The sequence below is a fragment of the bacterium genome (genome assembly GCA_023150945.1).
Classification (GTDB): domain Bacteria; phylum Zhuqueibacterota; class Zhuqueibacteria; order Zhuqueibacterales; family Zhuqueibacteraceae; genus Coneutiohabitans.
The window spans coordinates 252,539-310,209 of record JAKLJX010000004.1 but is presented as its reverse complement, the minus strand read 5'-3'; the positions used below and the strand labels follow the sequence as shown (position 1 = coordinate 310,209).

The 57,671-nt window shown below is 58.3% G+C and carries 43 protein-coding genes and 1 tRNA gene (1 of these 44 cut by a window edge); 15 read left to right on the top strand and 29 right to left on the bottom strand.

Features of this window, described 5'->3' with window-relative positions; genetic code table 11:
* Nucleotides 1-1,606, top strand: partial view of an ABC transporter permease gene (locus tag L6R21_07985; protein MCK6559126.1) — the 3' portion only. The gene continues 902 nt to the left of window position 1, outside the view; only the last 1,606 of its 2,508 coding nucleotides appear in the window; its start codon lies beyond the left edge, outside the window; the stop codon is at nt 1,604-1,606.
* Nucleotides 1,607-1,613: 7 nt separating this feature from the next.
* On the opposite strand, the gene L6R21_07980 is transcribed toward L6R21_07985, so the two are convergent.
* From L6R21_07980 to L6R21_07955, 6 genes are all read right to left on the bottom strand, one after another.
* Nucleotides 1,614-2,009 carry a cytochrome c gene (locus L6R21_07980; protein ID MCK6559125.1) on the bottom strand — a complete coding sequence of 132 codons (396 nt, stop codon included), beginning with the start codon at nt 2,007-2,009 and terminating at the stop codon, nt 1,614-1,616.
* A 447-nt stretch (nt 2,010-2,456) separates the two neighbouring features.
* Complete coding sequence (locus L6R21_07975; protein ID MCK6559124.1) at nt 2,457-4,385, bottom strand: hypothetical protein; 1,929 nt, start codon at nt 4,383-4,385, stop codon at nt 2,457-2,459.
* A complete protein-coding gene (locus tag L6R21_07970) occupies nt 4,382-5,005 on the bottom strand; it encodes a hypothetical protein (protein MCK6559123.1) in 624 nt (207 codons plus the stop codon). The genes L6R21_07975 and L6R21_07970 overlap by 4 nt, the downstream gene beginning before the upstream one ends.
* Before the next feature lie 66 nt (nt 5,006-5,071).
* The gene (locus tag L6R21_07965) at nt 5,072-6,715 is read right to left on the bottom strand and encodes a M28 family peptidase (protein MCK6559122.1); all 1,644 of its coding nucleotides are present in this window, start codon (nt 6,713-6,715) and stop codon (nt 5,072-5,074) included.
* 214 nt (nt 6,716-6,929) lie between these two features.
* Nucleotides 6,930-7,745: a ribosome small subunit-dependent GTPase A gene (gene rsgA, locus L6R21_07960; protein MCK6559121.1), complete on the bottom strand. Its 816-nt coding sequence runs from the start codon at nt 7,743-7,745 to the stop codon at nt 6,930-6,932.
* A 29-nt stretch (nt 7,746-7,774) separates the two neighbouring features.
* The gene (locus L6R21_07955) at nt 7,775-7,966 is read right to left on the bottom strand and encodes a hypothetical protein (protein MCK6559120.1); all 192 of its coding nucleotides are present in this window, start codon (nt 7,964-7,966) and stop codon (nt 7,775-7,777) included.
* 446 nt (nt 7,967-8,412) lie between these two features.
* On the opposite strand from L6R21_07955, the gene L6R21_07950 reads away from it, so the two are divergent.
* Complete coding sequence (locus tag L6R21_07950) at nt 8,413-8,802, top strand: nucleotidyltransferase domain-containing protein (protein MCK6559119.1); 390 nt, start codon at nt 8,413-8,415, stop codon at nt 8,800-8,802.
* A 51-nt stretch (nt 8,803-8,853) separates the two neighbouring features.
* Here L6R21_07950 and L6R21_07945 read toward each other — a convergent pair whose 3' ends face one another.
* Nucleotides 8,854-10,467, bottom strand: coding sequence for a hypothetical protein (locus L6R21_07945; protein MCK6559118.1), 1,614 nt, complete (start codon nt 10,465-10,467; stop codon nt 8,854-8,856).
* Nucleotides 10,468-10,565: 98 nt separating this feature from the next.
* Nucleotides 10,566-11,948 carry a DEAD/DEAH box helicase family protein gene (locus L6R21_07940; GenBank protein MCK6559117.1) on the bottom strand — a complete coding sequence of 461 codons (1,383 nt, stop codon included), beginning with the start codon at nt 11,946-11,948 and terminating at the stop codon, nt 10,566-10,568.
* A 122-nt stretch (nt 11,949-12,070) separates the two neighbouring features.
* Here L6R21_07940 and L6R21_07935 point away from each other — a divergent pair, with 122 nt between their 5' ends.
* Entirely contained in the window at nt 12,071-12,337 is a 267-nt protein-coding gene (locus L6R21_07935; protein ID MCK6559116.1) for a hypothetical protein, read from the top strand.
* A complete protein-coding gene (locus L6R21_07930) occupies nt 12,334-12,750 on the top strand; it encodes a putative toxin-antitoxin system toxin component, PIN family (GenBank protein ID MCK6559115.1) in 417 nt (138 codons plus the stop codon). The genes L6R21_07935 and L6R21_07930 overlap by 4 nt, the downstream gene beginning before the upstream one ends.
* A 41-nt stretch (nt 12,751-12,791) precedes the next feature.
* Here the strand turns inward: L6R21_07930 and L6R21_07925 are convergent, their stop codons facing one another.
* The 6 genes from L6R21_07925 to L6R21_07900 all read right to left on the bottom strand — a co-directional run bounded on the left by L6R21_07925 (nt 12,792) and on the right by L6R21_07900 (nt 21,473).
* Nucleotides 12,792-14,624: a site-specific DNA-methyltransferase gene (locus tag L6R21_07925; protein ID MCK6559114.1), complete on the bottom strand. Its 1,833-nt coding sequence runs from the start codon at nt 14,622-14,624 to the stop codon at nt 12,792-12,794.
* A gap of 123 nt (nt 14,625-14,747) precedes the next feature.
* Nucleotides 14,748-15,518 (bottom strand): PD-(D/E)XK nuclease family protein, encoded by a 771-nt coding sequence (locus tag L6R21_07920; GenBank protein MCK6559113.1) that lies wholly within the window; start codon nt 15,516-15,518, stop codon nt 14,748-14,750.
* A 46-nt stretch (nt 15,519-15,564) separates the two neighbouring features.
* A complete protein-coding gene (locus tag L6R21_07915) occupies nt 15,565-18,201 on the bottom strand; it encodes an ATP-dependent helicase (protein MCK6559112.1) in 2,637 nt (878 codons plus the stop codon).
* Between the two features lie 357 nt (nt 18,202-18,558).
* Nucleotides 18,559-18,633, bottom strand: a tRNA-Pro gene (locus L6R21_07910).
* A 241-nt stretch (nt 18,634-18,874) separates the two neighbouring features.
* On the bottom strand, nt 18,875-19,696 hold the full coding sequence (locus L6R21_07905) for a hypothetical protein (protein ID MCK6559111.1): 822 nt from the start codon (nt 19,694-19,696) through the stop codon (nt 18,875-18,877).
* A gap of 823 nt (nt 19,697-20,519) precedes the next feature.
* Complete coding sequence (locus tag L6R21_07900) at nt 20,520-21,473, bottom strand: hypothetical protein (GenBank protein MCK6559110.1); 954 nt, start codon at nt 21,471-21,473, stop codon at nt 20,520-20,522.
* Nucleotides 21,474-21,792: 319 nt separating this feature from the next.
* Here L6R21_07900 and L6R21_07895 point away from each other — a divergent pair, with 319 nt between their 5' ends.
* Entirely contained in the window at nt 21,793-24,849 is a 3,057-nt protein-coding gene (locus L6R21_07895) for an amidohydrolase family protein (GenBank protein MCK6559109.1), read from the top strand.
* Between the two features lie 34 nt (nt 24,850-24,883).
* Nucleotides 24,884-26,230, top strand: coding sequence for an amidohydrolase family protein (locus tag L6R21_07890; protein ID MCK6559108.1), 1,347 nt, complete (start codon nt 24,884-24,886; stop codon nt 26,228-26,230).
* Nucleotides 26,231-26,615: 385 nt separating this feature from the next.
* Here the strand turns inward: L6R21_07890 and L6R21_07885 are convergent, their stop codons facing one another.
* From L6R21_07885 to L6R21_07825, 13 genes are all read right to left on the bottom strand, one after another.
* Nucleotides 26,616-27,305: a TIGR04282 family arsenosugar biosynthesis glycosyltransferase gene (locus tag L6R21_07885; GenBank protein MCK6559107.1), complete on the bottom strand. Its 690-nt coding sequence runs from the start codon at nt 27,303-27,305 to the stop codon at nt 26,616-26,618.
* Nucleotides 27,295-28,200: a diacylglycerol kinase family lipid kinase gene (locus L6R21_07880; GenBank protein MCK6559106.1), complete on the bottom strand. Its 906-nt coding sequence runs from the start codon at nt 28,198-28,200 to the stop codon at nt 27,295-27,297. Before L6R21_07880 ends, L6R21_07885 begins: the two co-directional genes overlap by 11 nt.
* Nucleotides 28,201-28,362: 162 nt before the next feature.
* Nucleotides 28,363-30,186 carry a thioredoxin family protein gene (locus L6R21_07875; protein ID MCK6559105.1) on the bottom strand — a complete coding sequence of 608 codons (1,824 nt, stop codon included), beginning with the start codon at nt 30,184-30,186 and terminating at the stop codon, nt 28,363-28,365.
* Between the two features lie 348 nt (nt 30,187-30,534).
* A complete protein-coding gene (locus tag L6R21_07870) occupies nt 30,535-31,098 on the bottom strand; it encodes a hypothetical protein (GenBank protein MCK6559104.1) in 564 nt (187 codons plus the stop codon).
* Nucleotides 31,099-31,191: 93 nt separating this feature from the next.
* Nucleotides 31,192-32,043 carry a D-amino acid aminotransferase gene (locus L6R21_07865; protein ID MCK6559103.1) on the bottom strand — a complete coding sequence of 284 codons (852 nt, stop codon included), beginning with the start codon at nt 32,041-32,043 and terminating at the stop codon, nt 31,192-31,194.
* A gap of 9 nt (nt 32,044-32,052) precedes the next feature.
* Nucleotides 32,053-32,496: an acyl-CoA thioesterase gene (locus L6R21_07860; GenBank protein MCK6559102.1), complete on the bottom strand. Its 444-nt coding sequence runs from the start codon at nt 32,494-32,496 to the stop codon at nt 32,053-32,055.
* Nucleotides 32,497-33,354: 858 nt separating this feature from the next.
* Nucleotides 33,355-35,418 (bottom strand): S9 family peptidase, encoded by a 2,064-nt coding sequence (locus L6R21_07855; protein ID MCK6559101.1) that lies wholly within the window; start codon nt 35,416-35,418, stop codon nt 33,355-33,357.
* 84 nt (nt 35,419-35,502) lie between these two features.
* Nucleotides 35,503-36,450, bottom strand: a complete 948-nt coding sequence (locus L6R21_07850; GenBank protein MCK6559100.1) for a TIR domain-containing protein — start codon at nt 36,448-36,450, stop codon at nt 35,503-35,505.
* A gap of 13 nt (nt 36,451-36,463) precedes the next feature.
* Nucleotides 36,464-36,859: a hypothetical protein gene (locus L6R21_07845; GenBank protein ID MCK6559099.1), complete on the bottom strand. Its 396-nt coding sequence runs from the start codon at nt 36,857-36,859 to the stop codon at nt 36,464-36,466.
* Nucleotides 36,859-41,178, bottom strand: a complete 4,320-nt coding sequence (locus L6R21_07840) for a GAF domain-containing protein (GenBank protein MCK6559098.1) — start codon at nt 41,176-41,178, stop codon at nt 36,859-36,861. The genes L6R21_07845 and L6R21_07840 overlap by 1 nt, the downstream gene beginning before the upstream one ends.
* 327 nt (nt 41,179-41,505) lie before the next feature.
* Nucleotides 41,506-42,969: an NUDIX hydrolase gene (locus tag L6R21_07835; GenBank protein ID MCK6559097.1), complete on the bottom strand. Its 1,464-nt coding sequence runs from the start codon at nt 42,967-42,969 to the stop codon at nt 41,506-41,508.
* Between the two features lie 79 nt (nt 42,970-43,048).
* A complete protein-coding gene (locus L6R21_07830; GenBank protein ID MCK6559096.1) occupies nt 43,049-44,191 on the bottom strand; it encodes an alanine racemase in 1,143 nt (380 codons plus the stop codon).
* Between the two features lie 197 nt (nt 44,192-44,388).
* Nucleotides 44,389-44,700 (bottom strand): hypothetical protein, encoded by a 312-nt coding sequence (locus L6R21_07825; GenBank protein MCK6559095.1) that lies wholly within the window; start codon nt 44,698-44,700, stop codon nt 44,389-44,391.
* Between the two features lie 316 nt (nt 44,701-45,016).
* Between L6R21_07825 and L6R21_07820 the strand changes: the two genes are divergently transcribed.
* The 9 genes from L6R21_07820 to L6R21_07780 all read left to right on the top strand — a co-directional run bounded on the left by L6R21_07820 (nt 45,017) and on the right by L6R21_07780 (nt 55,200).
* Nucleotides 45,017-46,711, top strand: a complete 1,695-nt coding sequence (locus L6R21_07820) for a type IX secretion system membrane protein PorP/SprF (GenBank protein ID MCK6559094.1) — start codon at nt 45,017-45,019, stop codon at nt 46,709-46,711.
* 66 nt (nt 46,712-46,777) lie between these two features.
* Nucleotides 46,778-47,665: a MotA/TolQ/ExbB proton channel family protein gene (locus L6R21_07815; protein ID MCK6559093.1), complete on the top strand. Its 888-nt coding sequence runs from the start codon at nt 46,778-46,780 to the stop codon at nt 47,663-47,665.
* Nucleotides 47,649-48,476, top strand: a complete 828-nt coding sequence (locus tag L6R21_07810; protein ID MCK6559092.1) for a T9SS type B sorting domain-containing protein — start codon at nt 47,649-47,651, stop codon at nt 48,474-48,476. Before L6R21_07815 ends, L6R21_07810 begins: the two co-directional genes overlap by 17 nt.
* A gap of 58 nt (nt 48,477-48,534) precedes the next feature.
* Nucleotides 48,535-50,976 (top strand): VWA domain-containing protein, encoded by a 2,442-nt coding sequence (locus L6R21_07805; GenBank protein MCK6559091.1) that lies wholly within the window; start codon nt 48,535-48,537, stop codon nt 50,974-50,976.
* Between the two features lie 49 nt (nt 50,977-51,025).
* Nucleotides 51,026-51,427, top strand: a complete 402-nt coding sequence (locus L6R21_07800; GenBank protein MCK6559090.1) for a biopolymer transporter ExbD — start codon at nt 51,026-51,028, stop codon at nt 51,425-51,427.
* Nucleotides 51,428-51,485: 58 nt separating this feature from the next.
* Complete coding sequence (locus L6R21_07795; GenBank protein ID MCK6559089.1) at nt 51,486-51,881, top strand: biopolymer transporter ExbD; 396 nt, start codon at nt 51,486-51,488, stop codon at nt 51,879-51,881.
* Nucleotides 51,865-52,983 (top strand): hypothetical protein, encoded by a 1,119-nt coding sequence (locus L6R21_07790; protein MCK6559088.1) that lies wholly within the window; start codon nt 51,865-51,867, stop codon nt 52,981-52,983. Before L6R21_07795 ends, L6R21_07790 begins: the two co-directional genes overlap by 17 nt.
* 55 nt (nt 52,984-53,038) lie before the next feature.
* Nucleotides 53,039-54,490, top strand: a complete 1,452-nt coding sequence (locus L6R21_07785; protein MCK6559087.1) for a tetratricopeptide repeat protein — start codon at nt 53,039-53,041, stop codon at nt 54,488-54,490.
* Nucleotides 54,491-54,546: 56 nt separating this feature from the next.
* Complete coding sequence (locus L6R21_07780) at nt 54,547-55,200, top strand: hypothetical protein (GenBank protein ID MCK6559086.1); 654 nt, start codon at nt 54,547-54,549, stop codon at nt 55,198-55,200.
* 367 nt (nt 55,201-55,567) lie between these two features.
* Here L6R21_07780 and L6R21_07775 read toward each other — a convergent pair whose 3' ends face one another.
* Nucleotides 55,568-56,014, bottom strand: a complete 447-nt coding sequence (locus L6R21_07775; protein MCK6559085.1) for a hypothetical protein — start codon at nt 56,012-56,014, stop codon at nt 55,568-55,570.
* A gap of 41 nt (nt 56,015-56,055) precedes the next feature.
* A complete protein-coding gene (locus L6R21_07770) occupies nt 56,056-57,477 on the bottom strand; it encodes an alkaline phosphatase family protein (GenBank protein MCK6559084.1) in 1,422 nt (473 codons plus the stop codon).
* Nucleotides 57,478-57,671 lie beyond the last annotated feature (194 nt).

The following is a 57,671-nucleotide window of genomic DNA, read 5'->3' as shown; positions in this document are numbered from 1 at the left end:
GATGATTGCACTGCTGGGTGCGGCGCTCGGCGCGGCGCTCGGCGTTTATTTGCAAACTCTGCTGCCGCGTGTGCTGGGCGATTTCCTGCCGGTGCAACTCGAGATGAAGGTCTCGTGGAGCGCTCTCGCGGACGGCATGATTACCGGCTTGGGCTTGTCCTCGCTGTTCGCGCTGCTGCCGCTGCTGTCCATCCGCAACATCTCCCCCCTACTGAGCCTGCGCTCCGCTTTTGAGGCGCAACCCCATCCCGGCCGCGACAAGCTGCGCTGGCTGCTCTATGTCGCCATCGTGCTCGCCATCACCGCCTTTGCCATGCGGCAAATGGAAAATGCCGTGCAGGGATTGCTCTTCACCGCGGCTGTGGGCGTTGCCTTCGGCCTGCTCGCGGGCGTGGCGAGATTGCTGACCCGCGCCGTGCGCAAATACTTTCCGAGCCACTGGAGTTTCGTGTGGCGGCAGGGACTGGCCAACCTCTACCGCCCCAACAACCAAACTCTGATGATGTTGCTCGCGCTCGGCTTCGGCACGTTTCTCATCACGACGCTGTACTTGACGCGTGAAACGCTGCTCCGTCAGGTCGAGCTGACCGGCGCCGATCAACAACCCGATCTGGTGCTGTTCGACGTGCAGCCGGATCAAGCCGCAGAGGTGGCGGACTTGGTTCGCTCTTTCAATCTGCCGGTCATGCAGCAGGTGCCGATCGTGACGATGCGTTTGGAAAGCATCAACGGCACGACCACGCGCGTGCTGCAGCGTGATTCCACTGCCGGCATTCCCGAATGGGTTTTGCGCCGGGAATACCGTTCCTCCTATCGCGACAGCCTCAACGATAACGAGACCCTGCTGGCCGGCGAAATGCAGCGCCGCCGCACGCAGCCGGAGGAAACCATCCTGGTTTCGCTCGAAGAAGACATCGCGAAAGATTTGAAAGTGAAACTCGGGGATGAGCTGGTGTTCGACGTGCAGGGTGTGCTGTTGCCGACGCGAGTGGGCAGTCTGCGCCGGGTGAATTGGCAGCGCATGATGCCGAGCTTTTTCGTGCTCTTTCCCGGCGGCGTGCTGGAGGGCGCGCCGCAGTTTCAAGTGCTGGTGACGCGCGCGGGCAATGCCGAACTTTCCGCGCAGGTGCAACGCGCCGTGGTGCAGAAATTCCCCAATGTTTCCGCCATCGACCTGGCTTTGATTCTGACCACCGCGGAAACGATTTTGAGCAAGGTCGCGTTCGTCATTCGATTCATGGCATTCTTCAGCGTGTTCACCGGCCTGGTGGTGCTGGCAGGCGCGGTGATCACCAGCCGCTATCAACGCATTCAGGAAAGCGTGCTGTTGCGCACGCTCGGCGCGCAGCGCCGCCAGGTGATCAAAATCATGACCATCGAGTATTTTTTCCTCGGCGGACTCGCCGCGCTCACCGGTATGCTGCTGGCATTTGCCGGCACGTGGGCGCTGGCGCGCTTTGTTTTTGAGACCGCCTTTTCGCCGGCGGTGCTGCCCAGCACCATGATCGCGCTGGGAGTCATCGGCTTGACGATTTTGTTGGGAATGTTGAACAGCCGCGGGATTGTGGATCGTCCCCCGCTCGAGGTGTTGCGGGCCGAGGCCTGAGGCGCATTCAATGCGCAGATGGCGCGGCGTTTCCGGAATCCGCGCCCGCCGGCCGCGGCAGGCTGTCCACCCACGTCGCGAGGAAATCGATTACCTGTTCGACCTGCTCCGGCGTCAACTGCTCCGCAAAGCCGGGCATGGCGTCATCCTCCTCCCCTTTGCCGTGCAGAATAACGTCGCGCACGTAAGCGCGGCTCTTGCGGCGCATGACTTCATGGATCTTCGGGCCGAACATGCCACCGGTTCCCTCTGGGCCGTGACAGCGGCTGCAATTGACTTCGCGATGCACGAATCCCAAATAGGTGAGCTGGCCGGGATCAGTGATATCCTTGGGCGGCTCGGCCGCGCAGCCCAGCAATGTGACAACCGGCAGAAGAAGTGTGACAAGAAGGAATGATCGCATTATCGTTCTGAGGGCAGATGACTTTGGGAAAATTTGGCGGCACCGCGCCCATGTTTCACAAACGCCAAAGTTCTATCCACAACCATTGTCATCTTGCAAGGACCTTGTGAAGATTTGAGCCCAGTGCCAGGTTCTACAACGTCAAGCATACCCTCTCATCGCTTAGAAGGCCAGCTGGACCCCGACGGGGTCGCATGGAATAGCCCACGGGCAGCGCCCTGGGAAGCGATAGATTCTATCGCTCATAGCCCTGCAGGGGCGGCATTCCTGACCTGGTGCTGTGGCACCGCCCTGGGGCTTGGTGATATCTCATGATTATTCATTTTCCAAGGCGTTGCCCTTCGCTTCTACATTTTGTCCCCTGGGGCTATTTGTCTGTGCAATAGAATTCGACTTAATATTGTCGTACAGGTATCTCGCCGGAAAAATGCTGTACCAGAACCGGCCTCAATTCAAGAACCTCCACCAAAATCCCCAACGAAAAGCCCGACCGGGATCTTGCACTCCCGCCCGCCATTGCCAGCGCCGATCTAACAGATTTTCCCATGACAAAAACACCGCGCCGGCGCCATGGCGCAACTGCAATTGAAAATCGATCACTCGCGCCGTGGCCAGGTGTGCGAAACTCACGCTGCCCAAGGCCTCGGAGAAATCCGGCGAGAAGCGCGCGCCGATCACTCGCGCGGCAAAGCGCGGCGTCAATTCGAGATCGTGATCGAACAGGATCCAGGGCGAAGCCACGTAGGCATGCACGTAGGTGCGCGGTTGATGCCAGAACCAAAATTGCTGCGGCACTTCTTGCGGCGCATGCGCCGCATGGAGACCCACCGCGAGGTGAGCCAAAGGCCGCCAGCGCAGTTGCGCTTGCAGCGCCGGCGTTTCGGCGACGGCGGTATCGTTGCGCAGCGCAGCCGTGGTGTCCGCGCACTGCAAGCTCCATACAAAACCCTCATGCCACCAGCCGCTGCCGAAGACCAGCCGCGCGGCGAACGAGCGCCTTTCAAAGGCAATGCCGGCCAGCGCCTGTTGCAGAGTGACCGCCTCGAGCTTTGCCGGCCGCGCCAGCAGACGCAGACTGTTGCTGCGCTCCCCCGGCGCCGGTGGAATGCGGCGTTGCTCCACGCCCAGCCACGCAAACCATGAAGACGTCAGACGATAGATTCCCGCAGCCGCCAGCGTGTAGCCCGTGGGCCAATCCGGCTTGTAGCCGGCGTGCGCCACCGTTTGCAGCGCGAGCCTCCCGTGGAGTTGCGCCACCAGCTTCAAACCGGCGGCGGCATTGAGGCGACCGCGATAGTCAATCGTCGGACTTTCCAGTTTCTCATGACTCAGGCGCCCGGTGAAAATCGCGGCAAGGGATTCTCCCTGCCGTTGCCAGCTCGTTTCGAGGCCGGCTTCGCGCAGACGGTGGCGAATCTTGACGGCAGTCGCATTCAACTCTTCATGAATGTCCCACAGAAAAGCGCGCAGCGCGAGCTGATCGCGGCGATTCAACTCGAGAGCATGATAGAGCCGCGTCTCTTTGTGCCGGTTGTTGCCGCTGCGCTGCCATTCCTCGGGAAAGAAGGGCGCTTCCACTCCGGCCTCGGCGCGGACGAGCCAGTAGCGACAGCGCGCCTGCCAATTCTGGCTGACGCGATAATCGAGGCGGGCACCGGCCTTGAACACCTCAGCAGGCAAGCGCACCAAACTGCCGCTGCGGTTCACAAAACCGTCGGCATTGTTGATGGTGAGATGGAGCAAACCATTCAGGCGGCGGCTGAAAGCGCGGCCAAAACGCACGCGCGTCGCATCTCCACCCAGCGGCCCTTTGACGTACTCCGCGCGGGAAAAAGGAATTTCATAGCGCAAGCTGTCCGTGGTGAAATGGAGGAATGCAGCGGACTGTGCCTGACGCCCCGTTTCGGGCACGAGTTGATTTAACGTGATGCCATCCACCGCGGCCTCGGGCAAACCGGCGAGATCGGCAGTGCCGTACACGCCCGGCCGCCACCACACCTCATCGACAAAATGATCCAACGCCGCCGGCGGCAACATGCCCGTGGCAAAATAGCGCGGTTGACCGATGCCGCCCGTGCGCAACGGCAACAGCGGCAGGCTGCGAGCGCCGAACTGCCACACATCCTCGAACAAATTTTCGGCACGCGCTTGGGAGTCTGCCCGCGCAACCGCGGCCCGATTCAAATGGTGGAAAGCTCGCCAGTGGGCCGTGCGGCCGGAAGAGGAAATCGCCTCCGCCGGCGCGGTTGCCGCCACGGCCGCGCTATCCGCGCCGGGTTTCGGCAACGTGTCAGGGAGAGCAGGCTCGTTCGAAATTTGGGCGAACAACACGCGGGCACCGAGGAATAACACCACCAGCAGGCGAGCAGGATTCACAGTTGGACTTGGGAGTTGGTGAAGTTTGCCGGCTTTGACTTGCGCGCAGCAAGCGAAGCCGGCGGCCTGGCAAACGATTGAAACACTGCCAGTGTGAGCAGATGTCGTGCGAGTATAGGCACGAGCAGGCTAAAAATCAATCCGTTTGTCGCCAGATGGGTCAAATAAACCGGCGCGCCAAAAGTGACCGCTGCGAAGAATCCCTCCCAGGTTTGATTGATGCTCAAGCCAAACGCCAGCGTGGTGGCGAAATCAAACAGCAGGGTCAACAGAATTCCGAGAACCGCAAAGGCAGGCAACGGCGGCAGCCGATCAGGGAAAAGCCGGGCCAGGCACCCGCCGGCAAAGCCACTCACGGCCATGCCGGCGATTTGCGCCAGCATGAGCGGCGGAATGGCGGGACCCAGCGGGTTGAAAAACGTGTAGAGAAATTCAGCGATGCCGCCGACGATAAAACCGCGGGCTGCGCCCAACATGAAACCCGCCAGAAAGACCGTGGCCGTCATCAATTCCAGGCCGGGCACTGCAAAGAACGCCAAACCGCCGGCCAGGCCCAGCGCCATGAAAATCGCGGCCAGGATGAGCCGGCGAATACGCAATGTACGTTCATGCTTTTGCATTGTGGGAGATCACTCATGCCGGCACCAACGTGCACCGGCCGGGCATGCGGGCAGGACGGCGCCAGGTCACGGGCTTGCCGGCACTTGATTCGGCTTCAGGCGTTGCGCTTGATTGGCCACCTGCCAGCCGGTGAGAAATGCCATCTGCGCCACGCGCTGCAGTTTCGGGAAATTGATTTTGTCGACGTCGTCGGTCGGTTTGTGGTAGTCTTCATGCTCGCCGGTGGTGAAGAACAACACCGGCACGTCGTGGCGCGCGAAATTGTAGTGATCGCTGCGATAATAGAGCTTCTTGGGATGGCTGGGATCGCCATAGCGATAATCGCACACCAAACCCACCTGCCGCGCCGAAGCCTCATTCAACTCCCGCAGGGCACTGTTTTGATGCCCACCCACGACGTAGATCGTATTCTCCTCCGCCAGCCCGGCGTTCTTGGGATTGGTGTCGCCCGGCGGCCGCACGCGGCCCACCATGTCCATGTTGAGGTTGGCCGCCGTTTGCGCGAGCGGAATGGCGGGATGATCGGCATAATACTCCGAACCGAGCAGGCCCTTCTCCTCGCCGGCAAACCAGAGGAACAGCACGCTGCGCCGCGGCGGCCGGCCGTTTTGCGCAAAGGCCTCGGCGATTTCCAACAGCGCCGAACTGCCGGAAGCATCATCATCCGCGCCGTTGAAAATTTCACCGTTGGCATTGCGGCCCACATGATCGAGATGCGCGCTGTACGCCACGGCTTCGTGTTTCAAATGAGGATCGCTGCCCTCCAGCCAGCCGATGACATTGGGCGCGTGCAGGCTGCGCTGCACCACGGAAATCGTCAGCGTGGCTTCATTCTCGCACAAGAATGATTGTGGCCGGTAGGTGCGGTCGATCTCTGCCTGTAACTGCGCCAGGGTCTTGCCGCTGCCGCGCAGCAGTGCCGTGGCCAGGCTGGTGTCGGCGACAATGATCTTGAAGCCACCGCCCTCTTCCTCTTCCGGCTTATCGGCCAGACGCATCTTGGGCTCGGCAAGGTATTCGAGGTACGCTTGAAACTCGGCGCGAAATGCCGGTCCGCTGTCATTGGGTGCATTGACGAGAATAAGCGCGGCCGCGCCTGCAGCCTCGGCGGCGGCCGCCTTGGCATTCACGTACGTGTAGCGCGTCGTCTCTTTGCCCTCGAACCGCACGCTGGTGTCAGGGGTTTGCGGCTCGTGGCGCATTGCCAGCACGATTTTGCCCTTCACGTCAATGCCGGCAAAGTCGTTGTAGCTGTATTCCGGTGCCTCGATGCCGTAGCCGACAAAAGCTACTTTGCCGGTAATGGTTTCCGAAGTTTCCGGCAACTCCTTCTGGTAAGGAAAGAAATCATCGAGAAAATCGAACTGCGCGGATTCGCCCGCCGGGGAGGTGACGGTCAGTTTCGTCTCCGGCGTGAGCTGCCGGCTGATGAGGGCGAAGGGCTGCAAAAAAGATCCGCTGGCGGTCGGCGGTTTCAGCCGCAGCCGCTGCAATTCCGCAGCGATGTAGGCTGCGGCGCGCTCGAGACCCGGCGAGCCGGTGTCGCGTCCCGCGAGCGAATCCGAGGCCAGGAAACTCAGGTGGGTGTGCAACTCCTCTGCGGTTATCGAGGGTACGCCGCCCGGCACGGTGGTGGCTTTGGGCGGCGGCGAGCATGCTGCCAGCCCGAGCACCAGCCCGGCAAAAGCCTTGATCATTGTCCTGCGCATGTGTATTCCTTTGCTGCAAGAATGAATCGGCACGATTTTCCTCCACCCTGCCGATCTGCCGGAGTTGGACCGGCTTCCCTGTTCGCGACGCGAAAATAAAAATGCCGCTAGACCGGTGAGGTTCTAGCGGCAAACACCAGGAGGTATCACCATGAAACGCGGCGCAAGATAGCGAAATGGCGCCACTCCCGCAAGGGAATTCTTCCCGGGGAAATCACGGTGCCAAGGACTGCAGGATTTCAACATAAGCTTGATAACGCGACTTGGTGACTTCGCCGTTCGCCACGGCCTGCTTGACGGCGCAACCGGATTCGCGCCAGTGCAGACACTCTCCGTTCGCGCAATCGCCGCTGAACTCGCGAAACTCGTTGTAGTAATAGCGCAGCTCATCGGGCTGCAATCCCAACAAGCAGGCCATCTCGATTTCCTCCAGCGTGGTGATCTCCAGTCCGCGCGCCAGCTCAAAGCTGCTGAGGCGGCATCGCACCGAAGCGCCATTGCTCGCCTCCAAAACCCTGTCCTCCGTCTTGCCTCGCTTGCCGTACCCAGGATCGAGCTGCGCCAGCAGGGATTTCCGGCCCACACCGGCCTCGCCGATCATGATCGAATGCCTGTTTTCCAACCGCTCCCGCAAATTGGCGATGCCCTCGCCGGTTTTGGCGGAGGTGAGCACGATCGCGTAGCCCAGCTCACGGTAGAGACGCGCGACTTTGTCGATCGTGCTTCGCTTTTCTGCGAGATCGAGTTTGGTGAGGCAAATCAGCGGCTCCACCACTTCGATCTGCGCGAGAATCAGTCCGCGGTCGATCAGGCTGTGGGACAGCGCCGGCGCCTGCACCGACTGCACCAGCACCAATTGATCGGCCTGCGGCGCGGCTTGGTGAATCAAGGTTTCGCGCAGCGACTCGCTGGGGCCGTTGTCGTTCAGCTCGGGCGCTTCCTGCTGCTCACCCGCAGCCTGCAAACGCTCGCGCCGCTCCTGCCAAAGATGGCGCATTTGCTTTTGTTCGATTCTGGTCAGGTCTTTCATGATTCTTCTGTCTGAAGCAACGATGAGGGTTACGATCCGGCGGTCAGCGCCTGTGCGCCCACCTGCCACTGCGGGTTCATGAAGAATTCCGGCAGCAGCGCAAACCGGCCGCTACCGGAAATATTGGCGAGTAACTGCAGGGGTAAGCGAGATTGAGGCGAGGGGAAAATCATATCCACATGCAACGCTGAGCAATCGGTCAATGGCGGGAAATGAGACAAGCTTGCTTCATGATACTTTTTTCAACTCCACCGGCGCCCGGGGCGCGAATCGTAATCCGAGGTAGGTCAGCAAAACTGGGCGGAAAATAGCAAAGATAAGCATTTCTGTCAAGCGGGCTTTTGCAGGATATTGCAAAATATTACAGCGGTGTGACAGGCGATTTGACCACGGATTCCGCCGGCAGCACCGCGCGGGCAAGCATGGCAATTGGTCCGGCAGCCTGTTTTCCATGCGGACAGCGCCCCCGGCCGCAGTGCGTCGCTGATCTGGAGGCGTGGCAAATCAGGCGTGGGGAGTTTGGGACATGGCGTTCACAAAATTCGATTGATGATTGAAAAGGTATTGTCTATATTCTGCCGTCCATTCAATGCTGTTACGGTGTTCCGGTTCGCGCTCGCCGCCCAAACGGGAGCGATTCATGAGACAATGAGAACCTGGCAAGTCATTGACCGTTCCCGTGCGCCGTTCGCATCGCTTGTGTCCTGGGGCGGGACTCCAAAACCTCGAGCTGACCATGATCACGCCAGAACAAATTCATTCCGTTGCCCAGCAGATTGCGCAAAAGTTTGACCCGCTCAAAATTGTCCTGTTCGGTTCGTATGCGCGTGGCGAATCACATCGCCATAGCGACGTCGATTTGCTCGTCATTCTTGAAGATGGCCATCATGGCGGTGATCCTGAAGTTGAAGTCGCCTTGAGTATATCACACCAATTTCCGATGGATATTCTCGTGCGCTCGCCGCAACAGGTGGCTGAGCGCTTGTGCCTGGGCGACACTTTCTATCGGGACATTGTCGAGAAAGGCGTGGTACTTTATGAACGCCCTGGCGGCTGAATGGCTTGCCAAAGCCGTTTAATACAAACAATTTTCCGAACAGGGCAGTTCTCATGCTGCGCCTTTCGATACCTTGCCCAGCGCCTCGGCTTTAGTTTGTGGTTGACGTTGATCCTTTTCAACCTTATCAATATCAAACAATCCCTGTGTCGCGATCTCATTCTCAGAACGCCACCATTCGGCAAATTCCCGAAAGATGGGACGATAGTCGATGCCCATGGATTTGAAGTGTCTGCGTGCGCACTTGATTTTGCGCTGCTCGTGCGGGAAGCGCAGCTCATCTTCGTGCTTGTATTTGGTCTCGCGGATGAGTTGGAGAATGCAGCGCCGGTCGCCATCGAAACGAACGATGCCCCAGTCCGGATTGTAGTTGCCGACCACTTTGGGCATTTTGATTTCAAAGGCAGCCGGAAATTTAAAATAGAATACAACCTTGTCATCCGGCCTGACAATCCGCTTTACAAACACGCGTTCCACCTCAGAATCGGCTTGCACCACGAACTTTCGCCCCGCCTCCGAGTCGGCTTGCAGCAAATAATACAGCGTGCGCTCGTCGGCTTCCTCCAGTTCTCTCTGCGCAAAAGCCTTTTTGAGCGGAAAGAGCTTCTCCAAATTGCGCTCAATTCTCCCGTCTTCCACGATGAACTCAATGCGTTCCACAATGTGATCCGCCAACGCCTCCCTGATTTGCTGAATGAAAATGCCGGCGAACCCTTCGGGATTGCGCAAGAGCATCTTCTTGTGTTCGTCATGCAATCCTTTGAAGATGGCGTTCAACGTTGGCCGTGTCAGACCGAGTTCACGGCTGGCGCGATCCAGCAAATTGAACACCGGATATGTCGCAACCACCGGCTTTGAGGTTCTTTCTGAAATCACCTGCCCGGCCTCGCTCTCAAAGGTCAACGTGGCGTGAACGCCCAACTCCACATTATTCGAGAAAATCACCTTTGCTTCACGCTTGCCGTTCTGAATCTCCAGCACTTGAAAATGGCGCAACCGGTCATCGCCAAAAACTCGCGCCAAATTATTCTTTTTGAGGATGGGACGGGAATCCTTGTTGATTGTGCCTTCGGAATCAGCGATTTCAAGCTCGATCATTGCGATATTTCCCCGCACGGATTGCAAGCGCAGGATGTAACGTTTGACGACAAATTTTCCCCGCTCGACCACGAGCACCGGTTCTGGGATCGTCTGCGCATTCAATCTTTCAACACAAGCCCGAATCAGTTCCGGCGTGTTGACGTGCACGCGATAAGAGACTTTTTGTGACAGTCTTTCCCAAAAATCTTTGAACTCCTTGCTGCCATGAAAGATTTTGTCGTTGCGCGTCGCGTTCTTCTTGCGTGCTTCCGAAGGCGGCGGTGGCGCGGCCATGTTGTCCTTCACGTACTCCTGCTGCAGATTGGCGGCATACGAGGCGTAGCTCTCATTGGCAATGACGGTCAAGGTATTGACTTCTTCATCAAACAGCCGCAGGCCTTGTTGATTGACGCACAACCGCAAGCCGCGTCCGATCTCCTGCCGACGTCTGATTCCAGACACCGCTTGATTGAGCGTGCAAATCTGAAAAACGTTGGGATTATCCCAGCCTTCCTTGAGCGCCGAATGCGCGAAGATAAAGCTCACGGGTTCATCAAAGGAAAGCAAGCGTTCTTTCTTTTTCATGATCAACTCGAAAGCTCTTTGCGCCGCTTCGCGCTGCGCTGCTGGCGCTCTTTCCAAATTCTCGATGTCAATAGCCTTCTCTTCGCCCCGACCGAATCTCATTTTTTGGCAAAATAAGCTTCGCGCACTTGTTCCGGCCGGTAATTTTTGAAGTACGGATATTGCTTTTTGAGCTTGTCGAATGCGCGGTCAAAAAGCTGCTTGATGATGCCGTTCTCGTCGGTATAATTCGCCACGCGATCAATGAAGAACAGCGAGAGAACTTTTACATCGCGGTCGCGCAATTCTTCCTGCCGCTCCATGTGAGTTCTGATTGTTTCCTCGATCTGCAATCGGAAAATCTCAGGCCGCGAGGGCCCGAGGGTGTCGTTCAGTCTGAGCGTAATGCCGTTCTCAAACAGAAGAAACTCTTCAGCGGCATTGATCTCCACGACACAGTAGCGATCTTTAAACTCGTCCCGGCGGGTGATCTTGTACAAATCATCGTACTGTCGCAAAACAAGTTCTGCTTCACGCGTCTGTCCCTTTTCATCGGCATATGTTCTGACTCTTGCCGTAATGCGCCCGTTGCGCGAAATTTTGGTGAGCGCCAAGAACGGCTGATTCAAATCATCTTTTTTTACCACGCCGCTGACTTCGATTTTCTTGACCAGATTGCGGCGAAACGCTTCAAAAGGCGTCAGCCGGTAAACCAGGTTTGGATCGGTACGCGGCGTGGCGCTGTAACGCATCGCAATCAAAGGATGCAACGAGCGCAGCGCCGTTTTTGCCGTGTCGCTCTCCATGTTTTGCGGCTCATCGAGAATCAGAATTGGCCGTGTCTCTTGGATGAACTGGTACGGCTTGCGCTCGCCTGGAAGTTTCTCGGAATATTTGTAAATGACATTCGACGCCTTGTTGAATGCGTCCAGCGTGATCACCATGATTTCCGTGAACGTGTCGCTCGCAAATGAGCGCAATTGGCTCAATTTGCTGCCGTCGTATTTGAGCAGGTGAACGGTTTCATTTCCGTACAGACTGCGAAAGTGACTGCGCGTAATTTCAAAACTCTTGACCACGCCCTCGTAAATCGCGACGCTGGGCACGACGATGACGAACTTGCTGAAGCCGTAACGTTGCCGCAATTCGTGAATCGTGCGCAAATACACGTAGGTCTTGCCCGTGCCGGTTTCCATTTCAACGGTGAAGCTCGGATAGCGCCAGGTTTCGTTGCCCGCGCAGTCGATGACCATCCCTTCGTCGACTTGCAACTCGGCGAACGGGTTTTCGATGCCGTTTTTTTGTTGAACCGCAGCGAGATTCTCGCGCAGCCATGACTCGCGCAGCGTTTCATGCAGCGGCAAGTTGGCCACAATCTCGCCGCCGAGACTGAATTCCGGCGCGCGTTTCGGCAGGCCTTCGAACAAGCGGACGACGCTTTCCACCGCTTCGAGTTGATGATCTTGATGCGCGTCGAATTGGAGTTGGAGAGTTTTAAACATGGCAGCCGTTGTTTGGGCTTGAGCAAAAAGGAATGTGTTGAAGTTAATGAAAAAATCGCATATATTTGCAGCTATAGTAGCCTGTTGCAGCGCTGTTCAGAACAACTTAAATGAGGTTCATTATGGCGGAGCTCGTTTTGAAACTTGACGATCAGCTCGCAACGCGCTTATCGTTGCTGGCACAGGAACATTATGATGGCGATCAAAACGCCGTCATCTCGGATGCCTTGAGGCTTCTCTTTTTGCAGCCCATTCGAAAAGATCGCCGCCGGTTAGCCCGACTCATTGATGAGATTCGCGCCGAGGTGCGGGCGGCGGGCGGCGTGGCCGAAAAAGAGATCGATCGGCTGATCAAGGAATACCGGCAGCAAAAAAGCGTGGAAAAATGATCCGTGCCGTCATCGACACCAATCTGCTTGTTTCCGGCCTACTCAATGACTCGGGCGCGCCGGCAAAGCTCATTCTCCGATGGCTTAAAGGCCAATTCGATTTTTTGATTTCTGATGAAATCATGAATGAATATGCCTACGTTCTGCATCATCTGCCGGAGATTGATCCGCAGAAGGTCAGCGATCTGCTTGCGGAATTGCGTGTTTCAGGCATCCGTGTTGCCATTCCAGGAACTTTGCAAGCTTGCAAAGACGTGGATGATGACAAGTTTCTCGAGACTGCCGTAACCGGTCAAGCAGAATATCTCGTGACAAAGAACACGAAACACTTCCCGCATAAAACCTACCAAGGTGTCCGCATCGTCAAAGTCTCCAAATTTCTTGAAGAATTGGAAAAGCAGTTCTCGAGTTAAGTAAATTTTAAGCCACACCTGCACGCCACTGGGCGGAGAGATCAAGTAATATTCAACCGGCACACGTCTGCCAGCCGCATCCTGGCTTGATCCGTTAGCGCGCTGTCGAGGCAAACGAAAATATCCTCGATGCGAAGTTCCAAATGTTTGATGGCGTCCTCTTTGATTTTGGGATCAAGGCACACGAACAAGCGATGCGCGCAGGCTTCGGATTCGATCAACTTCACTTTGTTCGATTTGAAACCGGTTTGTCGCGTGATCTTACTGTCGAGCGGGAAGCCTTGTTGCAGCATGATTTCTGTCAACAAATCATCTTCTTTCCAACCTTTGACCAATGGGGTTTCGGCTTGATCAAACAACATTTCGAGTTCTTGAATGTTTTCGCCGTTATAATCTTGCCAGGCTCTGAAGTTGGAACACGCGAGCTTGAAGACTTTGAAACCCAGGTCTTCAGGCGTTTCGCGTTTAGATGAAGATTTGCCGTTGCTCTCCTTTCTCATTTTGGCGGTCACGCGCCGGATGCGTTCTTTGCCGATTTCGGCGATAGTATTATAGCCAGCTTTTCGAGCAGGCGAGTCCTCAGGCGTTGGCTCGGGAAGTTGAACCATGATGAAGCGGCGATTGCCACCGTCTTCGCGATTGAGGTCTAAAATAGCTTGGGCGGTGGTGCAGGAGCCAGCAAAAAAGTCTATGACTATGTCATTTGACTCACTAGACGCTTGAATTAGTTGGCGTAACAAATAAACTGGTTTAGGAAATTGAAAAGTGTCGCCTAAACCAAGCTCGTCGATTTCGTCGTGCGACGATCGGAATTCATTCTCATGCAGCAAAGAGCGAATTTTTCTTCCGTCAGCCATTCTTTGTTTAAACTGTACCGACCACGTTCCGTCGTCCTTTTTCAAAAAGCGTACTTCTCCTGACTTCAAATCATCTTTGAACCGATTCTCGCTTCTAAACAATTTGCCTTGCAGTATCGTTCCGTCGGGCGCCTCGATTTTATACGGCTTAGTTTGAGTGTAAGAACGCACCATCGTGTCCCAGAAGTACCTTCCAAGATGATCTTCTTCTGAGTATCTTTTCGCATATTCCGGGTCGTGTGGAATAAAGAGAGGCCCAGTGCTTTCTTTATTCTTAGCATAGACAACCACGTAATCATGCTCAACAGCAAAATGGTGTGCTGCACTTCCACCACCAGACTTTACACGTCGGGCAAGACAAGCAAGAAAATTACCTTCGCCTAAAATCTCATCCATCATTTGTCGGAGATTATGGAGTTCGTTGTCATCAATTGAAGTAAAAATTACTCCATTCTCACTCAAGAGACTTCTGGCCAAAAGCAGTCTCGGATAAATCAAATTCAGCCAATTCGAATGAAAACGGCCACTCGCTTTGGTATTCGTCGTCAACAGTTTGCCATTTTCATCCGCCTGTCCGGTTCTTTTTAGGTATTCTTCCAGCGGCTCCTTGAAATCGTCCTTGTAAACGAAGTCGTTTCCCGTGTTGTAAGGCGGATCGATGTAGATCATCTTGATCCGGCCGGCGTAGCTCTTTTGCAGGAGTTTCAGCACTTCCAGATTTTCGCCTTCGATGAAAATGTTGCGGGTCTTGTCCTCGTCAACGCCTTCTCCGGCAGCAGGCACGAGCGTGCCTTTGCTGGGCAAGGTTGCCAAGCGCCGCGCTTCGCGTTTGCCGGGCCAGAACAGGCCAAAATGCTCGGCTTCTGGGCTTTCATCTTCCAAAAATTCACCGAGCGCTTGTTTCAGTGCTTCCCAGTTGATCTTGCCGTCGGCAAATGCTTCAGGCACGATGGCTTTCAATTGCGCAAGCCGGTCCTCGGTGAACGCAAAGCTGGGACGGAGTTTTTTAATCGGCATTGAGAATCCTTCTCATGTTGCAAGTTCGTGATGTAGAGGCGGGGAAGTCAGGCTTGGACTCGATGGCTTCGAGTATCGTTCAAATGCAGTGAAGTCCAAGCCTGACTTCGCTATCTTCCTTCGCTATTCTTCAAACGCAGGCAGAGTGTCCAGCCCTGCTCGCACGCGTTCTTCACGTTCTTCTTCACTACCAAAATCATTCATAAAATACTGGCGAAAACTGCTTTCCTGGTTGCCGCGACTGCTTTGGGCATACGCGCGATACGCCGAGCAAGAAAAACGCGCATCGCAATTCCGGCAAACCTGCACGGCAAAAATGACTTTCATGCCGTGCGGCTTGCCACGGAGTTTCTGCAGTGACGGCGGCGCAAATTCGCCGCTTTCAATCGCATCAACGGTTTCACCAAACTCGCGAATGGTGTCATCGATGTGATCGGCATTAAACGGAATAGCGATCAGCGGTTCCCATTTTTCCAGTTCTTGTGCTAGAACCTTATCGTCGCCGTTGCGCAATGCTGTTTTAATGCTCTCCGGGAAGGCCGTGGAAATCACTGCGGTTTCATCAAGCTGTTGCTGGCGCAGCTTCTGCCAGATAAACGCATACACGTTCAGTTGCTTTTCATAATCCGTCAGATTACGCCGCACCTCGTCTGCCTCATGCGTTTTGATGTCGTACATTACCGTGCGATCATTTTGCCGCACGATATCAACAACGCCTTCAATGCCAAACTCCCGGCCTTTGGGCGTGTTTAGCTTGGGCAAATTCAGCAACACTTCCGTATCCGTGACTTTTTCCGCCACCTCGCGGAGCCGCCGCCAATACAGCAAAACCTGGTCGAGCGCGGCAGTTTTGAATTCGGGCGCAAGCGCATGCCCGCCTTCCAGGCGCAGCATTTCATAATTCTGCTCGAAGTATTCTCGAATGCGGCTTTCGATATCGTCATTGTTGAGATTCATGCTTTTGACTCCGCAAAGAGATGAGATATTGATGCAGATCGTCCAATGTTTGATGCACCAAGCTGCCGAACATCATGGTTTGTGAGCGCGAGGGCACGAAACCGTATTTGCGAAAAATCATGTATTGCCGCGAGCATTTCTGATAAAGCAAAAAATCCCCGGTGTATGAATAATTCTTGGGAAGCTCGTCTGGTTTCGCATTGGCCTCGGGTAACACATTGAGGTCGAAATCGGGTATGCGAGAAAAATCCACATCCAGCAGCTTTTTGAACGGTTCGTTCAGGCTCTGACCTTTCCCCTTGAAATGCGCAATCACCAATAAATTCTGCGCACGCGAGAGCGCCACGTAAAACATGCGCATAACGTCAAACTTGGCCATGCGATCCAATGGTTCGCTTTCGCGATCAAGCAGGGGCTGCACCAGCGTCTCAATGATTTGCGGTTTATCGTCTTTCTTGCGCGGATTCCCCAGTACGACCACCGGAAATTCCAGGCCTTTTGCTTGATGAATGGTAAGAAAGGGAACGCGGCCTTTGGGGAACGGATCATTCGCGTCTTCATATTCGGATTCGCCGCGGCGAAAGAGCACGTAAAGATATGAGCTGAAAAAACGCCTGCTGAAAAACTCGTTTTGCAGCGCTTCTGCCGTGATGACGGAGCCGTTTTGATCGGTGTACCGCGCGAGGTACTGCGAAATCAATGCGAGATTGCAGATCGGGCCTTCGTCCTCCCCGCTTTCAGCGGCATCGAACATCTTCTTGAAATAATCGAATCCACAAAGCCGGTAGAACAAATCCAATACGTTCCAATCTAGCGACGTGGCACGCTTGAGAATATAGGCCAGTGAAAAGGGATTGCCTTCTGCTATGCGTTTCTTGATGATTTGTGCAAAGTAATTGCTTGCCAACGATCGCTTCGCACGTTCGGAAAGTTGAGGCGCGCCATAGAGCGGCCTGCGCATCTTTTCGAAATCGAATGGCGCGGCAGGATCCCAGCGATGTTTGGCTGCGACGTTCAAAAGAGTATTATAGTCTGCGATGGCCGCAGCGATCTCGGCGCGGCGATCTTTGATGTATTGCTTAAGTTGCTTGTCGTCGCCCAACAGTTCTTTTGCCCGGTCGTAAGCGCCTTCGAGCCAGCGATGAAAATCATGATAGTCGCGACCTCCAAAGTCACCGCGCGCAGGCTTGCCAAAGACCTGCTGGTAAAGTCCGACTAGCGCGACAGCTTCTTCCACTTCCAGAAACCTTCCGGCACGAGGCGCATAGACACGCAGCCCTTCTTTCTCCAACGCATCTTTCATGCGCTGCACTTGCGCGCTTTTCAGCGAAGGAAAGAGGAATGCAATTTGATTGGCATTTTCGACTTTCTTTTCGTCGAGCAATTGACGCACAAGCTGCGCGATTTGCCGACAAACATTTTCAGGCGAATCCGGTGTGCTGGCAAGCACTGCTGCCGACCGATCTTTACGATGCGCTTCTATATTTTTTTGTACACGATAAGACTTGGCACCCTTTCCGTTAGCATGCCAGTCACAGAGACGCATGAATTTTGAATAAAATGCCACAATATTCTCGCGCGAACGGTAATTCGTCGTTAGCGGAATGCAAGTAGGGTCAGAGTTGAGGAAGGTTTGACACCGCAGCGGAAACTGCACAAAATTTTCAACCGTTGCGCCGCGAAAACGATAAAGCGCCTGATCATCATCCCCCACCACACAGAGATTCTTGTATCCGGCAGCCAATTGAAAAAACAACGCCTCTTGCACCGGGTTGGTGTCTTGATATTCGTCGATAATGATGTGCTTGAACACTTGCCCACCCGCCGGGCCTTCTGCCACAATCTGCAAAGCTTTCTGTTGCAGCAAAGAAAGATCGCTTTGAGGAATCTTTTCAGATTCTGCGAGTGATTGGAGATAACCGCGATACATTTCCAACAGTGCCTGAAGCGTGGCATCAGACGTTCGAGATTTCACTGAAATCGGATCCAAGCACTCTTCCGAGAAGCGATTAAACAAATTGAGACAACTCGTGACCGCAGCATACTTTGAAAGTGAAGCACGATCCGATAAAAGCTGAGTGATTTGTGATTCAGGTGAATCAGTCAAACCTGCCGCGCTGGTCAAGGCACCCCAGCGGCGATTATTATTCAGATGAAAGTATTGATCGAGTTCATCCAGCACAGCAGGCGCGCGGCCACGCTGGCGATGAGGAAAGAAACGGCGATCGGTAAGAATGCGTTGGCACAGGGAATGAACCGTGCCCACGTACATTTTGGAAAGATCGTAGGGCACTCCGCTGCTCTTGGTCGCAATGCTCAACAGACTCCGCAAGCCTTCTTTTAGTTGCAGCGCCGCCTTTTCAGTGAACGTTGAAAGAAAAATTTCCTCAGGTTTAATCCCGTGAAAAACAATCAAGTTCAGCGTTCGCCACAAAAGTACCCGCGTTTTGCCCGAGCCGGGACCGGCGGGCAGAAAGAGCGGGCTGTCGGTGTGCAGGATGGCCTGCTGCTGTTCGTCGTTGGGAGAGAACCCAGCCTGCTGCCACAGGCGCGTGAGACTCAGGGCAGTTCCCGGGTCCCACGCAGCCGCGGGCGGAGATTTCAGATGAGAAATTGTCATGTGCGCCTACCGGTCGAACTCCTCCCACGCACTGTTGGCATCATGAAATTGTTTATCGGGGCGGCAAGTCGGAGACAAATGCGCTCAATACTACCGGCATTTGCCATGTTTTGCTGGCGAAGACTTGAGAGAATGCTGGCGGGTTTGTCTGTTGCGTTGGTTCTGGCTTGGCCGGGTTGGGGGCAAGGCGGGGAAAGTCAGATTCGGACGTAACGGCTTCGCAGACTGCGCAAGCACATTGAGTCCAATCGACTCCGGTCAGCGGCTGGGAAAATGGGCGTGAGAACAGAGAGGTACCAAAAAACAAAAGGAGCTGCAAAACCTCGCGGGGAGGGTTTACAGCTCCTTAAGTCTGGGTCGGGGCGAGAGGATTTGAACCTCCGACCCCTTGACCCCCAGTCAAGTGCGCTAACCAAGCTGCGCTACGCCCCGATCACTCAAATGCGGGGGCAGTATAGCAAAAACAGCCTTGCGATGCAAGCTCTTTTTCCGTCAGTGCCGCGCCACTTGCCAGCTTGACGCACGCCGGAGCGAGAGCGAATTGCTGCGGAGACACGATCACGCCCGCGAAATTCTCAACCGCGAAGCGGCCCAGAGTGCAAAGAGAAATAAACTTGGCGTCCTTTGCGCCTTCACAGTTGAAGCTTGACCGCGGCTGACGCCGTGCCAGGGTTCACGGGCAGACAACGTCGTTCAACTGCGAGTCCCAGCAGGATTTCTGGCCGTCTTTGTAATTGGGCGCAATAATGTAGCCCGCGCGGGTCGCGGCATCCCAGGCAATGGTGAGCGTGGTACTTGCCGAGCTGTCGAAATGCACCACCGAGCGCGCCGAGCCCTCGCTACTGTAGGTCAACGTGTCGCCGTTCTCGGGAACGCCCGGCTTCACCACGGTGAATTGCAGGCTGGCTTTGCTCGCGGCCGTGTCGTTGTTCCAAGTGATGTTCACCACTGCCACGCCGGCGCTGGGTTGAGTATGATCATAGATCGTCCACTCGCCGGAGCCGTTGTCCAGCGCGGCAATGCCGGTGTACCACAGAAAGCGATTCAGCGCCAGGCCGCCGGCATTGGTGGTGATGCGCATTTCCCAGCGGACCGCCTTGGCGTTTTCATCGATCCACCCTGCCAGGTCGGCTTGAAACTGCTGGCCGTTATTCGACACGGTGTAGATCCAATGCCATTTGGCATCGTCTTGCAGCACCGGCGTTTGTGAGGCTGCTGCGGCAAAGGTGAGCACCGGCACGTTCATGTGCACCAGCACGGCGAGATTGATGGTCGCCACTGCCAAGCGCGCGGTGATGAAGTTTTGCCCAATGGCCCCGGCCTTGGGCAGGTTGCTCTGAAAAGCGCCCAAGTCCACGGACATCGAACTGGCCGGCGGCAGCGCGGGTTTGGGATTGTCGGCCTCGGTGGGATTTTTCTCACAGGAGACCAGCGCAAGATGGGCGCACACCAGCGCCACTGCCAGCCCTTTGCGAAAATGAACCGCTTTGTTCATAAGTTCCTCCTGAGGAATTTTCGGTGAATGTCATGCTTCCCGCCTTGCCTCCACCAAGTCGCGTGCCAACCCTCCGGGTGCCAATGCCATAGCCGGGTGAACTGATTTTGCAGGAGTTGACGCAGCCGCGCCGCGCGCGCAGCATGCCGGGCCTGTGCGTCAATTGCAACAGTGTGTAAGATCAAACACGGAAATCTCCCGGGCGGCAGGCGGGTGTTGCGCGGATCGCGCGAGCAAATGCGACGCATGAGAGTGGCCCACGAAATACGCAAAACACACGAAAACCTCCTGAGCGATTTGCTTGACCATTGCAAATTTGCCGCACAGACGCAGACATTGCACAATATGAATTTCGAATAGTCTGAACTGCTTGAAACAGGAGTGAACGGAGATCACTGCGAAACAAGCTCCGCCATCTCTGCTCGCTCCTGTTCTGAGTCATGATGAAAAGCGAGCCGCCTGCAGGGCTGAGGTTTTCAGCTTGATTGAGAATTGGCTGTGGGCCATAAGGCGCTCAAAGTCAGAATAGAATTCTGAAAGATTCTTGACCACAAAGCGACCGCTTGCACCGCGGAGTTTCAAGATCAAGAGAGTCCTTCTCCGCGGTTTCCGCGTCTCGGCGGTGAGCTTTTGAGGTGAATGGCACGGGAGTGTGCCCAAATCTTCACAAGATCCTTGCTGGATGACGACTGGATGACAGTGGTGGTGGATACCTCGTGCGAGGCAACGATGTACGAATCGGACTTATTGCTGCCCGCAGGGCATCAGATTTCAGCTTGTCTGAAATCTGGCGCAGGCTGTTACCTTGAAAGAAAACAGACCACTAGTGGTGCGCCGGTGCAACCGCCGCGGAATCCGGTTGCAGCGAGTTTTGCACGTTTCCAACTTTCGCGCTCAGGTCAGCAGCCAGCGATTCCGCGGCTTCACGGAATTGCGCGGAAGACGCGGCTTGCGCATGACTGGCGAGCAGCGCTTCGCCACTTTCAACATTGAGCACGCGCGCATCGGTTTCATAGCCGGCCTCGAGCTGGCTGAGATTGCCGACCGCGACGGTTTGCACGCCCAGAATCTTTCCCACGGCTACTGCGGTTTCGGCTTCCAGGGCGCCGGTTTGGCCGAGCGCTTGTTCTTGAAACACGTGCTCGATCTGCCGGCGCTCGACGATGCGATATGCCGCGCGGTTGATCATTGCGGTTGCCACCATTTCGGAGAAGGAGACGCCGAGAGTGGAATCGCTGCCGGGCGCCGCGAAGGGCAGCACGGCCAGCGTGGGTTTGATGCCATTCGGTCTCGGCGGTACGGCCGGTGTTTGACCGCCGGGCAGCGGTTCATGGGTTTGGCGCTGGGCGGATTTGCCAGCGTCCACCGGACGAGGCTGCACGCGGCTGAACCACTCCGGATGTTGGCTACGGAGGCGCGCAATGACTTGCGCGGCGCGGTCGCGATCTTTGGCGCCGGCGGGCGAGAACTTCATGGCTTTGGTAAAATGATCGTAAGCCGCCAGGCTTTTATTCTCTTTCAACAGCAAATCGGCGTACGCGAGATGGGCGCGGACATTTTGGGGATCGAGCCGCAGCGCTTGTTGAAACTTGGCCTGGGCGAGCGTGGTTCGGCCGCGGCGCATGAGCGCGAGGCCCTCGGTGGTCAGGCGATCGGCTCGTTGCTCCGCTGGCATCACGCGCGCCGGCCGCCGCGCCGGCACTTGTGCCTGGAGGACGTTCGCATCAAGGGAAAACTGCAGTATCGCAACCAGCAAAAAAGCGCAGTACTTCATCATGAACTCCTGTGATCGGTTTTGAAACGGGTGCGCGACCGCGGATTCCGTTCCTTTCCGCAGGCCGCGACGAAAGGGAATGCCCTATTTTAGCAGGGCTGTATTGAAACGCAAGCGTTTTGTGGCCGCGAGGCCCAACCGGCGCGTCCTCCGCAGCGCGATTCGCGCCGCCGGCCTTGACATCGCTGGATAATCTTCGCATATTCGCCGCGCTCATTGTCCCATCGTCCGCTCTTCACCAACCTGCACCGGCTGCCCGCCGGTCCGAAATTTTTGTCACTTCTTGCATTCCTGTGCTCACCTGTTTCATGAGGAGGATTTCATGCCACGTCCACTGCCAAAGTGCCAGGCACTGCTTGGCCTCCTGGTGCTGATCTGGTGTCCTGCCGCGCCGGTCACCGCGCAAATCGCGCCGGTCGACGGGCTGCGCGACAATACACCCAAAGTGCATGCGCTCATCAACGCGCGCCTCGTGCCGGCCCCCGGCCAGGTGATCGAGAAAGGCAACGTGCTCGTGCGCGACGGCGTGATCGTCGCTGTGGGCGCGCAGGCTGCGCCGCCGGCGGATGCGCGTATTTGGGATTACACCGGCAAGACGATCTATGCGGGTTTCATCGAGCCTTATTCCAGCCTGGGCATGCCCGCTGCGCCGGGGCGCAATCAGGGACAAACCGCCAGCGGACGCAGCGAAACGCGCGCGGAAGAACGCCGCGGGCCGCGCCATTGGAATCCGCTCATGCGCGCGGAGGACGAGGCTGCGGAACTGTTTCAACCTGATCCGAACAAGGCCAAGGCGCTGCGCGAGCTTGGCTTTGGCGCGGCCTTGGTCGCGCCCGGCAAGGGCATTTTTCGCGGCACCAGTGTATTGGTGAGTTTGGGAGAGGCCGGCGCAAGCCGCGGCGTGATCAAGCCGCGCGTGGCGCAACATCTCGCCTTTGAAACGGCCGGCGAACAGGAAGGCGGCTATCCCAATTCGCTCATGGGCAGTATCGCGTTCATTCGCCAGAGCTTTTTGGATGCGCAATGGTATACTGCGGCGGTGTCAGCCTACCGCCGCAATCCCGCGCAACCCCGGCCGGAAGAAAGTCCCGCGCTCGCGGCCTTGAGCGCGGCGGTGGCCGCCCGGCAACCGGTGATTTTCGAAGTGAGCAATGATCTGAATCTCGTGCGCGCGCTGAACATTGCACGCGAGTTCAATCTCGCGCTGATCGTGCGCGGCAGCGGCCACGAATATCGCCAGCGCGATCGCCTCACAGCCGCGGGCGTGCCGTTGATTTTGCCGCTGGACTTTCCCGAGAAGCCCAAAGTCGAAACGCCGGAAGAGGCGCTGGATGTATCGCTGGAAACGCTGCAGCATTGGGACATGGCGCCCGCCAATGCGTATTGGCTGCAGCAGGCGGACGTGACGTTTGCATTCACGACCGACAAGCTGAAGAAGGAATCCGACTTCCCCGCGGCGGTGCGCAAGGCGATGGCAGCCGGACTGCCCGCGAGCGCCGCGCTGGCGGCATTGACCACGATTCCAGCCAAATTGGTCGGCGAAGAAAACCGGTTGGGCAGCATCAGCGCCGGCAAGTTGGCGAATCTGGTGGTGACGGAAGGCGAGTTGTTCGCGGAGAAGTCTGCGATTCTCGACGTGTGGATCGAGGGCAAGCGCTACGAGATCAAGAAGCCGGCGGCGGTGGATCTGCGCGGCAAGTGGGAATTCACCTGGACCAGCAACGGCCGCAGCGAATCATTCCAACTCGAGCTCAAAGGCACACCCGAAAAGCTGAGCGGCGACCTCGTCAAAGACAAGCGCAAAACCGGCCTGAGCAGGGCACAGCTCGAGGAGAAGAAAATCAGCCTGGTGTTCAAGGGTGATTCGCTCGGTCACAGCGGCGTGATTCGCTTGTCGGGATATGCCGAAGCCGGCGTGCTGCACGGCCAGGGCGAGCTGGCTGATGGTTCAGCCGTTGCGTGGCAGGCGAAATTGCTGGAGCCGTTTCAGGAGAAAGTGGCAGAAAAGCCCAAGGCCGCCGCAGCGGCGGTGTGGCGCAAGGTTCATCCGTATGGCGGATTTGGCCGCAGCGCGCCGCCCGAGCAGCCGCAGACTTTGCTGGTGCGCGGAGCAACGATTTGGACATGCGGCCCGGCGGGCAAGTTGGAGAACGCCGACCTGCTGATCAGAGCCGGCAAAATCGCGCAGATCGGCAGAGACTTGGCAGTGCCCGCAGGCGCAATGACGATTGATGCAAAAGGCAAACACGTCACGCCGGGCTTGATCGATGCGCATTCGCATGCAGCCGCCTCGTCGATCAATGAGGCCGGACAGGCAGTGACCGCGGAAGTCAGCATCGGCGAAGTGATCGATCCCACTGACATCAACATCTATCAACAGCTTGCCGGCGGTTTGACCACCTCGCATGTGATGCACGGCTCAGCCAATCCCATCGGCGGCAGGAATCAAGTGATGAAATGGCGCTGGGGCGCAGAGGCCGAGGGCTTGAAGTTCGCCGAAGCGCCGCCCACCATCAAGTTCGCACTCGGCGAAAACGTCAAGCAGAGCAACTGGGGCGATCGCCACACCACGCGCTACCCGCAAACGCGCATGGGCGTGGAACAAATCATCCGCGATCGTTTCAAAGCCGCGCGCGAGTACGAGCAGGCGTGGAGCGACTTCACCGCCGCCGGCAAGAAGAACGCGGCCACCCTCCCGCCCCGCCGCGATTTGGAATTGGAAACGCTGGTCGAAGTCCTGCGCGGCCAGCGTTTCATTCACTGCCATTCCTACCGCCAGGATGAGATTCTCATGCTGGTGCGGCTGGCGGAAGAGTTCGGCTTCAAGGTCGGCACGTTCCAGCACGTGCTGGAAGGCTACAAAGTTGCAGAAGCGATCAGCACGCACGGTGCGGCCGCCTCGTGCTTCAGCGATTGGTGGGCCTACAAGTTCGAAGTGTACGACGCGATTCCGCACAACGGCGCGCTCATGCACGAACAGGGCATTGTGGTTTCCTTCAATTCCGACAGCGGCGAACTGGCGCGGCGGATGAACTACGAAGCGGCGAAGGCGGTGAAATACGGCAATCTGTCCGAAGCAGAGGCGCTCAAGTTCGTCACGCTCAATCCCGCCAGACAACTCAAGGTGGATCATCTCATCGGCTCGCTGGAGACCGGCAAGCAGGCGGATTTCGTGATCTGGAATGGCCCGCCGCTGTCGGCGTATTCGATCTGCGAGCAAACCTGGATCGAGGGCCGCAAGTATTTCGACCGCGCCGAAGATCTCGAACTGCGCGCCGCCATTGAAAAGGAACGGGCGGCATTGATTCAAAAAGTGCTGGCTGTCAAGGAAGAGAGCGCCAAAGACAGTCCGGCCGAGGCGAAGAAGGCGACCGATTGACAGGGAATAATCGCAAACTCAGGAGTTTTCACAAATGAAAATCAAACTCATTGCACTGCTCAGCCTGTTGCTCGCGGCGCGAGTTTCGGCGCAAAATTACGGTCAAATTCCGGCGCCTCCCCAAACCAAAGCCATTGCGCTGGTGGGCGCAACGGTTCATCCGGTGAGCGCACCGGCGATCACGAATGCGACGATTGTTCTTGAACACGGCAAGATTACCGCCCTCGGCCAGAACGTGAGCATTCCTGCGCATGCCGAACGCCTCGAGGTGGCCGGCAAACACATTTACCCCGCGCTCATCGATGCGCACACCACGCTGGGCTTGGTCGAAATCGGCGCGGTGCGCGCGACGCGGGACTACTCGGAAACCGGCCAAATCAATCCCAACGTGCGCGCGGAAGTAGCGGTGAATCCCGATGGCGAAATGATCCCGGTGACGCGCGCCAACGGCGTGGCGCTGGCCTTGAGCGTGCCGCAAGGCGGCTTGATTTCCGGCACTTCGGCCTTGCTCATGTTGGACGGCTGGACGTGGGAGCAGATGACGCTCAAGGCGCCGGTGGGCCTGCATGTAAACTGGCCCAACATGACGGTGCAGCGGGCATGGTGGGTGACCCAGAGCGAAGAAGAACAGCGCAAGCAGATGCAGGAGAATTTGCAGAAGCTCAAAGAGGCGTTTGCCCAAGCCCGTGCCTACTGGAACGTCCAAGCCGCGGCCGGAAAAATCGCGGGTGTGCGTCACGAATCCGATTCACGCTGGGAGGCGATGATCCCGGTGTTCGAAGGCAGGCTGCCGGTGTTCGTCACGGCCAATGAGAGCAAACAAATTCAAGCAGCGGTGCAATGGGCGCAGGAGGAAAATCTGAAACTCGTCATCGTCGGTGGGCAGGATGCCTGGCGAGTAACGGAATTGCTGCAGGCGAAGGATGTGCCGGTAATCTACGGGCCGGTGCACGAATTGCCCGCGCGCGAATGGGAAGCCTACGATACACCATTCACCACGCCCGCGAAACTGCACGCCGCGGGCGTGAAATTCTGCATCGCCGATTTCGAGAATGCCAATGCGCGCAATCTGCCTTATCAGGCGGCGATGGCGGCGGCCTATGGCCTGCCGCCCGAGGAGGCGTTGAAAGCCATCACCCTCTACCCTGCCCAGATTCTCGGCGCGGCTGATCGCGTTGGCTCACTCGCTGTGGGCAAGGACGCCACGCTGATCGTGACCACCGGCGATCCGCTGGAAATTCCCACGCAAATCGAGCAGGAGTTCATTCAGGGCCGGCGCATCGATCTCGGCAGCAAACACAAGGCGCTTTATCAGAAGTACGCCGAGAAGTACCGCCAGCTCCGCAACACAGCCGGCAAGGGAGCTGAAGGAACCAACTAGCGGTCTGTTACCTTGAAAAGTATGGCCACGACCACTGTCATCCTGCAAGGAACCTGTGAAGATTCGAGCACGGCGCCAAATACCTCACAGGATTGCTTCAGAATGACACTCGAAATCACGTGTACAGAGCAAGGTGACAAAGCACTGGTGGGCGGATTACTTGATGTGCGGCGGTGGTCTATTTGGCGTGTTGTTCAGGGAAATATAGCGCTTCTCAAATGCGTGCGCAGGAATCGTAGTCTTGCCCCCTCGTGGGGCACTGTGGCAACCGCGAGTTTATTGGCTTTGATAACCGCCCACAAGGGGCGGGGACCACAGATCAGGTCATCCAATTGAAAACCGCTGCAAGGTGAGAAAACAGCCGGCACTTTGCGAATGAAACGACTCATGCCAGCAAGGTGCGATAGTCCATCAGTTTTCCGGCGAGGAGCGGTTTGAGGCGGGTGACGAGTGCTGGCGGCAGATCGTTGGTGAGGCAGTATCGTTGCAGGGCCGGCAGATCATCGACATCATACCAGTGCGGCAGCAGATGAACGCGCAACCTGAGACGCTGCGCCGCCGCCAGCGTTTGCTGCAGCACGCTGGCGGTGCTCCACGCGATGTCTTCAAACAACGCCGCCTCATCTGATTTCAGGCCGATCAGATAGTAGCCGCCGTCTTCCGCCGGACCCAAAACCAAATCATGCGTGCGCACGGCGTCGGCCGCTTCGTTGAGATGGGCCGCGGGCAAGTCGGGACTGTCGGAACCGATGATCAACACGCGGCCGTAGCCGCGCTGCAGCATTGTTTGAACGGCGGCGCGCATGCGTGTGCCCAAATCCGGGGCCGGCACTTGCGCCAGCCACTGCCGTTCTCCGCGAAACAGGTGCTGGAAGGCAGGCGCTTTTTCCGCCGGCGTGAAAGCCGCAAACTGTGCCGCGTTTTTGAGTTGGCCGGCGCAGGCAAAGGTGGCATCGATGAAATGGTGATACAGCTCTGCTGCCAACTCCGGCCCGACGGCAGCCGCCAGCCGGGTTTTGACCTTGCCAGGCTCGGGGAATTTGACGAAGGTCAAGAGAGCCAGATCAGTGGGCATGATGGGGAGCGGGGCCGGGCGTCTTGGTGAGCGTCATGACGCGCAGGGCGCGGGGCTTGATCGAGATTTTAAGCGGGCCTTCGCAGGTGGTGGCTTCGCCGTCCACGTGAAAGAGAATGGGGCCATCCTTCTCGATGGCGATTTCCTGTATGCGTTGATAACTGATGATGGGCGTGCGGTCGATGGTGCCGTTGAACAGCCGGGGAGCATATTTGAGCACATCGAGCCAACGCATCGGCTCGACGACGCACATGTCCAGCAAACCGTCGTCGGGCTGCGCGTGCGGGGCGATGATGGCGCCGTTGCCGTATTGCTGGGTGTTGGCGATGGTTATGAGGAACGGCGCTTTCTCCCACTGCTGATTTTGCACATTGAGGCGCAGAGGCTCGGGTTGATAGCCGACGAATTCCTGCGCGGCGATCAGGAAATACGGCAGCGGCCCGCGCCAGGTCGCGGAATTGAACTTTCGCCCGACGTTGGCATCGAAGCCCACGCCACAGACGGCAAAGAAATGGCGATGCGCGGCGCAGCCCACGTCGATGGTGCGCGCTGCTCCGGCGTTCAGCACCTGGAGCGATTCCACCGGTGAAATCGGAATGCCCAAGCCGCGCGCCAGGCCGTTGCCGGAGCCGCGCGGAATGATGCCGAGTGCGGTGTCCGTGCCCACGAGTCCCGATGCCACTTCATTGACCGTGCCGTCACCGCCGACCGCCGCCACGATGCCATAGCCGAGCTTGGCGGCTTCGGCGGCCAGCCGCGTGGCTTCTCCGGGAGCGGCAGTCAATTCAATGTCACCGGCCGGAAATTGCGCGTGAATGAGATTGATGAGGTCGCTCTTGTCGCGGCGAAATCCGGAAATGGGGTTGACGATGAAAAAGAAATTGCGCGATGGCATATCGCTGCACTCTTCAGGATTTTTAGTTGGGTGAACCGTTTGAATCGTGGCCAGTTCCACAGCCGGCGTTGAACCGCGAGCAACGACTTCCGTTGCTCTCAGCCGTCGGCGTCTGCCGGCAGAGTGGCAAAGTATAGCCATTTTCTCCGAGATCAACAACACTTAGTTTCCGGTGACCGCGGTCATGCGGCGCGCGAACTCCTTGCCGTCCACGAAGCCGATGACGCGCAAGTCCGGTTTCTCCTGGCCGGCGGGATCAAGAAACACCACGGTGGGCAGGCCTTTGATCTGATATTGTTGGCGAATCGCCTGCACTTCGGGCGAGCCGTATTGCGTGAGATCGCCACGCAGCAGCACGAAGCTGCCGGCACGCGCCCTCACCTCCGCATGCGGAAAGGTGAAGCGTTCGAGTTCCTTGCAGGCCAGACACCAATCCGCAGTGAAGTCGATGATCACCGGCTTGTTCTCCTGGCGCGCCTGCGCCAGCGCGGCATCGCTCAACGCCAGCCAGGTGCCGGCATGGGCTTCTGGTTCCGGCCACGCCAGCCACAGCGCCAATGCCACGAACACCGCGGCCGCACCGCGCTTGAGCCAGGGAAAAACCGCCGAGCTGAATTTGCTCGACTCGATCAAGCCCACAAAAACGCCACCGGCCAGCAGAATCGCAGGCAGCAAATACGTTCCCAACCAGGCCGGCAACACCGGTGCGACGAAATAGGCGGCCATGGCCAGCAAGATCACGCCGAAGATTTTTTTCACCCACACCATCCACATGCCGGAACGCGGCAGGCTTTGCAGCAATCCCGAGAAAGTGCCGAGCAGCAGAAACGGCGCGCCCAAGCCGAGTGCGAGCACGAAGAACATCCAAAAGCCGAGCAGGGGATTGCCGGTCGTGCCGACATAAGTCAACAAGCCCAGCACGAACGGGCCGATGCAAGGCGCTGCCACAAAGCCCACGGTGAGACCCATGAAAAATGCGCCGAAAGAGCCCGGCTTCGAGCCACCCGCGAGTTGCGTCAAGACCATCGGCACTTTGAATTCATACAAGCCGAACATGGACAGCGCGAGCGCCACCATCACCAGCGCGATGAAGATGAGCACCGGTGGACTCTGCAGCGCCGCGCCGAACAGCGCGCCGCTCAGCGCCGCCAACACGCCAAGTGCCGAGTAGGTCACCGCCATGCCGAGAAGGTAAAGCACCGCCAAGCCGAACACTTTGGCCGGCCGGCCGCCGGTTTGGCCGCCGAAATAGCTGATGGTGATCGGAATCAATGGATAGACACAGGGCGTGAGATTGAGCGCGAGGCCGCCGAGAAAGATGAAAATCAAAGCTACGCCCAAGCCATGCTGCGCAATCAGCGCGCTGATTTCATTGCTGCCCGCAGCCGTACCTGCGCTCCCGCGCACCGCCAGCGCGCTGCCGAAATCGATCTTTTGAAAGACTTCCTCGTTGATGAGATTGGCGGGTTGCTCGAGGCCGACCAGCGGAATGGCGGCGCGAAAGGCTTCGGCCTCCGGCGCCAGGCAGGAGTAATCATTGCAGGCTTGATAGTTGAGCTTGCCGGAGAGCTGCACTTCCTCGCCGCTGAAGTCGTCCGCGATCTTGAGCTGAATGCCGATGACAAAATCGTGCTCATAAACCGACATCGGTGTTTCGGAGAAGGCAAACGTGCGCGTCAAGCCGGGCGGATAGACGATCGACTCGACGGTTACACCCGCGATTTTGTCCAACTCGACCGCGGTGGGAATCAAAAACTCCTCGTTCGGTTGATGCGAGTTGACGTGCCAGCCCGCGGTGATGGTGCCGATCAGGGCGGCGCGCAGCGTGCCGCCACGATAGGCCCTGTCGAACGAGAACAGCGTCTGCACCTGCATGATTTTTTCGGGCGTGGCCGCGCCGAGCGCGAGCGTCTCCTGGGCAACGGCCGGTCGCACAAGCAGAAGGCAAAGCGTCAAAGCGGGGGCAAAACGAAGCATGTTTTTCATGTGAAGACTCAGTTTGTATGACTTCAGAGCAACAGTAATAACCAGCGACTGCCTGTCCCTGCGGTAAGGCACCGCGACTGCAAGCCGGACTTCGCAGCCATAGGTTGGTCACGCTTTCTCAAATCCGATTGATCGACCCAGCGAACGATGCGCCATTTGCTGTCACGGGGGTTGCGGCGAAATGTGAGAATGGCAAAGCTGAAGCATGGATTCAAATCCATGCCTGCTAGCCAAAGTCCGCTCAAGCGGACTGCGAACCATGAGCTCGCTCGTCGAGTTCAGCCGACTTCCGTCAGCAGGCTCGCAATTGATTGCGAGCTGCTTGGCAGCAATTAGGTTGTCACGTTCTTACAAATCCGATTGATCGACCCAGCGAACGATGCGCCATTTGCTGTCGCGGGGGTTGCGGCGAAATGTGAATATGGCAAAGCCCGACACGCTGAAGCTGATGTCTGAGCTGGCCAGATCAAGGCGAAAACTCTTGGCGAGGGTTTCATCCTGGCCCTCGCTCACGGCGTAGATCGTGTTGAGCCATTCCAAGCTGATCACATCGAACGTGCGCAGCAGTCGGCCGGTGGTTTTCAGGTCGGTTTCGCGCGTCCACGAGACGAACAATCCGGAAGGCCCTTGATCCGGATCGAAGTATTGAAACACAAACGCACTATCTAAAACGTCGGAATAGAGCAGCGAATCTCTGAACGTGTAGGCATAGCGAAAGTTGGTCAACACTTCCTCGGGAGTGCGCTGTTCGGTGACCAACTCGCTCCCCAGGCTTCCGTCATCGAGCTTGGGCGCAAAGGGATTGAGGCAACCGAGCGGCAGGCACGCCAGCGCGAACATCGCTGCAGCGCGCAGCCACCGGCGAATCTGGAGCGAGCCGGCGCCCGCCTTTCTATCGAGAATCACGCTCATCTAATCAGCTCAGAAGTGCAATGACATTGCCTCGCTCACGGTCCGCGCAACCCAAGCACGCACCGCGAACAACCGAAGTTTCTTTCTGGTGCCTCACTCTGCGCTGTGCACCACGTACTCTGCAAACGCCATTTGCAAGCGTCGCGTAAGCGGGCCGGGCCGGCCATCAGCAATCACTTTGCCGTCAAGACAAACGACAGGCACGATCTCCCCTGAAGTGCGCGAGAGAAAAAGCTCATCTGCTTGTGGCAGCAAGACCGCAGCCGGCGGCGTTTCCGCGGCCGGCAGATTCAACTGCCGGCACAACTCGAGCACCACTGCGCGCGTGATGCCTGGCAGGATTCTGGGCGTGCAGGGATGAGTCAAAACCCTGCCTTGAATCACAGCGAAGAAATTGCTGTGACTTGCTTCGGTGGCCACGCCGTCATGAATGAAAATTGCTTCGTCGGCACCGGCAGCATGCGCCTGTTGATTCGCCAGCACGTTCGGCAGCAGGTTGATGGCTTTCAGATCACAGCGCGCCCAGCGAATATCCCGCAGCGTTATCGCGGCGACACCGGTTTCCAACAATGCCGACGCCGGCGTGAAGGCATTGGCGGCAATGTAAACCGTCGGCGGTGTGTCCGGCGATGGGAAGTAATGCCGCCGTGGCACCGCTACGCCACGCGTCACCTGAAAATAAAGCATGGCATTGGCTTGTTGCAAGCCATTCTTCCGCAGCAGGCTCGCAGCGATAGCCGGCAGTTCAGCGAATTGCGGCAGGGAGATTTGCAGGGCGGCCAGGCCGTTTTCCAGTCGCCGCAGATGTGCCTGGCCGGCGAAGAGGCGACCGCCATAGCTGCGGATCACCTCATACACGCCGTCGCCAAACAGAAAGCCGCGATCATGAACCGGGACCGTGGCCGCACCGGCGGGAACGAAATTGCCGTTGAGATAGACGAGCATGGCTGCCGGCTATTGGCGCCCCTCCCACCCTTCCAGCCGTTCGATGCTGCTGCGCACCGCAGCCGGCAGCGGAGCTTTCCTGCCGTTGCGGTAATCGAAGGCCACGAGTTCGGCCGTGCCCTCGGCGGCAATGCGCTGCAGTTTCTCACTCACGAGGCACAGTTCCATGACCAAGCGGTCGGCTTGCATTGCGCTGACACGGGCGCCGAGCGCGAGCGTGTCGGGATAGGTGAGCGCTTTGCGATAGCGGCATTGCGTGTGGGCGAGAATGGGGCCAACGCCGCCATGCTGGTTGGGGTCAGCGAAATTGATGCGCTCGAAATAGGCCATGCGGGCGCTTTCGAAATAGCGGAAATAGACGATATTGTTGACGTGTTGAAAGGCGTCCATCTCACCCCAGGCGACAGTTACGGGGATGACGACGGGATACGGCGCGAGAAGATCGATTGGCATTCACACTCCGTAAGAGCGGGGTGAGAAGTAGATTTGAGGGTGGACTCGAATCCGAATCAGCAGGGATTCAAATCAGATTCAAATCAAAATCAACATGGATTCAAATCCATGCCTGCTAGCCCAAGTCTGCTGAAGCGGACTGCGAAGCTCCGATTTTGCAGCCGGCTTCAGCCGACTTTTGCTAACAGGCTCACAATTGATTGCGAGACCACCAACCCACGCATGAATTCGAAGCCATGCCTGCTAGCCAAACCCACCAGCATGGATTCAAATCCATGCCTGCTAGCCCAAGTCCGCTGAAGCGGACTGCGAAGATCCGATTTGGCAGCCGGCTTCAGCCGACTTTTGCTAACAGGCTCGCAATTGATTGCGAGATCGATTGCGTGCTCGCCAACCCACGCATGGATTCAAATCCACGCCTGCTAGCCCAAGTCCGCTGAAGCGGACTGCGAAGCTCCGATTTTGCAGTCGGCTTCAGCCGACTTTTGCTAACAGGCTCGCAATTGATTGCGAGATCGATTGCGTGCTCGCCAACCCACGCCTGGATTCAAATCCATGCCTGCTAGCCAAAGCCCGCTGAAGCGGACTGCGAAGCTCCGATTTTGCAGTCGGCTTCAGCCGACTTTTGCTAACAGGCTCGCAATTGATTGCGAGATCGATTGCGTGCTCGCCAACCTACGCCTGGATTCAAATCCATGCCTGCTAGCCCAAGTCCGCTGAAGCGGACTGCGAAGCTCCAATTCTACAGTCGGCTTCAGCCGACTTTTGCTAACAGGCTCGCAATTGATTGCGAGCTGATTTGATTGCTTTTGCTAACAGGCTCGCAATTGATTGCGAGATCGATTGCGAGATGGCTATCTAATTCGTCCCCTCCCCTCTCACCCACTGATCTAACCATCCGATCACCGTCTCATGCCAGAGAATGCTGTTGTGCGGCTTGAGCACCCAATGGTTCTCATCAGGAAAATGGAGAAATTTGCTGGGGATGTTGCGGCGCTGCAACGCCGTGAAGGTGGAAATGCCCTGTGTCTCCACTACCCGAAAATCCAGGCCGCCGTGAATCACCAGCATCGGCGTTTTCCAGTTCTTGATATGATCAATTGGGTTGTGTTTGGCGTAGTTCTCGGGATTGTCCCACGGCGTGCCCATGTGATCCCATTCCGGAAACCAGAGTTCTTCGGTATCGAAATAAGCCATGCGCTCATCGAGATTGCCGTCGTGGCTCACCAAGCATTTGAAACGATCAGGCCACCGGCCGGCGATCCAGTTGATCATGTAGGCACCGTAGGAAGCACCCAACGCCGCCACACGCTCGCCGTCCAGCCACGGATATTTTTGGAGCGCCGCGGCCAACCCTTTCTGCAAATCCTCCAGCGGTTTGCCGCCCCAATCTCCGCGAATGGCATCCGTGAAGGCCTGGCCGTAGCCGGTGGAGCCGTGAAAATCGACCATCACCGCGGCGTAGCCGGCGCCGGCATAGGTTTGCGGATTCCAGCGATAGTGAAAATCATTGCCAAACGAGCCTTGCGGTCCGCCGTGAATCAGAAAAGCCACCGGATACTTCTGCGCAGGATTGAAATCCGCAGGCTTCACCACGTAAGCGTATACCGTCTCGTCATTCCAGCCCTTAAAGGTGAACTGCTCGGAATCGCCCATGCGGACATTGGCGAGCTTTTCCGCATTGATGCGCGTAACCGTACGCAGGTCGCTGCCGTTCGGCATGACCGTGTACAACTCGACCGGCGAGCGATGGTGATCCATCGCAAACAGCAGGCGGCTGCCGGCCAAACCCACAGAACGCACCGTGCCCTTTTCCACCACGGTGCGATCCTTGCCGGTCGCGACCTCCAGGGCAAACAGCGAGTTTTGTCCGAGATTGCCGGCGGTGGTGTAGATCGTCTTGGCGTCGGCCGACCAGGTCACACCATTGGCCGAACGATCCCACTCCTCCGCCAAAACGCGCGGCGTGCCCTCCGGCCAGGGCTGCAGCATGATGCGGAAGCGATCGGCTTCATACCCGGGCCGCGCCATGGCAAGGTAGGCGAGCGTCTTGCCATCGGGAGAAAAAACCGGTTGCGCATCCCAAGCCTTGTTGCTGGCGGTGAGATTCTTCGGCGGCAGCGCGCCCGTCACCGGCGCAAAGTAGAGATCAAAATTCGTCGACCAGGCCTCTTCACGTCCCGCCACACGCGCGGTAAACACCACGCCCTTACTGTCCGGGGTGAATGTGTATTCCTCCGCGCCGCCAAAAGGCTTGGAGGGGCAATCGGCATCCATGCCCTTCATCACATCGACGGCCTCACCGCCGCCTGCCGGCATCACGAAAAGATGCGAGCGGCGGCCGTCTTTCCACGTGTCCCAATGCCGGATGAAGAGCTTTTCATAAATGCGGCCGCTGGCCTTGCGGACGTCACGCTCTTTTTCGCGTGCCTGAGTGCAGGCAATGGTCTCGCAATCCGGAAAGACTTCCATGGTGAGTGCCAGAAGCTTGCCATCGGGAGAGAGCTGAAAGCTGCCGACTTCCAGGGGCAGGTTGGTTTTCTGCTCGGCTTCTCCGCCATCGGCCGGAATGCGCCAAACCTGCGCGGAACCGGAGCGCGTCGAGAGAAACCAGATGCTCTTGCCCTCGGGCGACCAAACCGGACTGAAGTCACTGCCGGGATGTGAGGTCAATTGCCGCAAACCGGTGCCTTCGACTCCCGCCAGCCAGAGGTCGGTGCGGCCGCGGTTGGCTTCCAAATCGGTTTTGCGCAGCGTGAAGACCGCCCATTTGCCGTCCGGCGAAACTTGTGTTTCGGAAATGCGATCCATCGCGAGCAGATCATGAACCGTGAAAAGATGCGTATCTTGGGTGAGAGCAGGGCAAAGAGCGCCGCTCAGCAAGAACAAGAATATTCCAGCAGACAGCACGGAAACGCGCATGAGTTCCTCCGTGAAGATTGAATCATTGCATTTGAGGGAGACCAGCTTTTTCAGGTGTGATGATAGACATCCGGGGAGATAAACTCAAGGCTTTTGTGCCGGAGGGAGGGCACTGGCCAGGCTGTTTTGCAGTGCGGTAAAACCAGCGGCATAATCCTGGCGAAAATCGGCGTAGTGGCGCACTTCCAGCCAGCGCGGGATTTCACAATCTTGGTAGAGCAGGGGCAGGATCACGTTGTGGCCGCGCCGGCGTTCTTCGTTGTGAAAAAAGATCAGTTCCTGTCGCACCATCCACGATTGCACCGCCGCGGGCGACAGGATGACGATCATGTCATCGCATTTGGCCAGGCCCTGTTCGATCTTCTCGAAAATGGTATCGCCCACGTGAATGTCGTCACTGTCATACCAAACGGCATAGCCTTCCCGGCGCAGATCGTGCACCAAGCGGTCTGCCAGCGGCTTGTCCTGGCTGGAATGGCTCAAAAAGATTCGCCGGGGCTGCCCTGAAGAGAGGTGCGTTTCACTCCTTGATCGGAGTGAAGGCTTGCGGTGCGGCAGTGGGCTGCTGTGCGTGATCTCCAGGAGGAATTCTTCCAAACGCTCGCGCGAAATGGGCTTGTGCCTGCCGCTGTTATGAGTGGCACTGGGCGGCGGCGCCACGGCCTGCATCACATACTCTTTGAACTTCTGCGGGTCGAAATGCAGCTTGTCGAGCACTTCGAAAACGTCAAAATCCTTGTACATCGCATCCACCAGCCGGCGCACGCCGCGTCCGGTGACGACAATCACCGGAACTCCCTTCTCGACGAAGTAGGGCAGCAGAAACACGCCGTTCAGATTCTCCGGCTCGGCTTGCGTGGTCAGGCAGAGATCGATGACGGCAATGTCGAAATGTTGGCGCCGCAGCAGCCCGATCGCCTCGGCATACGTGTGCGCCACTGCGCAGTCGAACCCCAATTCACTCAGGGAAAGACGATGCCGTTTGATCCAATTCAGCGTGTCTTCGACAATCAGTGCCAGCTTGTCGGCCATCGTCCGCTTCTCCTTAAGATTGCGCCAGCTCCTCCAAAATCTGAAAGAGCCGCTCGGTGCGAAAGTTGTTTTTGTCAAAGTAGAAAATCTTGACGTCCGCCGGCACCAGGCCGCGCACTTCGGTTTCATTGTAATAGGACGACATGACCACGAAGCTCATCTGTGGATAAAGCGCGTGGGCAGCCATGAGCACGGTGGTGAGGCCTTCGCGATTGTCGTCATCGAAGGAATCCAGTCGCACGTCCAGGATGGCGGCGGCAAACGGGCCTTGCTGCAGCGCGCTCGCGGCCTCCAGCACATTGGCAGCCACGATGACCGTGAAGCCGCGCGGCTTGAGCAGCGTCTCCAGCGTCGTGCGCCAATTGGAAGCATCTTCCACGATCAAAACGCGGGGATTGTCAGAATTCATCAGCCCCTCTGCGCCGGCAGCGGCAGTTGAATGGTGAAGGCCGTGCCCACATTCACCTCGCTGGTGAAAAGCAGCTTGCCGCCCATGTCTTCCACGGCCTGGCGGCATAGCCAAACGCCCAGCCCGAGGTTGGCTTCCTTGGTGGTGAAGAATGGTTCGCCCAAACGCTCCAGAACGTGTGGGGCAATGCCGCAGCCGGTATCGCGCACGCACACTTCGACCATGCGGAGCTGGGACAGATGCCGGGCACTGATGGTGAGCGTGCCGCCGGTTTCCGCCATGGCATAGAGCGCGTTCTCGATCATGTCGCTGAAGATGTCAACCAACACGGCACGATTGAGTGACAGCGCCGGCACTTTCTCCTCCAGCTCGAGGCTCAACTGAATGTCGGCCGGCAGGATTTGGGCCGCGGTCAACTCACGCAACAGCGCGGTGAGGTCGAAATTCTCCTGGTGGCCGGAGCCGAAGCGGCGGAGATGGCGGCCGGCTTCGAGGATGCGCTGCACTTTTTGCACGTCGTCGCGCAGCAATTCGAGATGGTCCCTCAGATCGGGCAGCTCGACCCGGCGCAGCAGCCGCTCGATGGCTTCGAAATTGACCGGTACCGTCCCCAGCAGGTTGCCTACGCGATGGGCGAAGCGGGCGCCAAAAGCGTTGATCGCCGCCAGTTTTTCCATCGCGAGCCGGTGCTCGCGCAGGCGGGCGGCGGCAATCGCCGTGGCGGCATAATCGCCGAACATCTGCGCCAATTGAATCTCTTCCTTTTTGAACGTGTGGGGCGAGAGAAAATCGATGTAGAGCACACCCACGGTTTCCTTTTCGGTATGATTCTCCGCAGTGCCTTCGGTGGCGACCCGCAAGAGCACGCCCAAAAACGAGCGCACTTTGATGCGGCCGAGAAAGCCCTCGCCGATGCGCAAGGCCACCGGCGGCGGCGGATTCTCGACATCATCCACCACCAGGTATTGCTCGGAGCTTTCCATCACCGCGGCGGTCACACCGGTTGGTCGCGGCAAATCGCTCACCTCCAGCCCCTCCGGCAGGCCGTCGTATTCTGCGGCCTTCATGTTGAAGGTTTTGGTGGCCGCCTCATAGGGAAAAATCAGAGCCACGTCGGCATTCAACACGCTGCGCGCGCCCTTGGTGATTTGCTTGAGCACGTCCCGCAAGTCGGTCGACGAATAGGTGATGGCGGTGCTGACTTCCTGCAAATGACGCAACTCGTTGACGTGCGTCGTCAGTTGTTCCAGCCGCTGTCGCAATTTCTTGTCGGTAGTACTGAACAGCCGGGCATTGTAAATGCCGATGGCCGCCGCCGAGGCAAACGTTTCGATCAGCCGGCGTTCTTCATAAGTGAATTCATGGCGGGTGCGATAATTCACGAACATGATGCCGACGATTTCCGAGCCGACTTGAAAGAGAATGCCGGCCGCGGATTTGATTCTCTCGCGATCGACATAGGGCTGCTCTTTGCCACGCGGCCGCACCCGCGTGCGATCGCAAATGATGGGATGGTTGGGTGCATCGGGCGCATAGATGTTTTGGCGAATCTCGCGGATGATGCACGAGGGCGTGTCATTGTATTCGATGCGGCCCATCATTGGCGGCTCCTGCAGCAGGCGGCCCTCCACCAGCGGCGGCAGCAGCGGAAAGCTGTCGCTCTGCTGATCATAGAGATAGACGATGATGACATCTGCGTTCAGCAGATTGATCGCGCTCTGCGCCACTCGTTGCAGCAGCTCGCGTACGCGCACCTGCGGTTTGGAAACCAGTACCTGGCCAAGCGAGTGCAGGCTGTCCAGTGCCTTGGTGGCCTGCCGCTTCTCCTGAAAGACCAGGGTGTTCTTCAGGGCAGCCACTGCCTGGTCGGCAAACAATTTGCCCCATTCCAGCTCTTCACTGCTGAAGTGGTGTTCGCGCCAAAAGTGCAAAAACAGGAGTCCGTGTTGTGACTCGCTCACGAGCAGCGGAAAGCAAGCAATCGCGCGCACGCCTTCGTCGGCGCGGTAGCGCTCTGGATAAAGCTGCTTCAACTCGGTGAGGTAGTAGTGCTCGGGATAGTGAATCTCAAGATCATGGTCGAGCGTCTTGGGCTCCCGCTCGCGGATCGCCTGCTCACCCAGACCACCTTTCTTCGGCTTGATCAATTCCAAGAACTCCGGGCCGATCTTGCCAGCGCACGCCAGAAAACCGTAACGATCATCTTCTTCATTGTAAAGCAAGCGAATCGAGGCGGAATCTGCCGAGATCAAGTGCATCGCATTCTTGACGATGGTCTCGAGCACGTTGGCGAGCTGTGTTTCCCAGATGGTCCGGGCCCAGTCGCACACCAGTAGATAGAACCGCTGGGCTTCTTCGTTGCTGATCCAGTGCCGGTGCTCCAGAAAATAGCCCGCTTCAATCGTGCCGATGACTTCGATTTGGTAGGGTTTGCGTGCGATTACTTCTTCGCCCGGCCGGAAGCGCACCACACAGCCGTCGCGGGTCTGAATTTCCTGGGGCCGGTTCCATTCATACAGATCAAGTTTCGGCGGATGCAGATTACCGTCGTGATCACGCACGAGAAAAATCGGCACGAAGATGCGCACCAGGCGCTGGTGGTTGAACTGTTTGAAGATCCATTGATCAAAGCGCGGATCCCAGCCCGAGATGATTTCAACATTGAGAGTCAGGGCAATGTCGGCCTGAATGTCGCGCGCTTCCATGTTGAGGCGATGTTTGGCGATGCCGGTCCAGGCTTGCGCCATGCCGATGCCCTGGATGGTCTCGATCGTATCGGTGGCGCGGTCGATGAGCTGCACCGCGCCAAAATCAAAGCCGAGTTCGCGGGTGGCGCGCAGCAGATTTTGCGTGACATTTTCCAGATCGTAGATTTTGGACGTGGCATGTTCGATTTGATTCAGCGCATCCAGCAGTTGCACGCGCTGCAACGCGGCCGCGGCGTGGCTCGCCAGGTTGCGCAGCAGCTCGACGTCGTAATCGCCGAAGGCATAGTGCTGCGAGCTGGTGACATACAACACGCCCGAGCGCTCCGAGCCGACTTGCACCGGCACGCCGATCAGCGCGCGCGTGCCCGCGGTTGCGACCTCCTGGTGCACACGCATATCCTCGGTGGTTTCGCCGATGATGATCGACTGGCCAGTGTCGATGATATGGCGCGACAGGCCGCCGATGGGCCGGGGCTTGTGTGAAATCGGCTCCGCCAAGCGCGGGGAATGGCAGGCCAGCCGAAACACTTCCTGGCGGTAGGTGCGGGAGAAGAAAAAGATGGCGCCGGTATCTGCCTGGGTCACGGTGCGCGCGCCGTCGACGATCTCCTGCAAAGCGCGCTCCGGATCGAGAATCGTGCCGAGCGTTTGCACGATTTGATTGAAGACCTTCAGCTCCTGAATGCGGCGATAGTTCTCGATGGCCAGACCGATCCGGCCAATCATGATGGTGATCTTTTCCAACTCGGTGCGGCTGAATTCTCTCGCTTCGAAACTGAAGATTTCGATGGCGCCGATGATATGATCTTTGATTTTCAGTGGAATCACCAGCAGGGATTCCCATCCCGCCTTGCGTGCCAGTTCGGGATACTTGAAGCGCGGATCACGCTGCAGATTCAGAATGTTCATGCTTTCACCGGAGCACATGACTTGACTTACCACCGAATCGCCAGCGAGGGAAGCCACCGCGCTTTCTTCATACTCCGCGATCACACCGGTGGCCGCATGCACCGAAACGCGCTGTGGCTTGCGGTCACGCAGCCAGATCGCGACGGGCAGATTCATCGCGCTGCAAATCACCTCGACGATCCCCTGCAACACCTGTTGCTCTTCGGACTCCGCCAGTGCCGAGTGCTTGCGCAGCTCGGCGAGCGCCTGGGAAGTCACGATCATCTCGGCGGCCTCACGCGCGAAACGGTCAATGGCGAGCAACTCGTCAGCGCGTATTTGATGGTGCCCGCGATAGCTGACAAATACTACGCCCACAGTTTCACTGTTCATCGCAATCGGCACGCCGGCTGAAGATTTGATGCGTTCGCGATGGGAAAACGGGCCATTGACGTCAGGATGGGTTTCCACCTCTTCCACCACCACCCGGCAATTTTCCTTAACGATTTTGCCGGCCAGACGGTCGGTACGTGGCATGCTCTTCTCGAAAGAAGCCGTATCGAACAATCCCAGGCTGAGCGGCAACAAGAACCTGTCGGAATCACGGTCGTAGCAAAACATTGTCACCGTGTCAGCGTTGGTGGCGGCACGCAGGTCATTCATGCGCGTACGCAGCTTCGTGCGCAAGGTCGCGATGGTGGCAGAAGCAGATTCGACAGCCATGATGGACGTGGCCCAGAAAGTGAACGGCCTGGTCGAGATGAAATCGCGCGAGGAGAGAGTGAATTCGGAGTTCCCGGCTGCAGCCCGTGCCCGGATACCACCCACTGGCGGGAACTCCCACAAGTCGTGATGAAAAAGAGAAGAATCTCAGTGAATTTCAAGGAAAAAAATGCCGCAGTATTGCCGCGGTCCCGAGGGGAAACGCAGCGCGGGCATTCCGCCGGCAGCAGACTTGCAGTCTGCGCGGTCCCTTTGGAGCTGAGCCAGTACCCGCATTAACTGCATCTGCTCGAGGCGAGAAATCTCGCCGCTTCCCTCCTTTCCAAGTCAACTAGAAATCGACAAGCGCGGCCGAACGAGATGCAGCGCCAGCAGCGTCTTGGCGTCATGAATGATGCCTTGCGCTGCCAGCTCATACGCTTGCGCCACCGGCAGCGGCAACACACGGAGATACTCTGACTCTGAGCTGAGTCCGCCGCCTGCTGCCAGCTTGCGTCCCACCGTGCCGAAAAAGAGATAAATGCGCTCCGAGGAGCCGCCCGGCGAGGGAAAGAATTCGGTGAGAAACTCGATATTGTTCACTTCATAGCCGGTTTCTTCAAAAGCCTCCCGCCGCACGAGCGTCAGCGGATTTTCCTGACCCTCCAACACTCCGGCGACGATCTCGATCAACCAGCTCTTGTGTGGATCAAAAACAAAGGCGGGATAGCGAAATTGCTCCACGAGGATGAACTGATTCTCGGCGGGCGCCAGCAGGAGAATGCCCGCTGAGTGGCCACGCGCACAGTTGAAGCGCTGCACCCGTGGCGTCAATTGGCCGTCGAATTTTTCATACTGCAGCGTGGCCTTTTGAATCTCGAAGAAATTGCGATACACCGTTTCCTGTTGATGAATGATCACTTGGCGCGGCGTCAGGATCGGCGCAGCAGGCGTCACGGGTTGGCCGGCTGGCGGCGGTGGTACCGGTTCCCGCTGAACCTGCTCACGTCGCGTGGGCGCGGCCGGCTTGTCTTCCAAAAAGGTGTCATAGGCCGAAAGCTGCAGGAAGAAGTGATGCCCGAAGAACAACAGCGGAATCCAAAACGCATGCTGCCAGCCGCCGGGCGGCAATTGCAGTACGCTCACGAATGCCACGGCCACCGCCGCGATGAAACTGATCAGAATGAAGGAGAGATGATAGAGATTGCCCTTTTTGGCCGGCCTGGGCAGGGTCTTGCTTTTCCAAAGAAACGGCGAGCCGGGATGCTCGTCGGACAGGCCGGCATTCACCAGAAAAAACTGTTTGAGACGATTCATCGCCACACTGCTTTCGCACCAGGCCTGGCGCAGCCGGATGATTTTGAGCAGATAAATCCATGCCACCAGGCTCAGCAGCAGGCAAATCGTGATGGTAATCGGCCGGGTGTAGGGCGAATAGTGCATGCCCTCCTGGCTGTGCACCACGCCGATGGCCGCGATCATCAAGCCGGTGATGAGCAGGAAGTAGTTCACCAGCAGATGGCGGTCGTTCATCGCCTGCGCCATGGTCTCGCGAATGTACTCATACTCACACAAGGCGATTTCGCGCAGCGGCCGGCCGGCTTTGCGGTTGATTTCGAGAGGCGCCGGCGGCGAGGAGCTCAATCCCACCGGCGGACCAAAACGCCAGCGCGAAAAGCGCACCATGGCGTAGTAGATCACGCAGAAGTCGATCAACAGGTGCTGGCGATAGAACGGCAGGATCAAAACGAACAACAGGCCGGCGAGGAGAATAAAGGCCGGCGAGAGATAAGCAAAAACGATTCGGCTCATGGGACCCACCACAAAAGTGCGCCGCAATATGTCAGCGCCGGGTTTGAATGTCAAGGCCAAATCCGAATTGCACAGCAGCTCAACGGTTCCGGCCATCCACTGGCGAGTGCAAGACTTCAATCTCGCCCTGCGGACCAATCACCGCAAAATCTGCGAAGAGATTGACCGTCGGACAAACGTGACGCGGAGACAGCAGGAGGAAATCGCCAATCTTGATGTCATCGCTGCCCGCCTGCTGCAACACCGTGTGCTCTTCGCTGAAAGAAAGCACCCGCAGCCCCGGCCGGCTGAATAATTCGACCGGGCCGCTGTCAGCCGCCCACCGTTTGTGGCCTAAGTTGAGCGTGAGGCGACCCTGCCCCGCTTCGATCACCTGCGCCAGAATCACTGCGGCAATCTCGAACTCGCCCGGCGCCAGAGCTTCATAATTCGAATCCCAAAAAATCCACGTGCCGGGTGAAACCTGCACGAGCGTATCGTGCTCCACCGCTGGCAGCAGAATCTCCAGGTCCAGGCGAAAAGCCGGTGAGCCTGCGACAATGATGCGGGGCACGGCCACACCGGCAGCGCGGAAGCCGCGATAGACAGCCAGCAGCTCTGCCATGGCTTGTTGCGCGGCGGCGCGGCGTTCGGCCAGCGTGGCGTGATGGATGTGACCGTCGTAGCCATGCAAGCCGGTAAACTCGAAATGCGGCCAAGTGGCGATTTGCGAATAGAGTTCGAAAGCCTGCCGCGGCGCAATGCCGGTGCGGTGCATGCCGACGTCGAGATCAATGAAATAGCGCCAGCTCACCTGCCCGGCCTGCGCCACAGTTGCCAGAATTTCGGCGTGCGCACGATTACCGATTTGAACTTGAATATCGACGTGCGGGAATTCTTGGAGGCATTGCGCCGCAGTCCGCGCCTCATGCGGCAGCAAGGGATAGGCGATGAAAACGCTTTGGACTCCCGCCTGAAGTGTCATTTCCAACTCGCGCATGGTGGTTTTGCAGTGCGTGATGCCGGCGGCGCGCATCCAGCCGGTGACCTGCGAGGATTTGTTGGTTTTGACATGCGGGCAGAGATGGCGGTAACCGGAATCCGGGGCAATTGCCTCGAGATATTGGCGCATGCGCGCAAGATTGCGCTGCACCCGATCGCGAAACACCAACAAGCGCGGCGTGTCCAAGGCTGCAGGGGTTTGGAGTAGATAGGGTGCCTGCCCGGGGATTCTGAATTCCAATATCGTCTCCTGCCGTTATCAGTTGATCAAACAGACAAGCCCGACAGCGGGAATGAGTTGTTAATAAGCCTCAATACGCGAGGCCCACAAGCTGGACGGCTGCACTTTATCGAGCTTTGCATCAACCTTTGGAAACGGCACGCGCTTCCTGGTTGGATGCCATTCAGGAGTGATCTTTCTGCAATCCAACGCTCTGCTCAATTGCAAAAAGATGCGTCCAGCATGACGTTCTTCGTCTGTTCGAGCAGCCCACCATAAGATATAAGAATATCCGCCAGTTCCAAACTCGAGCTTCTCGCCGGCGCGGGCCGCGCCGCGTCGGCCTGAATTCCGAATCGTTTTTCCATTTTGTAAGTAACTTTCAATTTTGCCATGCCCGGCTTACAAACACGGCTTCGTTCCAGCGTGCGTGCCAGCCCGCTGGTCGAGATTGAAAGACAGATGACCCCGTTCAGGTTGGCCGCCGGTGATGAAGGATTAGCCTTGCCAATCAAGGCTGATCGTGACACTTGTCACTCGCTTGCGCCCGGCGTTGCGCTGCACTCTTCGCCGGCAAACGTGCGTCACTGATTTGCCCAAACGCGCCGGCGAGGTTTGGTATCGTTCTTGCCAACCTTATGGCCGCAACAAAGCGTCACCTCGTGAACCTCGAGGTGTTACCGGAAGACTCGTTTTCCAAAAAGCGGAAGCGCAACTTCGGCGCGTGCCGCTTTGGAAAATGGGAAGCAGCGGCGACGCCTCTTGCCATCTCTCTGAAAGGACTGTGTGAACGCTATGACGGCGTACCGGCGACAATTTCTGCATCGGAACCTCCTCTGCCTCGTCATGCTCCTTGGCTTGGCGCCCCACGCCGGCCTGGCCCAACGTCAGATTCTGCGCAATCCGGTCGATCCCACCGATCTTTGGATCACCACCGTCAATCCGGCAGCGGTTTCATTTCAGCACAGCCAAGTGGCGCTTGGCCTGGAGGTGTTGCACGCGGGCTTTGTGCCGGGTCAGGTCTTCGGCTTGCATGAAAACCGTTTGAGTCTGAGCCTGCCCTACTGGCTGCCGTTGGATTTGTCAACGGGCGTGGAACTGCGCGTGTTCAACGCTGCGATCTATCGTGAAGTCGAAGCGAACTGGCTGCTGAGCCGCAAAGTGCGTGGACCGCTCGCCCTGGGGTTGCGCCTGGGTCTGGAAAACCGCGCATTCAACGCAAGCGAATTCAATCTCGTGGATCCAAATGATCCGTTGCTCGCGCCCGGCCGGGCGCATCGCCTCACGCCCAATCTCGGCTTGGGCCTTTATTGGCAGCACGACCGCTGGGCTTTGGGCGCGGCCGTGAATCATCTCGATCAGCCCAATATCGCCTCCGCCGGCCTGGCGCGGTTGCCGCGCGAGTTTTCCGCTGCGCTCAGTTATCGAATTGGAAATTTCGCTCCCAGCCTGGTGTGGAACAGCAGCGGCGCAAACAGTTTGTTCGGGATCAACCTCAGTGCCTCCCTGGCAAGACTGGTGGGCATGCGCACGGGCTTCGAAGAAGGCGGGCCGTTTCGCGTCGAAAGCCAGTTCCGTTTCAGCCGCGATTCTCAAATCGCGTATGCCGTGAATTTCCCGACGGCAGAAGTGAGCGGCGCTTCGGCGGGCACGCATGAACTCGCATTCGGCCACATCTTTGGCCGCGAGCCGGATCTCGGTCCGCCGGTGCTCAGCATGAGCAGCTCCCGCCTGCAGATCATTGAAAGCCGCGTGCGGCGCACTGTTGACGCGGGCCTCACGCCGGCAAGGCTGCAAGATTTGCCCGGCCTTTCCCAGGATTTTGTGGATGCGCGGCAACGGCTGGGCAACGTGGTGGTGGTGCCGGTTGGTGATCACGGCCAGTCCGCGCCCGCCGAGGAGGCCGCGGCGCCATTTCGCATTCTGGGCAAGCATGCGAGTTTGTTGCAACAGGGCAATCCCGGCGTGCATCTCGCGCTTCGCTTGCCGCAAGAAGATTCCGAAACGGCGCGGTTGGCGCGGCGGTTGCTGGCCGCCGAGGCCGGCGTTGATCCCAGCCGCATTTTGGTGGGTTATCAGCCGCGCGTTTCTCCACCCTCGTTGGAGGGATTCAAAGCCGGTGGGACTACAGTGGAGAAGGCAACGCCCGCGCTCACGCCCGGCACCGTCACCTTTGCGATCACCGTTCCCGGCCGGCGCCGCATCGCGAAAGAATGGCAACTCGCGATTCTGTCCGCGGCGCAGCAACCGGTGCGGGTGTTCTCGGGCCGTGGCCGTTTGCCGGAAACGCTCGAATGGGATTGGCGCGGTGCGGACGGCAAGCTGGTGCCGGCCGGCGCCTATACCGCCCTGCTGCAGGTACGGAGCGCGCACAACAAACCTTATTCTTCCGCAGCGCAATTTCAAGTGTTGCTCATCCGGCGGGAGATCAAATTGCATTTTCGCAAGCCGCCGGAAGAAGGGCGGCCACTGCAATCGCAGCGCGAGTCTTCGTTTTTGCGTGCCGGCGCCGCGCCGGCAGCGGCTTCCACCCCACGTTAGTCGGGTTCAAACGACGACGCCATGCAATCAACTTCAGGACGATATCAGCAAAGGAAACGCACGACCATGACTCTTCGACGACCAAACTGGCGCCGCACAACTTGGCGGTTGGGGTTGAGCCTGATGCTCGCGGCATGGGCAGCACCCAACCTGCTCGCAGCATTGCCGCAGACGCCGGCGGCGGCCACTGCACCGGCAGCCGGCGCGCCGAATGCAGCCGCCAATACCACGATCCAAAGCCTGACGCTCAAGGAAATGCTCGACATGCTGGATTGGACCTATTGGCCGTTTGTGCTCATTACGCTCGCCGGGTTTACGACATTGATCTGGCGCGGTTTGTCCGACTACCAGGACAAGGTGCGCGGCCGGCAGCTTCTGGTCCAAACCATTTCCGTCAGTTCGCTGAATCAATTCGGCAGCCTGGTGAGCGCGGTGCAACCCAGCCGCGCGGCCAGACTGTACAAGCACATGATCATGACCTTCAACAAGACCAATCAGGCCGAGGGACTTGCCGGCGAAGTCAATGCCTACCTGGCGGATGATCGCATCGACTATGAGTCCTTCAATCGCGTGATGACCTATTTCTCCGACACCGCCGGTGCGTTGGGATTGCTCGGCACGGTCTGGGGCATCTTTGTGACCTTTTACGGCGGCACACTGGACAGCACGACGATTCTCAACGGCATGGGCGTGGCTCTCATCACCACTTTGGTCGGTTTGATCTTGAGCGTGATTTTCAATCTCGGCACCACGGCGTTGCATGCCGCCTATGGCGCGCATCTCAAAGTCATCGGCGACAAGGCGGAAGAACTGCGCCAGGCGCTGCTGGCGTTGCAGCGCAGCCGCAACAACATTCGCAAGAATTTCTCCGCCAAGCCGGTGGTTTCGCGCGGAGAAGAAATGGCGGCGGCCGCGCCGCATCTGCAGGAGCACGGCAATGGCCGCGACTATTAAGCTGCAACTGCTGCGCTGCAGTGTGACCCTTATGCTGATGGTTTACTGCGCGAACGCTGCCGTGGCATCTGGCCGAAGCCTGCCCGATGCCGGCGCTACACCGGCACTGCTGATCCAATTGCCGCCGGAGAAGGTGCTGGCCGGCAGCCGCTTTCGCCTCACGTTTCAAGTCGGTACGGCCGGCGATCCGGTCAGCCGCCTCTTTGGCGTGGGCTTCGAATTGAATTACACCAATGGCCGCTACTTGCGGCTGGTCGACAATTCCATCGCGGCCGGGCCGCTTTTGGAGCCGAATACCTACACCTTCATCAAGCATGAGCCGGGGCGTAGTTTGATTTCGCTGGCGGTCAGCCGCAAGCTGGGCGCGACCGGCGTCGCGGGCCGCGGCGAGATTCTCTCGCTCGCTTTCGAAGTTTCCACCGATGCGCCGCCGGGAACCACGCTGTGCTTTTCACTCGGCGCGATTGCGGCCAATGACTCTGCCGGTGCTGCCCTGGCGTTGCAAGCCGGGCCGCCGGCCTGCTTGACGGTCGCGGATTTGAGCATCGAGGTCACGCCCAATCCCTTCACGCCCAATGACGACGGCCGCAACGATCGCGTGGAGTTCCGGCGCGAGGGCGGCATTCCGCCGGAATGGCGCATTGCGATTCTCGACCGTTCCGCGCGCCTGGTGCGCCGCCTGCAAGCCGGCCAGAATTTCTGGGACGGCACCAACGACAGCCAGCAGCGGGTGTTGCCCGACATCTACCTCTACTTGATTCAAGACGGTGAAACGATTGTGAAACGCGGTGTGATTGCCCTCGTGCGTTGAACACGCCGCACCGTTGCCACCATTGGCGAGGCAAAATGCAACAGCAGGAAACGACACCATGAACCTCTCGACAAAAAATCAAGTGAGGGTGAGCCGCGGGGCACAAATTCTGGGGCTGTGCGCTTTGGTCGGCGTTTTGGCTGCGTTCAGCGGCCCGGGTGCAACTCCCGCAGCGTCAGGCAGCACGCCTTCCTCTGCCTGGGCAGGGTTGACGCTGAACTACAACCAGGTCGACGCCACTGGTTTTCCCACGATTGTCTCCTATCTCACCGTCGTCGATCAATCGGGCGCGACGGTCGGCGGGTTGACCAAGGATCACTTCCTCGTCCGGGAAGACGGCACACGCGAGCTGCCGATCATCGTGGAAGAGACGACCACCACCAGCGCGGGCGTGACGATGGTTTTGACGCTTGACCGCAGCGGCAGCATGGAACAGGCCATGCCCGCGGCCAAGCAGGCGGCAACGACGTTCGTCAATCTCATGGGCCAAAACGATCAAACCGCCATCGTCTCCTTTTCGACCAGGGCAACGGTTGACCAGACTTTTGCGAACGACAAGACGCGGTTGAACGCCGCCATCAATGCCATGGTGGCGCGTGGCGGCACCGCGATTTACGACGCCTTGTTGACCTCCGCGGATTTGCTGGCGGGCGTCACCGGCCGCAAAGCCATCATTCTGATGACCGACGGCGAAGACAAGGACAGCAACGCGACGCTCGATCAGGTGGTGCAGCGTTTCGCCACGCGCGAAGTGCCGGTGTATGCCATCGGTTTGGATTTGGATCCGGGCAGCAAGGAGGAAACCAATCTCGTGCGGATTGCCGAGGCGAGCGGCGGGAAGTACTTCTTCAGCCCCTCGACGGCGCAACTCGAGCAAATCTATCGCGAGATCGCGCTGCTGCTGCGCCATGCCTACAAAATCACCTACCGCACGCACAACCGCACGACGGACGGCACCCGGCGTCAGGTGCGCATCGAGGTCAATTACCAAGGCATGAACGCGGCAGGCGACAACAGCTACATTGCGCCGTTGCACGTGCCGACGGTTGCGCCGGCGGCGGACACGCTGCCCGCGCCGATGCAGGAATTTCCCGTGCGTGTGGAAATTCCGGCGACCAGCTTGTACATGTACAACCTGTATGATTTGCGCGTGGTGTTGCGCTATGACAAGCGTTATCTCAAACTGAAAACGCCGGCGCGGCAAAACATCGTGCCGTTGGAGTTCTTCGGCCAGCCCGCGGATTTCACTTTCACCAGCGGCTCGGACACAGCGCAATCCCAGGTGATGATGCGCTTCAAACGCAACCTGAATCTGACGCCGGCAGAGGGCCGCGGCCGTCTCGCGCAAATCACGTTTCTCGCCAGCGCGGCCCTGCCGGACAGTACGCCGCTGCGCTTCGACATCGTCACGCTCGAGGCGCGCGATGAAACCGGCTGGCCGGTGGCCGTGCAGCCGGATGATCTCACCCTGCTGAGCGAAGGCTTGATCGTCTGGCCGGGCGACACCAATCACAACGGCGTGGTGGAGCTGACCGATGTCACGGTTCTCGGCGTGCACTGGGGCCAAACCGGCGCCGGGCGCAAAGGCTATTCGAATTTGAATGCCTGGCAGCCGCAAGTCGCCGGGCGATATCCGCGGCCGGCGATCGCGCACGCGGACGCCAACGGCACCGGCCAAGTGGAGGAGCGCGATCTTTTTCCCATCGGTTTGAACTGGCGCAAGACCGCGACGCCGCTCACGCTGAAATCCAATGCTCCCGCTTCGGTTGCGCCGGCGGGCGTGTTGCAGCAGGAACTGGTGCCCGCGGGAAAACCGAACCACTTCCGGGTGCTGGTCAAATTCGAGAATCAATCCAAAGACCTTCTAGCAGGATTTGCATTTCGCATGGACTATTCAACTGAGAATATCACCGTGGTGGAGGCGGAAGCAGGCGAGGCTTGGGGCAGCACGCCGCTGGTGTTGCAGCACGATGAGCCGGCCGGCCGCCGCTTTGCCATGAGCCTGATCATTCCGGCAGGCGAGCCGGTGCAAGCGAGCAGCGGCACGCTGGCGGAAATCACGGTTGCGGCGGCGGTACCGCCGCGCCTCGAACAACTCGCCTTGCACCAGGCCGTGGTGGTTTCTCCATCGGGGGAAACGCGCGAGCTGGCAGCACCCAGCACCGCGCCGGCAAGTGCAGGCGCGCCGCCCCAGGATTTTTCCCTGCACGCAGTCTATCCCAATCCCTTTGCGCTTGCGGGCAACCTCGCCGCCGCCACGCTCCGCTACGATTTGCCGGAGAATGCTGCGGTCAGCCTGGAGGTGTTCAACAGTCTGGGCCAGCGCGTGCGGTTGATCACCTCCACGCTGGCGGACCGCGGCCGGCATGCGGTGCCGTGGGATGGCCGGGATGATCGCGGCCACTTGCTGAGCAGCGGACTTTATCTGCTCAAGTTCGAGGCCGCCGGCGAAAGCGGCCGGGTGTTTCAAGCAACTCAAAAGCTGACGTTGATGCGATGACCAACGGTACGGTGCCGGTAACGGCCAGTTTCACCTCGCGAGGTGTTTCATGAGCGGCGGCGGACTCATTCTGCGCTTGATTGATTTGGTCTTCATTCTCCTGTTCGGGTTCATCGTGATCTCGCAGATCAACACCAGCAAGATGATCAACCCGCCCAAAAGCACCGAAGCAAGTGCGCACAAGGACTCGACGGCAGTCATCATCGTCGGTGTGCTGCCGAACGGCGTGTACCCGATCAACGACGGCCAGACCGTTTTGCCGGATTCCACGCGCCTGCAGCGCTATCTCGATCAGGAGGCGAAGAAGGCCATGGCTGCGGGCCTGCCGCTGGGCGTGCGCATCCGGGCGAACTGGGATGCGCCGGTGCGCTACAGCCTGGCAGCGGCGCAAATCTGCAAAGACCTGGGATTGCCCAAAGGCCTGGACGTGGTGCGGACGCAGCAGAAGTGAAACGGCCGCCGGTCGCGGCAGTTGTGGTAGATGAACATTCGACAGTGGGAGTAACAGCGTGGGCGGTAATCGTCTCATCATTCGATTGATCGATGTCGCATTCATCATTCTCTTCGGATTCATCGGCATCAGCGGCATGCGCACCGAATATCTCGACCTGCCTTCCGGCTCGAATCCGCAAAAAGAGCCGCAGGAGTTTCAGGAAGTCTCAGTGCGCCTGCATGCCGGCCGGTTCGAATTGCGTGAGGGCAATCGCCGTTCGAGCTTCAATAACCTGACTGAGCTGGAGCAGGCGCTGGTGCGCTTGCAGCAGGCGGCGCCGCAGCGCCAGCGTGATTTGCTCGTCAACCTCGAATCAGGCTCCTCCGCCATCATGCAGGACTTGATTGATGTGATCGACATTTGCCATCGTCATAATTTAGCGAAGAACATCAGCTATGCGATCGTTCAATAAGAAAATCGCTGACAGCAGAAATCTGCTGCCCCACTCCATCGGCACTTCGGTGCTGATGTTGTTGGCGCTCTATCTGCTCGCCCACTTCATCACCTACAATCTTTTCGCCGAAGAGATGGCCGAGCCGGAGAAATTCGAAATCCGTGAGATTGAAAAGCTCGAGATTCCGCCGCCGAAAAAGCTGGTGCCGCAGCCGCAGAAGTTCGTGAGCAAGCCGGTACCCACCCCCAACCCCACGCCGGCGGAAACACCCCAGCCGCGGGAAAGTCCCTCCTCGGCGGCTAAGACGCCGCAAATCGACGTGGCCAATCTGGTGGCCTCGTTGAATTCGCGCCATCTGCTGTCGCCGCAGGTGACGGCGGCGCGCTCGCGGCCGGGTGAACGCAACAATGTCTCGCAGGTCAAAATTCAAGCGGATGCCGCAGCGTTTCAATTTGATCCCGCGGCTGCTTTGGCCGCGGCGGTGGCGGCGGGTTCGGGGCGCAGTCGCGTCGGTGCGCCCGGCAACATGCGTGGCGTTGGCCCGGGCGCGGGCGTGGATGTGGGAGAAGGCTCCGGCGCCGGCGTGGATGCCGGTGATGCCGGACTCTCGTTCGGCACTGGTACTGCGGGCCGGCGCTCCGGCAAGGGCGTGGGCAATGGTTTGGGTAACGGCACCGGCGTCGGCGTCGGCACCGGCAGCGGCTTCGGGGTAGGCGCCGGCGGCGGCGAAGCCGGTTTGGATATTCATGAGCTGATCAAATGGATGAAAGCCCATCCCGGCCTCATTCCCAAGCTGGTGCAATATGACATGAGCCACCAGCCGGGCGATCTCGCCTCGGCCGTGACCTTTACCAGCAATGGCCGCCGCTTTCAGATGTACTTGTCCTGCAATGAAAACGACCTGCTGCTGCGCATTTGTCTGATCGAAGCGGACAAGTTCACCATGCTGAAAGACAACGGCATCAAGGAGAAGAGTAATTTTCTCTCGACCGGCGAGGTGGTCTATCAAGGCGCAGACATTCAATCACTCATCACGGCACGTCAGGCGCCCGGCGATTTAGCGCAACAGTTTTATCGTCTCTTTTGGTCCTGGTGGGAAACGGAACGTGTGAAGAAGTGAAAATTGGCTGCCCTGCGCCGCCGAAGGCCTGCAGGGAAAAGCAGTGAAGGCTGAAATGATCCGCACTCTCAGTTTGATCTTGTGTGCCGCGGCCCTGGCGTTGGGCTGTGGCGCTTCCGGCAAAGCCAGCCGTCGCACCGCGCTGCCGCCCGGCTTGGACAGCACGACGGTGGTGCGGGCCTCGCTGGTGGCGCGGCAAAACTTTGTCACTGCCGGCCGTGAGAAAAAGGCCGCCGGCCTAACACAGATGGGCCAGGAGCGTCTGCAAAAGGTCGATGCTTTCTGGCAGTATTTGGAAAAGCGTGAAGGCGAAGGCGCCAACCTCACGCCCGAGCAACAAGCCAGTTTCGAGCGCGCCCTCACGGAGGGCGCGAAGAGCATGAGCGCGTGGAAAAATTTCACCCAGGGCGACGAGGTCAAGGAGCGCTCGCAAGTCGCGCGGCAATACTGCCTGGAAGCCCAGCGTTTTCTCGAAGAAGCGCTGCGCCTCAATCCCTTCGACAAAAACACGCGTGTGCTGCTGGCCACGACTTATTACAATCTGCAACGCCTCTTTGGCCTCGAAAAGAACTACAGTCGCGCCGTGGAAATCCTCGAGCGCCTGGTTCGCCTCGAAAAGGGCGAGCACGCGCCCTACCGATTGCTGGCCGAGAATTATTTTGAACTGAAAAACTACGAGGCGGCGCTCGCCAACTACCGGCGCGCCGAAGAGGTGATGCGGCAAACCGCATTTCTCAGCCCGCCGGATTCGGTCACGCTGTTCTATTATGCCTACCAGCAGGGCGCCGTTCATGCCCGCGCCAATGATGCCGCCGGCGCGGTACAGGCTTTTGAGCGGGCCAAGCCGCTGGCGCGCACCGAGCAGGAACAGAAGGACATTGAGAACTATCTCAAATGGATCAATTGGGATGGCGGCAACATTCGCGCCTCTGAACAGTGGGACAAGGTGCTGGAGCTGGAATCGCAGAAGCAGTATGCGCAAGTGGCGGAGGCCTGCCGCGGCATCTTGCCGACGCTGCGCACCGCCCGGGCAAAAATGGCCGTGAACACCAAACTCGCCGTGATGGAGTTCGAATATCTGCAGAAGCCGGAGCTGGGCGTCGAACGCATGCAGCAGGTCTTTGAGGCGCTGCCGCCGCGCGCAGCCGAAAAGCCGGGCGACACCGAGACCCAGGCGATCCTCAACAGCTACGGCGCAATGCTGTATCGCCTGGGCGTGGAAGCGCGCAAGAAGGAGCAGAAGAAACTGAGCCTGGCCTACTTCAGCAAGGCCGCCTCCTTCCGCTGGGAAAACGTGGCCAAGGCTTATCTCGAACTGGTGCCGTTGGTGTGGAACACGCCGGAAGAAGCGATCAAGTACGGCAAGCTCGCGCTCGCCGCGAACACCCAACTCTCACCGCAAGAAAACTGCGAGCTAATGTCGTTGATGATCAAAGCGCACAAAAGCGCCGGACGCTTCGAGGAGGCGCGGACCTACTTTGAAGAATGGAAAGACTGCAAGCAGTGAGACCGGCGCACGTGCCGGCAGTGAAGTGAATTCCCCTTGCGTGGAAGGATGACGACATGCACAAGAGAATCTGTCTCTTTTCCCTATTGTGTACCCTGGCTGCGGCCAACTCAAGCCCGGCGCAGAGCCAGTTGCCGCGCGTCGAAATCGATCAGGAGATGATGCGCTATGCCGTAGTCAGTGATCCGGCGATGATCCGGCTGTTCGTGGAAGATTTCATGATCACGGAGGACCGCGTCGAAAAGTTGCGCATCTACGACATCTTCGGTGACGGCTATGGCGAAGGCGACCTGGCGCGCACCTACCCCGGCGGCAAGATCTACCTGATTGCTCCCGGCAAAAAGGCGCAGGCTTTGATGAACGGCTGGCGCTTCGGCGACAACATCCGGTTCACCGCCAATGCCGACGATTCGCCGGAGACTTTCGAGAACGCGCCGGATTCCGTGCGCGCGCTCGGCGCCATCTTCGCCTCGCTGTTGCGCGGCCTGCGCCGCAACTACAAAGGCATGCCCATCAAAATATCAATGGAGCAGAACCAGGGCGTCACCTCCATCGAGATGTGGGACTATGACAAGCGGCTGCTGCAATATGCACCGCCGCCGGTCACCAACCGTGAAGTGGTGAAACCGGTTTACAATGTCATTTACCTCGAAAAGACGATCTCAGACTCGGTGTACCTCGCTCCGCCGGCCATGAACAGGATGCGTTGATCAAGCGATTGGTGTTCATCCGAAATCGCGAACCTTTGAGAGAATGTTCCCGCAACGGCTCGGCCGTTGCGTCAAAATCATCAGCATCTCCACGACACTCGAAGCTTTGAAACCTCGGCTCAGCCGAGGTAGGAACATTCAGGAGCATGTTCCCGCGACGGCTTGGCCGTTGTGTCAAAATCCTCGGCGCTTCCACGACACTTGAAGATTTGGAAACCTCGGCTCAGCCGAGGTTGGAACCTCTATTACCATGTTCCCGCAACGGCTCGGCCGTTGCATCAAAACCTTCGGCCTCTCCGCAACACTCGAAGATCTGGAAAACTTGGCTCAGCCGCGGTTGGAACATTTTAGGACAGACTTCCATTATTCATCCCGCCAAAAACGCCGCAAGCAGACGCTGGTAACGATCGGCCAGCGCCGCTTGCTCCACTTCCGCCGACCACCGCCGCAGTGTGGCGTAATCCTCCTCTTCAACCTGTTCTGCCACTGCCAGGGCTTCGAGATAAAGCTCCAGCGCCCGGCTGCGCAAGCTGTACGCAGCTTCTGGGTCCCCGCGCCGGCCGGCCAGCTCCGCGTCGGCCTGCAGGAGCCGGGCAGCGATTCTGATCTTCCCGGCCTCGCCCAACAGCGGAGCAGCGGTGGCGGGCGCGAGGGAAATCAACAGCTCGCGCTCGAGGCCGAGCAGCTCGCCATAGGCCTCCTCCACCTCCTGCTGCGCCTGATCATACTTCTCCTGCTCCTGCAAGCGCAGAATGCGGCGCATGACCGCGGCGAGCTGCTGCACCAGCCGCATGAGGTAATCGCGTTCGATCATGGTGATTGCAACAATTCCAGTCTCTCATTTGCCGGCGCCATTCAATTCTGCCCTTCCGCCTCCCGCTTGGGCCGCAGTTCTCGGGCCTTGACGGTCTGCTGCCATACCAGCTTGCCACTCTTGTCGTAACATTCCATCGTCAACTTGCGATCGCGGCGCGGTCCCTCGAAGCGCAGCATGCCGAAGCCGTGACCGGCATCGTAAAGCGTGCCCGGTACGCGATGGGGATTGTTCAAATCCTTCTCCGCGCGATACGTGCCGGCGGTGAATGACGAGCTGGTGAAATCGTACAGCGGATAAAAGCCCTCCGGCTGCAATCGGATCAGCTCGCTCATGTGACGGTCGCCGGAAAGAAACACCACGCCCCACACGTTTTGCTCCTGCAGCCACTGCAGGAATTGCCGGTATTCATGCGGAAACTTCGCGAAGGACTCGGCCGGCGACATGGGATTGAGCATTTGGTTGCCACCCACGATGATTTTGAACGGCGCTCGGCTGGCGATCAAGCCGTCTTTCAGCCAACGCATCTGTGCCGGGCCGAACATGACCTTGTCCAGCGAATCGCGCGAGAAGTTGGGCGAGCGGTGATAGCGATTGTCGAGCATGAAGAAGTCGATGTCATTCCAACTGAAGCTGAAGAAGACACCGGGCACGCCGTCATGGCCAAAAGCCGGATTCGGCCAGTAGGCTTTGAAGATTTCCAGCGCCGGCTGCTTCATGCGATAGGTCCAATCGGCATCGTTGGGACCGTAGTCGTGATCGTCCCAAATCGCGTAGTGTTGCGTGGCGGCCAGCAGCGCCTGCAACTCGGGCAGGGCGCGGGTGTGGGCGTTGCGCGCTTTCATCTGGGCAATGGAGAAGAAGTCCGGCTCGCGATAGTAGAAATTGTCGCCCAGCCACAGCATGAGATCCGGCTGTTTCGCGGCCATCACCGGAAAGATGTCGTAATCACTGCCGTAAGGTTTGCCGGGCCGGTCATGGCTTTCCTGATTCACATACGCGCAGGAGCCGAACAGCACGGAGAATGCCGGCGGATCGCTGCGCCATTGCCAAAACGTCTGCGTTTGAAAGCTGAGGCGATAGGGTCGCGGCACGAGTTTGCCGTCAATGTACAGTTCATACTCATAGCGTGTGCCCGGCTCAAGCAAACTCAAGATCACCTGCGCGATGTGGTCGCCCTGCGCGGTGGTCATCACCGTCGGGCTGAGCGCGGCAGAGCCGGGCTGCCCCTGAATCCAATAGCGGAACTGCACCAGTGCCGGCCGCGTAGTTTGCACCCACAGCGCCGCTTCGGTCAGTTCTGCGAAACCTGCCATCGGGCCGGAACGCAAGCCGGCGTCCGCGGGATTGGGATTGAGCGGCTGCTGCCCTAGCGTGGTGGTCTGGGCGGTGAGCACGCCCGCAAGGCCGAAAAGCAACACCCAGCATGCACACCTTGCCTGTCGGATAAATTTCTGCTTCATCGTTTTCCTGCCTCCAGAATTTGGAAGAACAACCCTTGAAGTGAATCGCTAGAGTTTAGAACGACTCGGCGCTGTGTCCGAAGCTTCAAATGATTTGTAGCATGAGCAAGCAAAACGGCCGGAAGGCTTCAGTCGGCTTCAGCCGATTTCGGCTAGCAGCCTGCGATTTGAATCGCAGAATATGATTCGCACAA

What these genes read in the sequence shown, in the direction of transcription:
- L6R21_07815 (MCK6559093.1), top strand. Translation starts at nt 46,778, where the DNA reads ATGACTCTTCGACGACCAAACTGGCGCCGCACAACTTGGCGGTTGGGG.
- L6R21_07775 (MCK6559085.1), bottom strand. Translation starts at nt 56,014, where the DNA reads ATGATCGAACGCGATTACCTCATGCGGCTGGTGCAGCAGCTCGCCGCG.
- L6R21_07925 (MCK6559114.1), bottom strand. Translation starts at nt 14,624, where the DNA reads ATGCCGATTAAAAAACTCCGTCCCAGCTTTGCGTTCACCGAGGACCGG.
- L6R21_07790 (MCK6559088.1), top strand. Translation starts at nt 51,865, where the DNA reads ATGCGATCGTTCAATAAGAAAATCGCTGACAGCAGAAATCTGCTGCCC.
- L6R21_07915 (MCK6559112.1), bottom strand. Translation starts at nt 18,201, where the DNA reads ATGACAATTTCTCATCTGAAATCTCCGCCCGCGGCTGCGTGGGACCCG.
- L6R21_07840 (MCK6559098.1), bottom strand. Translation starts at nt 41,178, where the DNA reads ATGGCTGTCGAATCTGCTTCTGCCACCATCGCGACCTTGCGCACGAAG.
- L6R21_07835 (MCK6559097.1), bottom strand. Translation starts at nt 42,969, where the DNA reads ATGAGCCGAATCGTTTTTGCTTATCTCTCGCCGGCCTTTATTCTCCTC.
- L6R21_07845 (MCK6559099.1), bottom strand. Translation starts at nt 36,859, where the DNA reads ATGAATTCTGACAATCCCCGCGTTTTGATCGTGGAAGATGCTTCCAAT.
- rsgA (MCK6559121.1), bottom strand. Translation starts at nt 7,745, where the DNA reads ATGAAAGACCTGACCAGAATCGAACAAAAGCAAATGCGCCATCTTTGG.
- L6R21_07875 (MCK6559105.1), bottom strand. Translation starts at nt 30,186, where the DNA reads ATGAAAAACATGCTTCGTTTTGCCCCCGCTTTGACGCTTTGCCTTCTG.
- L6R21_07805 (MCK6559091.1), top strand. Translation starts at nt 48,535, where the DNA reads ATGAACCTCTCGACAAAAAATCAAGTGAGGGTGAGCCGCGGGGCACAA.
- L6R21_07810 (MCK6559092.1), top strand. Translation starts at nt 47,649, where the DNA reads ATGGCCGCGACTATTAAGCTGCAACTGCTGCGCTGCAGTGTGACCCTT.
- L6R21_07890 (MCK6559108.1), top strand. Translation starts at nt 24,884, where the DNA reads ATGAAAATCAAACTCATTGCACTGCTCAGCCTGTTGCTCGCGGCGCGA.
- L6R21_07930 (MCK6559115.1), top strand. Translation starts at nt 12,334, where the DNA reads ATGATCCGTGCCGTCATCGACACCAATCTGCTTGTTTCCGGCCTACTC.
- L6R21_07885 (MCK6559107.1), bottom strand. Translation starts at nt 27,305, where the DNA reads ATGCCCACTGATCTGGCTCTCTTGACCTTCGTCAAATTCCCCGAGCCT.
- L6R21_07880 (MCK6559106.1), bottom strand. Translation starts at nt 28,200, where the DNA reads ATGCCATCGCGCAATTTCTTTTTCATCGTCAACCCCATTTCCGGATTT.
- L6R21_07855 (MCK6559101.1), bottom strand. Translation starts at nt 35,418, where the DNA reads ATGCGCGTTTCCGTGCTGTCTGCTGGAATATTCTTGTTCTTGCTGAGC.
- L6R21_07780 (MCK6559086.1), top strand. Translation starts at nt 54,547, where the DNA reads ATGCACAAGAGAATCTGTCTCTTTTCCCTATTGTGTACCCTGGCTGCG.
- L6R21_07905 (MCK6559111.1), bottom strand. Translation starts at nt 19,696, where the DNA reads ATGAACAAAGCGGTTCATTTTCGCAAAGGGCTGGCAGTGGCGCTGGTG.
- L6R21_07965 (MCK6559122.1), bottom strand. Translation starts at nt 6,715, where the DNA reads ATGCGCAGGACAATGATCAAGGCTTTTGCCGGGCTGGTGCTCGGGCTG.
- L6R21_07940 (MCK6559117.1), bottom strand. Translation starts at nt 11,948, where the DNA reads ATGTTTAAAACTCTCCAACTCCAATTCGACGCGCATCAAGATCATCAA.
- L6R21_07900 (MCK6559110.1), bottom strand. Translation starts at nt 21,473, where the DNA reads ATGATGAAGTACTGCGCTTTTTTGCTGGTTGCGATACTGCAGTTTTCC.
- L6R21_07970 (MCK6559123.1), bottom strand. Translation starts at nt 5,005, where the DNA reads ATGCAAAAGCATGAACGTACATTGCGTATTCGCCGGCTCATCCTGGCC.
- L6R21_07895 (MCK6559109.1), top strand. Translation starts at nt 21,793, where the DNA reads ATGCCACGTCCACTGCCAAAGTGCCAGGCACTGCTTGGCCTCCTGGTG.
- L6R21_07770 (MCK6559084.1), bottom strand. Translation starts at nt 57,477, where the DNA reads ATGAAGCAGAAATTTATCCGACAGGCAAGGTGTGCATGCTGGGTGTTG.
- L6R21_07980 (MCK6559125.1), bottom strand. Translation starts at nt 2,009, where the DNA reads ATGCGATCATTCCTTCTTGTCACACTTCTTCTGCCGGTTGTCACATTG.
- L6R21_07860 (MCK6559102.1), bottom strand. Translation starts at nt 32,496, where the DNA reads ATGCCAATCGATCTTCTCGCGCCGTATCCCGTCGTCATCCCCGTAACT.
- L6R21_07920 (MCK6559113.1), bottom strand. Translation starts at nt 15,518, where the DNA reads ATGCTGCGCCTGGAAGGCGGGCATGCGCTTGCGCCCGAATTCAAAACT.
- L6R21_07935 (MCK6559116.1), top strand. Translation starts at nt 12,071, where the DNA reads ATGGCGGAGCTCGTTTTGAAACTTGACGATCAGCTCGCAACGCGCTTA.
- L6R21_07945 (MCK6559118.1), bottom strand. Translation starts at nt 10,467, where the DNA reads ATGAAAAAGAAAGAACGCTTGCTTTCCTTTGATGAACCCGTGAGCTTT.
- L6R21_07865 (MCK6559103.1), bottom strand. Translation starts at nt 32,043, where the DNA reads ATGCTCGTCTATCTCAACGGCAATTTCGTTCCCGCCGGTGCGGCCACG.
- L6R21_07850 (MCK6559100.1), bottom strand. Translation starts at nt 36,450, where the DNA reads ATGGCCGACAAGCTGGCACTGATTGTCGAAGACACGCTGAATTGGATC.
- L6R21_07820 (MCK6559094.1), top strand. Translation starts at nt 45,017, where the DNA reads ATGCTCCTTGGCTTGGCGCCCCACGCCGGCCTGGCCCAACGTCAGATT.
- L6R21_07870 (MCK6559104.1), bottom strand. Translation starts at nt 31,098, where the DNA reads ATGAGCGTGATTCTCGATAGAAAGGCGGGCGCCGGCTCGCTCCAGATT.
- L6R21_07785 (MCK6559087.1), top strand. Translation starts at nt 53,039, where the DNA reads ATGATCCGCACTCTCAGTTTGATCTTGTGTGCCGCGGCCCTGGCGTTG.
- L6R21_07800 (MCK6559090.1), top strand. Translation starts at nt 51,026, where the DNA reads ATGAGCGGCGGCGGACTCATTCTGCGCTTGATTGATTTGGTCTTCATT.